At 58.4% G+C, this 45,789-nt stretch carries 38 protein-coding genes and 3 pseudogenes; 19 read left to right on the top strand and 22 right to left on the bottom strand.

The features are described 5' to 3' along the window. From AB4048_RS23945 to AB4048_RS23935, 3 genes and pseudogenes are all read left to right on the top strand, one after another. Window positions 1-400, top strand: a pseudogene (locus tag AB4048_RS23945) (hypothetical protein); the annotation flags it as partial. Window positions 401-3,010: 2,610 nt separating this feature from the next. Next, window positions 3,011-3,283 (top strand): hypothetical protein, encoded by a 273-nt coding sequence (locus AB4048_RS23940; protein WP_442204494.1) that lies wholly within the window; start codon window positions 3,011-3,013, stop codon window positions 3,281-3,283. A gap of 404 nt (window positions 3,284-3,687) precedes the next feature. Next, window positions 3,688-4,242 (top strand): annotated as a pseudogene (locus AB4048_RS23935) (tyrosine-type recombinase/integrase); the annotation flags it as partial. Between the two features lie 1,428 nt (window positions 4,243-5,670). On the opposite strand, the gene AB4048_RS23930 reads toward AB4048_RS23935, so the two are convergent. Then, entirely contained in the window at window positions 5,671-5,904 is a 234-nt protein-coding gene (locus AB4048_RS23930; RefSeq protein ID WP_442204493.1) for a BrnA antitoxin family protein, read from the bottom strand. A gap of 217 nt (window positions 5,905-6,121) precedes the next feature. Between AB4048_RS23930 and AB4048_RS23925 the strand changes: the two genes are divergently transcribed. After that, the gene (locus tag AB4048_RS23925) at window positions 6,122-6,793 is read left to right on the top strand and encodes an IS630 family transposase (protein ID WP_442204492.1); all 672 of its coding nucleotides are present in this window, start codon (window positions 6,122-6,124) and stop codon (window positions 6,791-6,793) included. Here AB4048_RS23925 and AB4048_RS23920 read toward each other — a convergent pair whose 3' ends face one another. The 3 genes from AB4048_RS23920 to AB4048_RS23910 all read right to left on the bottom strand — a co-directional run bounded on the left by AB4048_RS23920 (window position 6,794) and on the right by AB4048_RS23910 (window position 10,553). Then, complete coding sequence (locus tag AB4048_RS23920; RefSeq protein ID WP_442204491.1) at window positions 6,794-7,069, bottom strand: hypothetical protein; 276 nt, start codon at window positions 7,067-7,069, stop codon at window positions 6,794-6,796. A gap of 121 nt (window positions 7,070-7,190) precedes the next feature. Continuing rightward, a complete protein-coding gene (locus tag AB4048_RS23915) occupies window positions 7,191-7,559 on the bottom strand; it encodes a hypothetical protein (RefSeq protein ID WP_442204490.1) in 369 nt (122 codons plus the stop codon). Window positions 7,560-7,613: 54 nt separating this feature from the next. Continuing rightward, a complete protein-coding gene (locus tag AB4048_RS23910) occupies window positions 7,614-10,553 on the bottom strand; it encodes a Tn3 family transposase (protein ID WP_442204489.1) in 2,940 nt (979 codons plus the stop codon). 146 nt (window positions 10,554-10,699) lie between these two features. On the opposite strand from AB4048_RS23910, the gene AB4048_RS23905 reads away from it, so the two are divergent. From AB4048_RS23905 to AB4048_RS23890, 4 genes are all read left to right on the top strand, one after another. Next, window positions 10,700-11,290, top strand: coding sequence for a recombinase family protein (locus AB4048_RS23905; RefSeq protein WP_442204488.1), 591 nt, complete (start codon window positions 10,700-10,702; stop codon window positions 11,288-11,290). After that, a complete protein-coding gene (locus tag AB4048_RS23900; protein WP_442204487.1) occupies window positions 11,274-12,515 on the top strand; it encodes a hypothetical protein in 1,242 nt (413 codons plus the stop codon). Before AB4048_RS23905 ends, AB4048_RS23900 begins: the two co-directional genes overlap by 17 nt. A 187-nt stretch (window positions 12,516-12,702) precedes the next feature. Further along, entirely contained in the window at window positions 12,703-13,281 is a 579-nt protein-coding gene (locus AB4048_RS23895) for a phosphatase PAP2 family protein (protein ID WP_442204486.1), read from the top strand. 22 nt (window positions 13,282-13,303) lie between these two features. Continuing rightward, a complete protein-coding gene (locus AB4048_RS23890) occupies window positions 13,304-14,260 on the top strand; it encodes a MipA/OmpV family protein (protein WP_442204485.1) in 957 nt (318 codons plus the stop codon). On the opposite strand, the gene AB4048_RS23885 is transcribed toward AB4048_RS23890, so the two are convergent. The 11 genes from AB4048_RS23885 to AB4048_RS23835 form a co-directional block, all read right to left on the bottom strand. Further along, on the bottom strand, window positions 14,232-15,536 hold the full coding sequence (locus AB4048_RS23885) for a class I SAM-dependent methyltransferase (RefSeq protein ID WP_442204484.1): 1,305 nt from the start codon (window positions 15,534-15,536) through the stop codon (window positions 14,232-14,234). The two genes, AB4048_RS23890 and AB4048_RS23885, sit on opposite strands and share 29 nt — an antisense overlap. Further along, window positions 15,530-15,955, bottom strand: coding sequence for an EamA family transporter (locus tag AB4048_RS23880; protein ID WP_442204483.1), 426 nt, complete (start codon window positions 15,953-15,955; stop codon window positions 15,530-15,532). Before AB4048_RS23880 ends, AB4048_RS23885 begins: the two co-directional genes overlap by 7 nt. Continuing rightward, a complete protein-coding gene (locus tag AB4048_RS23875) occupies window positions 15,952-17,124 on the bottom strand; it encodes a GNAT family N-acetyltransferase (RefSeq protein ID WP_442204482.1) in 1,173 nt (390 codons plus the stop codon). Before AB4048_RS23875 ends, AB4048_RS23880 begins: the two co-directional genes overlap by 4 nt. Then, window positions 17,105-17,920, bottom strand: a complete 816-nt coding sequence (locus AB4048_RS23870; protein ID WP_442204481.1) for an alpha/beta hydrolase — start codon at window positions 17,918-17,920, stop codon at window positions 17,105-17,107. Before AB4048_RS23870 ends, AB4048_RS23875 begins: the two co-directional genes overlap by 20 nt. Beyond that, complete coding sequence (locus tag AB4048_RS23865) at window positions 17,910-18,782, bottom strand: fatty acid desaturase (RefSeq protein ID WP_442204480.1); 873 nt, start codon at window positions 18,780-18,782, stop codon at window positions 17,910-17,912. The genes AB4048_RS23870 and AB4048_RS23865 overlap by 11 nt, the downstream gene beginning before the upstream one ends. Beyond that, entirely contained in the window at window positions 18,779-19,132 is a 354-nt protein-coding gene (locus AB4048_RS23860) for a permease (RefSeq protein ID WP_442204479.1), read from the bottom strand. The genes AB4048_RS23865 and AB4048_RS23860 overlap by 4 nt, the downstream gene beginning before the upstream one ends. After that, window positions 19,129-20,082, bottom strand: coding sequence for an arginase (locus AB4048_RS23855; protein WP_442204478.1), 954 nt, complete (start codon window positions 20,080-20,082; stop codon window positions 19,129-19,131). The genes AB4048_RS23860 and AB4048_RS23855 overlap by 4 nt, the downstream gene beginning before the upstream one ends. Before the next feature lie 4 nt (window positions 20,083-20,086). After that, on the bottom strand, window positions 20,087-21,508 hold the full coding sequence (locus AB4048_RS23850; protein ID WP_442204477.1) for an aspartate aminotransferase family protein: 1,422 nt from the start codon (window positions 21,506-21,508) through the stop codon (window positions 20,087-20,089). Between the two features lie 19 nt (window positions 21,509-21,527). After that, the gene (locus AB4048_RS23845) at window positions 21,528-22,211 is read right to left on the bottom strand and encodes an MtnX-like HAD-IB family phosphatase (protein ID WP_442204476.1); all 684 of its coding nucleotides are present in this window, start codon (window positions 22,209-22,211) and stop codon (window positions 21,528-21,530) included. A gap of 81 nt (window positions 22,212-22,292) precedes the next feature. Beyond that, window positions 22,293-23,678 carry a sensor histidine kinase gene (locus tag AB4048_RS23840; protein WP_442204475.1) on the bottom strand — a complete coding sequence of 462 codons (1,386 nt, stop codon included), beginning with the start codon at window positions 23,676-23,678 and terminating at the stop codon, window positions 22,293-22,295. Beyond that, window positions 23,675-24,331, bottom strand: coding sequence for a response regulator (locus AB4048_RS23835; protein WP_442204474.1), 657 nt, complete (start codon window positions 24,329-24,331; stop codon window positions 23,675-23,677). Before AB4048_RS23835 ends, AB4048_RS23840 begins: the two co-directional genes overlap by 4 nt. Window positions 24,332-24,646: 315 nt before the next feature. Between AB4048_RS23835 and AB4048_RS23830 the strand changes: the two genes are divergently transcribed. From AB4048_RS23830 to AB4048_RS23815, 4 genes are all read left to right on the top strand, one after another. Further along, window positions 24,647-24,889: a hypothetical protein gene (locus AB4048_RS23830; protein WP_442204473.1), complete on the top strand. Its 243-nt coding sequence runs from the start codon at window positions 24,647-24,649 to the stop codon at window positions 24,887-24,889. 115 nt (window positions 24,890-25,004) lie between these two features. Next, window positions 25,005-26,717 carry an ATP-grasp domain-containing protein gene (locus tag AB4048_RS23825; protein ID WP_442204472.1) on the top strand — a complete coding sequence of 571 codons (1,713 nt, stop codon included), beginning with the start codon at window positions 25,005-25,007 and terminating at the stop codon, window positions 26,715-26,717. 29 nt (window positions 26,718-26,746) lie between these two features. Continuing rightward, window positions 26,747-28,279: a hypothetical protein gene (locus AB4048_RS23820; RefSeq protein WP_442204471.1), complete on the top strand. Its 1,533-nt coding sequence runs from the start codon at window positions 26,747-26,749 to the stop codon at window positions 28,277-28,279. Window positions 28,280-28,288: 9 nt separating this feature from the next. Continuing rightward, window positions 28,289-29,755: a pyridoxal phosphate-dependent decarboxylase family protein gene (locus AB4048_RS23815; RefSeq protein ID WP_442204470.1), complete on the top strand. Its 1,467-nt coding sequence runs from the start codon at window positions 28,289-28,291 to the stop codon at window positions 29,753-29,755. Window positions 29,756-30,088: 333 nt separating this feature from the next. On the opposite strand, the gene AB4048_RS23810 is transcribed toward AB4048_RS23815, so the two are convergent. After that, on the bottom strand, window positions 30,089-30,532 hold the full coding sequence (locus AB4048_RS23810; RefSeq protein ID WP_442204469.1) for a Rap1a/Tai family immunity protein: 444 nt from the start codon (window positions 30,530-30,532) through the stop codon (window positions 30,089-30,091). Beyond that, a complete protein-coding gene (locus tag AB4048_RS23805; RefSeq protein ID WP_442204468.1) occupies window positions 30,529-30,975 on the bottom strand; it encodes a Rap1a/Tai family immunity protein in 447 nt (148 codons plus the stop codon). Before AB4048_RS23805 ends, AB4048_RS23810 begins: the two co-directional genes overlap by 4 nt. Window positions 30,976-31,363: 388 nt before the next feature. On the opposite strand from AB4048_RS23805, the gene AB4048_RS23800 reads away from it, so the two are divergent. From AB4048_RS23800 to AB4048_RS23785, 4 genes are all read left to right on the top strand, one after another. After that, entirely contained in the window at window positions 31,364-31,618 is a 255-nt protein-coding gene (locus AB4048_RS23800; protein WP_442204467.1) for a hypothetical protein, read from the top strand. Window positions 31,619-32,489: 871 nt separating this feature from the next. Beyond that, on the top strand, window positions 32,490-36,662 hold the full coding sequence (locus AB4048_RS23795; protein ID WP_442204466.1) for a Pls/PosA family non-ribosomal peptide synthetase: 4,173 nt from the start codon (window positions 32,490-32,492) through the stop codon (window positions 36,660-36,662). Between the two features lie 86 nt (window positions 36,663-36,748). After that, window positions 36,749-36,949 carry a hypothetical protein gene (locus tag AB4048_RS23790; RefSeq protein WP_442204465.1) on the top strand — a complete coding sequence of 67 codons (201 nt, stop codon included), beginning with the start codon at window positions 36,749-36,751 and terminating at the stop codon, window positions 36,947-36,949. After that, a complete protein-coding gene (locus tag AB4048_RS23785; RefSeq protein ID WP_442204464.1) occupies window positions 36,946-37,602 on the top strand; it encodes a 4'-phosphopantetheinyl transferase family protein in 657 nt (218 codons plus the stop codon). The genes AB4048_RS23790 and AB4048_RS23785 overlap by 4 nt, the downstream gene beginning before the upstream one ends. A gap of 46 nt (window positions 37,603-37,648) precedes the next feature. On the opposite strand, the gene AB4048_RS23780 is transcribed toward AB4048_RS23785, so the two are convergent. Both AB4048_RS23780 and AB4048_RS23775 read right to left on the bottom strand, forming a co-directional pair. After that, complete coding sequence (locus tag AB4048_RS23780; RefSeq protein ID WP_442204463.1) at window positions 37,649-38,563, bottom strand: alpha/beta hydrolase family protein; 915 nt, start codon at window positions 38,561-38,563, stop codon at window positions 37,649-37,651. Between the two features lie 386 nt (window positions 38,564-38,949). Beyond that, on the bottom strand, window positions 38,950-39,765 hold the full coding sequence (locus tag AB4048_RS23775; RefSeq protein WP_442204462.1) for a DUF4344 domain-containing metallopeptidase: 816 nt from the start codon (window positions 39,763-39,765) through the stop codon (window positions 38,950-38,952). Window positions 39,766-40,347: 582 nt separating this feature from the next. Between AB4048_RS23775 and AB4048_RS23770 the strand changes: the two genes are divergently transcribed. Beyond that, entirely contained in the window at window positions 40,348-41,145 is a 798-nt protein-coding gene (locus tag AB4048_RS23770; RefSeq protein ID WP_442204461.1) for a glycosyltransferase family 2 protein, read from the top strand. Here AB4048_RS23770 and AB4048_RS23765 read toward each other — a convergent pair. From AB4048_RS23765 to AB4048_RS23755, 3 genes are all read right to left on the bottom strand, one after another. Next, window positions 41,140-41,871 (bottom strand): polysaccharide deacetylase family protein, encoded by a 732-nt coding sequence (locus tag AB4048_RS23765; RefSeq protein WP_442204460.1) that lies wholly within the window; start codon window positions 41,869-41,871, stop codon window positions 41,140-41,142. The genes AB4048_RS23770 and AB4048_RS23765 overlap by 6 nt on opposite strands. Before the next feature lie 974 nt (window positions 41,872-42,845). Then, window positions 42,846-43,133 (bottom strand): hypothetical protein, encoded by a 288-nt coding sequence (locus AB4048_RS23760; protein ID WP_442204459.1) that lies wholly within the window; start codon window positions 43,131-43,133, stop codon window positions 42,846-42,848. A gap of 11 nt (window positions 43,134-43,144) precedes the next feature. Beyond that, window positions 43,145-43,723, bottom strand: a complete 579-nt coding sequence (locus tag AB4048_RS23755; protein WP_442204458.1) for a hypothetical protein — start codon at window positions 43,721-43,723, stop codon at window positions 43,145-43,147. A gap of 805 nt (window positions 43,724-44,528) precedes the next feature. On the opposite strand from AB4048_RS23755, the gene AB4048_RS23750 reads away from it, so the two are divergent. Continuing rightward, window positions 44,529-44,747, top strand: a complete 219-nt coding sequence (locus tag AB4048_RS23750; protein ID WP_442204457.1) for a hypothetical protein — start codon at window positions 44,529-44,531, stop codon at window positions 44,745-44,747. Window positions 44,748-45,418: 671 nt separating this feature from the next. Beyond that, a pseudogene (locus AB4048_RS23745) lies at window positions 45,419-45,789 on the top strand (MFS transporter); the annotation flags it as partial.

Raw genomic sequence — 45,789 nt, 5'->3', positions numbered from 1 at the left:
CGCCCTGATGAGTTGTTTAGCGCCGCATTTGGGTTTGAGCAAATCCCGCCTTGAGACGCTTGCGGTCTTCCTGATGGCGCTGATCCATGGCCGCACGGTGAACCTGACGCATGCGGCCAGCCAGTTTCACGGAACGGCTCGGCATGCCTCGAACTACCGCCGCCTGCAGCGCTTCTTTCAGTATGTGCGTCTGGACCAGGGTGTCATCGCCCTGATCGTCGTGCGCATGCTGAACCTGTCGCGCCCGAAATGCCTGGCGCTGAGACGGATCTCTGGGGTCGACCTTCTCAAAACGAAAGCGCATAGGATCGCCGTCTACACCGTTCTCGTCTTCATGGTTTTCGCAGGCGTGTATCTGTCTTTGACATCCAGCCTGCAGCCGTCGTGGCGTAACCTTTAGTGCTCGACTGCAAAAAGTGGGGCGAGCCGCGGGTGGCAAACTCGCCCTTATAGGTGCGTCCACAGATCCGGTGTGTGACGTGGGAATCGAGGGGGGCTAGTTTCTGACGTCCGGTCTCGTCCACTCAAATTTACCGAGGCTATGGTGAAGGAAAAATTATAAGGTGAGCCAATTTGGGCGACCTAGAGCTACCTCTTTGGCCGTAGAATACCTGTTTTCTACGCCTTTTGCTCTATAGGCAAAGAGAAGGCGAGCCGCGGGTGCTTAGCCGAGATGAAAAAGACCTCACCGGAGCGAGCGGTGAGGCCTATTGAGGTCAATATAACAGCGAGCCGTGACGGGAGGGTGTGCGGGCATGCACTTCCCTGCGAGGGGGGCAGGGTGGATGACCGTCACGGCCTGCTATCTAAACAACATCGGATATGCGAGTTTGTTCCCACTGCCCCGGAAAAGATCGATAAAGTGCGCGGTTGTCGCCTTGGATCGCGCCGGAAGCCTTCGTGCTCCTTCATACCAGGGCGAGGCTACGCGTCGGCCTTATCTGGCGCGGTCTACCTTTTCAAAAAGAAGGGCGAGCCGCGGGTGGCTAACTCGCCCTTTAGGTGCGTCCACAGGTCCGGTGTGTGACGTGCGACTGCTCGATTGGACGACCGGTCTCGCCCAATAGCCATACTCTCAACAACAGGAAGCTATCCCGGTGGTAACGATGGAGCGGGGACAAACGTTCAACGCCAGCGCCTACCTCTTTGGCGGTAGATGAGCCTGTTGTCGTCCTTTGTTCTAGTCAGGATCTGCCGCCAAATCCGAAAACCACTGCGAACTTCGCACAGTGAGGACATAGATAGGACCGAGTGGTGTCCAGGTGCATGGTGCCCCAACTGATGTCTGGCCCCCAACTATCCGGAGGTCCATCAACCGAAAGGCTCGGGGTGTCGTAGGTCGTCACCTTAATGCTTTCGCACTTGAGGCATATCGGAGGCTCTTCCAGAGAATTTACGGTCGTGATGTCCTTGCAGGATGAGCATAGACAAGGCCACGCTGCGAAGGTCATGAAGTTCTCCATGCCGCCGCCGATCAAACCGTCTGCCTCGAGATCGCATTCCTCGCATCTGGCTGTGAATGAAGAACCCATTTCAGTGCTCGACCTTACGGATCTGTGCCACCCGAAGGGTCGTCATACCATTTTCCTGCTCGAAGAACATCTTGTTGAGGGCCAGGTTGGCGATCGCTGCCATGGCTTCTGAGCGTGACCAGCTGACGAGGGCGGCCTCTTGAAATGTGGTCTACAGCCGATAGGAGAGCGGCGCAAAAAGAGAAGGGCGAGCCGCGGGTGACGAACTCGCCCTTTAGGCGCGTTCTCGGGTCCGGCGTGAACGATGGTAAGCAGAGGGGCTTGGGAGTTCGACTGCCTCTCTAAGGACGTCCGGCCGCGTCCGTAAGCGATGCCTAACACGGGCATTCTACCGGAATAAACTATCTAATGGGTTAAGGCTCAACCTTGCGCTGCACCGGTGCCCACGAGGGCGTAACGCGGGGCATGGGCGCGATGGGACGGACCCGGCTGTCCCAAAGACCAGCCCTGCTTCAGCAGAACTTTTTTACGAGAGGCGGAACCAGTCGGAGCCTTCGGAGTTGTTTATGGGGTCGTGCGGCAAAGCGGTCCCCTCCGCTTTGGGAGTTTTCTCACCCAAGGCTTGCGCGGCCCACCTGTTCTTTCTTACCCTCCGAGCCCAGTTCCTTTGGCGGCGAGTTCGGCCTCCCGCTCGTAATTCTCGAGGTCGAGTAGTCTATTTATCGCGGGCCAGCTTTTGAACTTTTCCTAAAAGTTCCAAGCAAAAACAAGGCCTCACCGGAGGAACGGTGAAGCCTGTTTGGCCTAAAACGCAAAGCGGGGCCGTGACGATAGACGACGACGGGCAACTGCCCTGCGGGGGGGTGATGCAGGGACTTATGACCGTCACGACCCGCTACCCCAAAAACTTCGGAGATGCGAGTTTGTTCCACGGTGCTGATCGCTAAAAAAAAGAGCGAGCCGCTAATGCGAACTCGCTCTCAAAGTGCGTCCACAGATCCGGTGTGACGTGGCGACTTGAGAGGTAGAAGAACCGGGGGGGACACCTCTCCAAAGGAACGACCGGTCTCGTCCAATAGCCAACTCTCAACAATAAGAGGCTATCGCGTCGGGAAACGACAAAGTTGGGAGCAAAGTTCGCCGGCGGGAGAGTGACTGTGCGATATCGCACAAAAGGTAGGCGATGCTGGCGGAAAGCCTTGCTCGCCCCTCAGTCGAAGGATTTGCCGCCATATTCATAGACCACGGCGTAGTTTCCGCATTGAGGACAGAGATAGGATCTGGTGGTCTCCAGGCCGAAATCGCCCAAAATGTGAGACTCGCCCCTCTCTCCTGGGTCATTGAATGATAGGGACGGATCATCGTAAAGCGTAACCTCAGTGCTCCTGCACTCGAGGCACATCAACGGCTCTTTCAGGGTATTCGCTGTAGTGATTTTGTTGCAGGACCGGGTCGTGAAGCTGCGCATCGCGGGTTGTCGAACTGGGAACCAGTTGCCGCTTTGCTCGTTTTCCCCTCAGCAACTAAGGAGATTCGACATGAAAAACCTCATCTTGAGTTCGGCCATTGCGGCCCTGTCCGCCGTCGCTTTTGCAGCGCCTGTAATGGCTGACGAAGTCATCATTCAGCAGCATCACCACCGCGGCTATTACGATCACTCCGATAGCCGGCCGGCACTCACCATCGACAAACACGGCGTGCGGGTTGGTCAGGTGAGAGACGACAACGGCGGTAACTGCGTGACCAAGACGATCACCACAGAAAATGACTACGGCGACCGCACAACCAAGCACATCCGAACGTGCGACTAGCCAGATAGGCCTCGCGTACTAGCGCGAGAAGATGTTTGATTCGCCGCTCGTGGTTAGGCAGGAGACGGGCGGTGACGCGGGCCAGGCCGAACCTTTCCAACGGGGTTACGCGCCTGGTCTGCACTTGACGAGCCGCTGGCGGCGCCCCGCAGCGAGTTGAAATGCCCTACAATGCTAATGTTTGGGGAATGCCTTTATTTGACATCACGCTCAGCGCGTTGGCCAATAAATAAATACGGTTGTATTTTTCGACGAGCTGAAAACGCATTAGTTTGTGGTGACAAATTAACGAATTGGGATTGAACGAAGCCGCTGGCGCGGCACTTGGAATGCGGGATTTGCATGATGCGCTTCTGATTTGAAGGATTGGGCTGTTTTAGCCAACCTTTGAACAGGAGATGACGATGACAGAGATAAGCCCGCTGCGCCGGCGCATGATCGATGACATGACGATCCGCAATCTTTCGCCAGCGACGCAACGATCGTATTTGCATGCGGTGGCGAAGTTCTCGCGCTATTTCGGGTGTTCGCCAGACCGTCTTGGACTGGAAGACGTGCGCGCGTTTCAGGTGCATCTGGTCTCCTCGGGCCTATCGTGGCCGGCCTTGAACCAGACAGTTTGTGCCCTGCGGTTCTTCTTTGGCGTCACGCTCGGTCATGTCGAGATACCGGAACGCATTGCCTATGCCCGGACACCCGCCCAGCTGCCGACGATCCTAAACGGCGACGAGATCGTGCGGTTTCTGGAAGCGGTTCCGAGCCTGAGGGCCCGCACCGCACTGACGACAGCTTATGCAGCGGGGCTGCGCGCCTCGGAAGCTGTCCATCTCAAGGTCTGCGACGTTGATGGCGAACGCGGCATCATCCGCGTCGAGCATGGCAAGGGCGGAAAGGATCGCAACGTCATGCTGTCCGGGCAGTTGCTCGCGATCCTGCGGGTCTATTGGCGGCTGGCGAGACGCGGGGTCAGCTCTCAGTGGAAATCAACAGTCTTGCGCACGGAAATGCCCGCCTCGCTCGGCCAGGCGGAAGGGGTGGTCGCGCAACGAGGAATTCCGTAAGGCCGTCACCATGGTACTACATTACGTCGAGGCTGCGCCCAGCCAAGCCCGCGGTAAGCATTCTTACCGCGAAGACATCCAGGTTCGACGGCAGCAAAACAGGGCCATTGTCGCCCTCACGCTCCCGACAAATCCGTGCTGCATATTTATCGAGTTCAGTGTCGGCAATCATCGTCGGGAGTGCTTGTGCGCTAACCTTCTTAACCTTTTTCAGGAACCGAAGCTGCCGCGAAAGAAAAAAACACGGGGGCTAGAACGACTACAACGGCGATGCTCAGCCAAGCCACATGGATCCCCCGTCATATGTATTTAGTATTCCTGTTGAGCGCACTCTCGGTACAGACTTGTCGGAAATAGGAACCTAGAGATTGATGGCAAGATTAGCAGTGGCGCTTCGATGTCGGTGCAACATACACTCGGCGACTGAATTTCCGCCGTGACTCTGATCGCATCTCGGTTTCATAGGATCGGTTCACTTCCGGCGAGTTAAAAATTTCGGTCGCGGGCAACCGGCCATGGTTGCGACCCCCCGCCAGCATTCTGTCCCCTGTGACAGCGCCGGGGAGGCGCTTCGCACATTGGGGCGAGTTGCGCGCAGCACGTAAAAGACCTCCCTGGAGGATAGTCTGAACGCTTTACTGCCCGCTTTTGGCTCGCATTGAATGCGGCGTTAAAGCCAGCCAGTCGGACTGTTCCCTGCGCGCGGTCTCTACTTTCAGCGAGCCCCCGGCGGCGGGCGCAACAACTCTTCCTCAGGCTCGTCAAGCTCGATCCACGCTTGCCAATCCCGGAAGGACAACGACCTGACGATTATGAAAAGGCTCCCCATCCGACCCCGGCTCCGTCGTCAACATCGCGAACGCCGAGGGCTGGCTTTTCCGGCTGGGTCGCCAGATCGCAGCGATGCGCGTCAATATTGATAGCATTGGTGACTACGCTGCTCCTGCAGGATCGCCGATCGGCAGGAGTGTAGGATCGAGCGGGGGATCATTGGGATTCTTATTGTCCCTGGGATCCGGAGACGGAGGGAGCGACGGCTCTTCCTTTATTCGATTTGGTGCGTGAAGGGGACCGCGCGGCTTTTGGACGGGATCTGGAAGTTCGGTTGGCATGGTTTTATCCTCGCTAAGTCGTCTCAGTTTAACTTCTGGGGACCCCTAACTGTTCCAGCGTGTATGTCTCGGCGTTCGGGCCAATGAGCGATAGCATGGCGGCTGGCGGCCCGTGTTCGATCGCGCAACAGACCCTCAAGACCCCGAGGGAAAACCGGGTCGCTGTTGGGCGGCGTTTTAGCTGACGATCCTAGCCCACTCCATTAAGCGGCGATCAAACCGCGCGTTTCACTGCATCCCGCAATGCATCGTTCATGCGGTCCTGCCAACCAGGGCCTTCCGCCTGAAAATGCGCCAGGACGTCGCTGTCGATCCTCAATGATACCATTTCCTTGGTGTTCGGGATTGCGGGTCTTTCGATCGTAGGAGCCGCCTCCTTCTTTCTCGGACTGAACAGTGCCTCAGCGGTGTCTTTTGGATTAGCTGGTCTTCGGGGTGTTGTTGCCATAATCGGTTCCTTTTGGTGGTTTACTACGCTGTGCCTTCTTCAGGGGAAGCCGAGCTGTTGCAGTCCTACGCTCATTCAGCTGCGCGATCTAACCTCTCCGCATTTCACTTCGATTTCGCCAGATTTCCACCGGTTGACCAATTCGATGAAGTCCGGATCGTCATCGATAGGACCCCCGCGCTCTTGCTCGTTCAACTAGGCCTCGCCAACGCAATTAATGATCCGCGCACCAAAGTCCATCTGGGCCGCATCCTGCGCTTTCGGATGTGCATATGTGAATACATTGCGTTACAGGCAAATAATGCGTAACATAGGTTATGGAACACCGAGGTGGTTTCGTCCATGGCTCGGTCCACTATTCAATCACCAAAGCCTATTCTCGGCGCGGCTGATCTCGGGCTCGATTTCCGCTCGCAATTCCGGAGTGGTCTGGGTCACCTCGCTGACATCAGCGCCGTCGGCCCCGCACGATCAGCGCACCATGTGGGCATATATCTTCGGTGCGATCTGTCCGAAAAAGGGCAAGGGAGCTGGCCTCGTCCTTCCCTATTGCGACACCGAGGCGATGCAGGAACACCTTGTCGAAATCAGCAACGCCGTCGATCCCGGTGCGCACGCCGTGCTCATTCTCGACCAGGCAGGCTGGCACGTCACGCCGAAGCTAAAGGTGCCGGACAACATCACCTTGATGTTTCTGCCACCGCGCTCGCCGGAATTGAACCCGGTCGAGAACCTCTGGCAGTTCATGAGAGACAACTGGTTGTCGAACCGCGTCTTCAAGGACTACGACGATATCGTCGATCACTGCTGCCGCGCTTGGAACAAGCTCATCGATCAGCCGTGGAAGATAATGTCCATCGGAATGCGCGAATGGGCCCACAGGTCATGATCAGCGCACTTTGGTATCAGCCATCGTTTCGCCGTCTACGTCGGCCGACCTGTCCTCTTCGCCTGTAGGCTGGATTTGGTCTTGCACTGCATCAGTTTGAACTTCCTCTACTTCAATATCCACAGCCTGGCTTATCGCGACTGGCAGAAAAGGATCGTGCGCTTCAACACCGCTGTCCGGGCCGCGCTCTTCGACGGCGTCAGAGGATGCTGCACTTTGATCGGTGGCGCGTTTGCGCCAAGCAAACCGCGCAAGGAACTTCCACGGTGATTTCATGGGAATTGACCCTCGAGCAAACTGCGGTGCAGGGCGACCGCATAGCTATCAGCTCCATGAACGAGTCATGGAGCGGACATACTGCGCGCCCTCCCCTACGAGGCCGCGGGCAGCGGCAATCTCAATCCAGTCCGATACGCCTGCGAAGGTCAGCATTCTCGGCGCGAAGCTTTGCCGACAAAGCTGCACGGAGCCGCTGGTTTTCTGCCTCAAGCTCGAGCAATTCAGCGATCCCGTCCGTTGCGACCGGAGCCACCTCTTGCGTCTCTCCACCTTGTGAAGCCGAAGGTTTCCGCGGTGCCTTGTCAGTTAGGGCCGTGTTTTTTCCCGGCCTGCCAGGACGCTTTTTTGCGGCGGACGATGCCGTTTTTTCACCGACCTCAATCGTCTTCTTACGGCCGCGGCCGGACTTGACATTACTCGTTACCGATTCCGCGCTTCCTTGCACTGTCGCGGGCTTTGGGCTCCTGGGCTTGCGCAGCTTCTTCACCACGGGGCTCCAGTACATTATTAGGACGCAGATATACGGTAGGCGGTTTTCGGGTCAGGATGGAGCCGACCTGATCGGCAGGAAGCCCTCCTGATCGACCTCCAGGGTGTCGGACCAGACGTAGTCGCCGGTAATATTGATATGGTCCCAACCCAACGGCGACAGTTTTGAGATGATCTTCTCATCGAATGGCCTGCCTTGTCGGCGCATGGCCTGCGTGATCCGTTCGAGATAGCGGCAATTGAAGAGAACGATTGCGGCCGTGACAAGATTGAGGGCTGCGGCCCGGCTCGCCTGATTTTCATGGCTCCGGTCCCGGAAACGTCCCAGGCGATGGAAGGCGACAGCCCGGGCAAGGGTGTTTCGTGCTTCGCCCTTATTGAGTTCTGCCGTGACGAGTTGCCGGAGAGCGGGATCCTCAAACCACCGTAAGGTGAAGAGGGTACGTTCGATGCGCCCGATTTCGCGCAAGGCCGCTGCCAGACTGTTCTGCTGCCGGTAGGCGGACAGCTTCTTCAGGATAAGGGAAGGCGTGACCACCTTGTCGGCGAGTGCCCTGATCACCTTGCTTATATCCTCGGCGTGGCCCAGAATCAGGTTCGCGTCGAGACGATGTCCAAACAGCGGTGACAGACGACCATATTTCGATTTCGGCTCGAAGGCATAGAGTTTGCGGTCCGAGAGGCGCGGAATTCGGGGTTCGAAGGAGCGGCCCAGCAGCGCAGCTATGGCAAAGACGATGTCGGAAACGCCGCCACCATCGACATGCAGCGCCCCGATGTCGACATTGCTTTCGTGGCCGAGAATGCCGTCCAATGCATGGATGGCTTCACCAGCGGTGCCAGCGATGACCTTCTGATGAAGTGGCGCATAGCGATCGGTGATCGTGGTGTAGATTTTCACGATCGGGTCACGGCCATAATGCCCATTGATTGAGCCGCCAGCTTCGCCCGGACCACCGAGATAATAGGCCTGCCCATCGGCGGAAGCACGCCAGCCTTCGCCGAACCAGGCCGATAGCGGCTCGGTATGAATTGCATCGGTCATGCTCGCCAACGCGGCGCGGTAGGTGTCCTCTCGCATGTGCCACGTTTGCATACGCAGCAAGGCCCGCCGGGTCACCGTACCGCACATCTCGGCCATTCGTGACAGGCCGAGATTGGTCGCTTCAGCGATCAATGCGGGCATGAAGGCGCGCTGATCCACAGGTGGCAATCCGGTGGAGACATGGGAGAAATGCTCGGTGAAGTCGGTCCAGTGGTTGACCTGATCGAGCAGGTCGGTAATCCGCACCCGCGGCATCATGGCGTATAACCGCGCCGTGACGGCACGCGTTTGTTCCTGCTCGTTGTCGCCTCTTGGCTCCTTGGGGAAGCGGAACTTTCCATCGACGAATATCGCTGCATCCTTGCCAGACAGGTGACGTTCCGTGTTCAGAAGAGCAGCATCGAGCGCAGCCATGCGGTCTGCAAGATAGGTTTCGGCATTGAAAGCGGGAACCAGAGCGATCGGTTGCACCGGAGTTGCCGGTGAAGCGGGCGCAAGCAGCTTTTCGAGCGGGCGGTGAATTCGCGATGTCTCAACCCACACGCCGCCGCTCGCAAGCGCATTGGCCAGGATGAAGTAGGTGGCCAGTTCGTAATAGGAGCGGTCAACGGAATTGTCGGTAAAGACATGTCGGGACCAGCGCCGCTCAAGATGGCCGAGCGGAACGTCGGCAGGCAGCGGTTTACGACGGTCACCACCAATCCCGCCCAACACTGCGATTGCGGCAAGGAGCGGTTGCACGGCGCGACCGCCTTCAAACGCAAAGCTGCTCAGGAACCGGGCGCCGATTTTCTTGAACACGTGGTATTCGGGTGCAAGTTCGCCGAGCACGTCCGGCCTTCCTGGGCGAAGTGTTCGCCGGATGATAGCCGCATCATCTGCGATGGTTTCCAGGGGCGCGATCGCAGTGACGGCGGCCGTGACATCGGCTTCGGCTCGCACGGCAGTCACCACAGCCTCAAGCACCTCGGCGATCCGAAGAAGCCGGAAACGCCCCTGTTCCGCAGATACTGCGATCGTTTCCTCAAGCCGCTTTTTGGCGCGCAGGTTGGCACGACCGACGAGCGACTGGAACATCAACAACGCCGCATCGGTCAAGGTAATCGCCAGCTCGCTCAAGGTCGCTATCATGATCGCATGTCGGCGTGGGGCATTCATCTGCTGGAAAGCTTGCGCTGTATAGAGGCTCCCTTCCCTGGCCATTTGAGCCATGCGGTGCTTGAGGTATAGTGGCAAGCGTGCCGATACATCGCCAACGATGCCGCGAACAAGCTCGAGCTTGTCGAGAATCTCAGCCAGCGATCGTGCGCCTACACCTCCAGCCGGTGCACGCAGCCACGACAAGCGACTTTGCTGGCGATGAACCTTGGCGGATAAAAGCACGTCCATCTGATCGCATTGTAGTGGTGATAGAAGCCCGCCGATTTCGGCAATTGTCGCGAGGTCAGCAGAATGCATTGCCGTAGCAGCTAAACGTTCGATGACGCTGAGACCAGGGATGATGATCCTTCCAGCCCGCATCCGTTCGATCAGCCGATCGAGAAGCGCCCGGCCATCGGTCAAGCCGACGGCTTCGTTTTGAGCCCAGGCGGCAAGTTCGACCCGCAATGGTTGGCTCCAGTCGTGGAAGCCGTGGCGCTCTTTGATCGTTGCCAACTGTTCGTATCGCGTTGCGTCGCGGCGGGCAAATAGCGCGATGACATCAGCGTCGGCCTGAACCTGATCGGCAATATGATCGAGCATGATACCTGGCAGCAGTTCGCCGCGGCTGAGATATCGGCCAGGGAACCGAAGGCAGCAGAGTTGGAGCGCATAGCTCAGCCGGGTCTCCGGCGTCCGGCATTGAGTGACGGCAGCAAGATCATCTGGGCCGAGCGTATGGTGACGCAAGACCTCGGCTTCCGTCTCCGGCAATGTCAGCAGTGCATCCCTCTGTTTCCTGGTCATGGAAATTCGTCGTGGCATTCCATATCCTTTCAAAAATTACTTGCCTTACGAGGCAATATTGAAAGAGGATTGTGAAAGGAATTTCATCCTGATTTGTCAGCGGGACCGGCGAAGTTCCGCAAACGACCGTTTATGAAAGGGCCTCAATGCTGATCGGCTATGCCCGGGTGAGCAAGGGAGACGAGCAATCGAACAAGGCGCAGGCGCGCGCACTATCCGAAGCTGGCTGCAAGCGCGTGTTCGAAGAAAAGGCGTCCGGCGGACGTTGGGACCGACCCGAATTACACCGCATGCTCGATCAACTGCGCGATGGCGACACCGTCGTTGTCTGGAAGCTCGATCGGCTGTCACGATCGCTGAAAGACGTTCTTCATCTGATGGACCGGATCACCAGTGTAGGTGCTGGATTCCGGTCTCTCACCGAGGCGATCGACACAACCACGGCCGCTGGTCGCATGATGATGCAGATGGTCGGTTCTTTCGCGGAGTTCGAGCGCGCCATGATCCGGGAAAGGACCACGACGGGTCTCGCTCAGGCCCGGGCTGAAGGCAGGATCGGAGGGCGTCGCAAGAAACTCGACCCGAAGAAACGCCGGGAAATCGCCGAAAGTGTCTTGTCAGGCCGCAAAAGCGGCGCCGAAATGGCAAGACTTTACGATATCAGCGAACCAACGGTTTCGCGCATCGTCGCCGAATATCGCCAGAATATGGAGATCTTTCATGCCGACCAGCCATGACCTGAAAGGTCTGATGAAGTTCCTCGCGCGGGAAGAATGGCGCGAATGCTTCGACGAGGTGTTCTACGACCATTTTGGGCCGGTCCTGGATGCTGGCGACGTGGACTTCGACGAATATCTCAAACGTCGCGGCTGGAGGGAAAATGCCCAGGCAAAAACCTATATGAAGGCGCTGCGCACTTCCGTCATGAGCCTTTACGAGGTCAGTGAGATCGTGCCGGGTAAATCGCTCGTTGCGCGCGACCTTATTCGCGGCGGCGACCCGGTCGCGATCAGTGAGGGAACAGCAACCAAAACGCTTAACCAATGGGACCGGATTGCCGCCCGTATTGTGCCCCTCATGGGCAAAAATGTCTTCGCCGGAGGGCTTCTGCCGTTCACGCCGCAGGCCACCGATGCGCTGTTCGATGGCCTGCGACAGATGTTCGGCAAAAAGAATGCGAAGAAGCTGCCCGCCATCAAGGACGAGGAACTTCAGGCCGCAGCCTCCATGTTCACGCTTTCATGGCTGTTCGATACGCTTGAGCGCGCTGCGGGGTTGCCATCGATGCAGAACACGGATGGTGATGAGCTCATATTCCACGACGTCAGGCTTCCGCTCGCCTCCGGGGTTACCCAGAAGGATATTGCCGCACGGGTGAGCAACATTCCCGGCCTATCGCAGGAAAACGCAAAATTCTGGAACTGGCTTGAGCAAAAGCCGAAGCATGGCGCCCGCAAGCGCACTGGACCGTCCTTCGAGACCACGATGGACAACGGCGCACGCGTGCTGGGAAATATAGAGTTAAAGGGAAAATTCCTCCATCTGTCGACCAACTCGGCCGAACGCGCTCAAATAGGAACGAAGTTGATCCAACAGGCTCTCGGGGATCGCGTCCGCGCGCCGCTTACCGAAATCCGCACTGTCGAGCAGATGATGGCCGAGCGGCCGGCCCGTGATAGGGAAGACCCTGCATCTGAAATCCCGCCCGAAATTGCCGCGCAGGTCGTTCACCAGTTCATGGACCGGCAATATCGTGAAACTCTTGATCAGCCGGTCGGAACGCTCGGCAACGAGACGCCGCGTCAGGCCGCAAAATCAGCCACCGGCCGCCAGAAGGTCGCCGAATGGCTCAAATACCTCGAAAACCAGTCGTCCCGGCAACCCGACCCAGCAGACCCCATGGCAACATACAGTTTCGAGTGGATGTGGCACGAACTCGGCGTCGTCGATCTGCGCCAATAACCCCTACCGTATATCCGTGTCCCAATAATGTACTGAGGCCTAGCTCGATAATTTGGAAGCGTCCGCCTGGGCTATCTCAGCAGCGGTGGGGACCTCATTTCGACCGGCGGCAGCCGTTCGCCGTCAGACCGCGAGCATTCTAATAGTCGGCTAATTTCACACCGCTACTCATGCCGATCGATACGGTTTGGACCTCGGCTTTCAAAATAGCGGGCGCGCTGGCATGGACTCATTTCTGACGAGTTGGATCAACGGCCTCTCGGGGCAAATCGATGCCGTTGATCATCTTATGATCCTCGTATCGATGATTGGCATCCCGGCTATGGTGGCCGGTGTTGCCGGACAATGGTGGATCGGACCCGACAGGACCTATATTCGCCACGTCGCCGTCGCCGCAGGACTTTCCTTTCTCATTGGCCTTGGCATCAACCAGATCATTCTGATGTTCTTCGCGCGGTCGCGCCCATACGAGGCTGGACTGACGCAGCTTCTTATTGATCGGACCTCCGATCCTTCCTTTCCGTCCGACCATGCGACCGCTGGATTTGCTATCGCTGCTACCTTTCTGCTGCACGGTATTAAAGGCCGCGGGGTCGCCTTCCTGATGGCCGCCTGCCTTATTGCCTTTTCCAGAGTGTATGTGGGGACCCACTATGTCAGCGACGTCGTGGGCGGAGGGATCATCGGCGCAGCTTCCGCAGCGTTGATAATGGTGGTTTACAGGCGCGGAAGCCGGATCGATCGTCTGGTCACCAACATCCTTTAACAGGCGAAGGTTGCCGGACCCAATGATCGAAGCAGATCGTACCGCGCCACTCCGGCAGAGACAGAACGGCTCGCCAGAAGGACGCATTCACGATTTGGCGCACCAACCGCGCCGCCGGGTTAACGCTGGCGCAAAGAGCGCCGACGGAGGAAAGTTTCGCAGTAGGCGGCGCTGGAGCGCCGCCTTCCTGCTGGCGGCAATCGCCTTCGCAGGACTTGCGCCTTCATCGCTAGCGCAGGAAGCGACAAAGCCTGGAACCGACCGCTGGATCGTCACTGTCGGCGGCGCCACGGAATACGGCCCCACCTACGAGGGGTCTAAGCACTATTCGTTTAGCGGGCTGCCCTCCTTTGACTTCCGCCGGCTGGGAGATCAGCAAGAATTCGGCGCGCCCGACGACAATATCGACTACAGCCTTCTGGACTTCGGCGGCCTCGAAATCGGTCCCGTCGTTGGATTGCGCGGCGGCCGCTCGACTTCGGACGATTGGCGCCTTCAGGGCCTCAAAGGGGTGCAGTGGAACATAGACGCCGGGGGCTTTGCCCAGTATTGGGCGAGCGCAGACCAACTGCGGGTTCGCGCCGAGGCAAGACAGGCTCTTTGGGGAGGAGACGGGCTAGTGGTCGACGTAGGCACGGACTGGTTCCAGCCACTGACGGACGACGTCGTTCTTTCCGCAGGCCCGCGGCTAAGCTTTGGAAACGCTCCCTACATGCGAAACAATTTCGGCGTCTCGAAGAGCGAGGCTGCAGCCAGCCGGGGCCTGAAGGCGTTCGATGCCCAAGGGGGAGTGAAGTCCGTTGGCTTCACGGTCGGAGTTGCGATCGCCGTGTCTCCTCAATGGAGCATCGATATCTACAATCGTTACGATCGGCTCGTCGGCAGCGCGTCCTCCAGCCCTGTCGTCACCGACATCGGTTCGAAGAATCAGAACATTATCGGACTGTCGCTCAATCGGTCTTTCGAGATTGGCCGCTAGGAGAGTTGGGGACGCCCTCCGCTCCGCTATGCCCTGAAGAAATGTAGTCCCGTGTCGTTGGCACTACGCTGCCGTTCTTCGCAAGTTGTATCTGGAACACGACCAGACCCTCGAACCGGAAGGCAGCCTCGGCCGTCGAAAGATAGTACTCCCACATCCGGCAGAAACGCTGCCCGTAGAGCTCAGCGGCCTGCGCGCTGCGAGCGGCGAAGCGCGCGCGCCAATGGGCCAGGGTCTGAGCGTAGTGCATGCGCAATATCTCGATGTCGGTGATAGTCAGGCCGGCGGCTTCTGTCTCCCGAACAATCTCGGAGAGGGCTGGGATGTAGCCGCCGGGAAAGATGTACTTGTCGAGCCAGGGTGTGGTGAATCCCGGACCTTCGGAGCAGCCTATCGTGTGCAGGACCATCACCCCGTCGTCGGTCATATGAGCGGCGGATTTCCGAAAGAAATCCCTGTAGGAGGCGCGCCCTACATGTTCGAACATGCCGACGGAGACAATGCGGTCGAATAGCCCCTCGACACTCCGATAGTCTTGCAAAGCGAAGTTCACTTCCGCCTCGGTATCGTTGCAGGAGGCTCTGGCCCTCGCATAGGCAAGTTGCTCCTCTGAAAGCGTGATGCCCAACACCATTCCGCCGGGTGCCTCGCTGGAGAGATGCAGAGCAAGGCCTCCCCATCCGCAGCCGATGTCCAGGATGCGTTGGCCCGGGGCAAGCAGTAGCTTGGCGGCGAGGTGACGCTTCTTGGCGAACTGGGCTTCTTCCAGACTCTGTCCGTCTTCCTCGAAGTAGGCGCAGGAGTACTGACGGTCGCCATCCAGAAAGAGCTCGTAGAGCCTACCGTCGAGATCGTAGTGATGGGCGACGTTTCGCTTAGAGCGACCGGGAACGTTCCTATGACGAAACTGCCAAGCTCGCGTGCGGATCCAATTGATCACGCGCGCCGCGAAGGGGTGGGTGCCGCCCATGGCTTCCCGAAGCAACAGTGCGACGAAATCGTATAGGCTGCCCTCGTGAACGAGAAACCGCTCGTCCATGTAAAGTTCGCCGAGCCTCTTGTCCGCGTCGATCATAAAGGCCCATTGCGCGAGCTCATCCGTGAAGCGGACGCTGACAGGATCGCCACTTCCGTCGCCGAAGAAGAGCACCTTGCCGCTGGCGGTCCTAACTTTGAGATCGCCGCGGCCGACAATTCGTGAGAGTGTTCGATCGAGGGCCCAGTCTGCCACTTTTGCTGCGATCGTATTGCGATGCCGGGTTTCGAAAGTCAGCATCTGCAGTCCTTCCCAGTCTCAGCCTCGCCTGACGCCTGCCGGTTCGGAGATTCCGATTTTCTGCCGGCTCCTGCGACCAGCCAGACGCCGCAAAGTATCAGTCCGCCTCCCGCTATTTGCAGCGCTGATACCGGCTCGCCAAACACTAACCAGCCGCTCGCGACGATCAGTAGATAGCTGATCCCGGAGAGCGGGAAGGCTCGGCTGAGATCAAGCTGTCCGAGAACGTCCATCCACAGGAAGAAGCAAACGATCTCGACTGCGATTGCTCCAAGAACCCATCGCGAGGAGAGCCCGGAGGCAAGCCATGCCAGAGCCGTCGGCGCATCGTTCAGTTCCTCCGCACCTTGCTTGATCAGCACCTGGAATAGCGCGTTCAGCGCCGGGACCGCGCACCACGACCACCGCACGGTCGTCATGTTTTGCCGTCCAGGGATTCGTCGAGTGAAAACAGCGGCGACACCAGCCGGAGCAAGGCCTGCAGCACCGGATTGCGATGGCGGAAATACATAAGATTCGGGGTGAGCCGGCTCCCAAGGCGCACCTTATTTTCATGGTAGGCTTGGCCGCTTTGGTAGCGGCGCATTCCGTGATCGAGGCAAAACCTCAAGTTTGCGACCCAGCTCAAAAAATAGAGATTGTGGCGACGCCCGTCCTGCCCGTCCATGCAGAAGAACTTGTCGACCAATGTACGGCCGTCATGGACCAGCAGGTTGACGGCGAGAAGACGGCCTTCCATCCGGTAGCAGACGCAGACTGCCCGCCCATCCAAATGTTCGAGCATGCCAGTAAAATAGCTTTCGGTGAGTTCTTCGAACTGCCATTCGCTGCGGGCGCGCGTAGCGCGATAAAGGGTCATAATCTCAGGCAGCAAGTCGTCGATCTGCGTCCTGAGTTCGACACTGACATGCGCCTCCGACCGCAGCTTTCGCCGCAGATCCTTTCGCGTAGACGCCGACAATCGCGACAGATAGTCGTCGATAGTAGTAAAGTCGACGTCGAGGGAGGCCGTTGCCAGTCCTTCGATGGACGCATATCCGAGCGCCGAAAGCGGTTCGCCAAGCGTGGCAGACAGCGGAAGCGGAACATCCTTCACTCCGATCATCGCACATCCTTCCGCCTTGGCCATTTCTTCGAAGGCCGCCAGCAGCTGTAAGAACAGCAGCGCCTTTCGATCCGGCGACACTTCAGGATGGAAGCCGATAGTACAGGTCTCCGTGCAGGGTGAGCCCAGGCAGGCGAGCGGCAGTGTCAGAAAGGCCGGAAAGCCGGCACGAATGCTGCGAACGACGCGGCGCAGCGTACCCTCGCGAAGTGTCGTGTCGAGAAGATAGACGCAGAGGAAGGCGGGCATGGCGGCCATGAGCCGCCCGCTCTCGTAGACTGCCACATACCGCCATTCGAATCCTTGTAACCCCGACTCTTCGATTGCGATAAGACAGTCGTATCTTTCGACCTGCCCTTCGAAGCAAGCGTCCCATTCCTCGCGGCCAATCGCGCGGATGCTGCTGGCAATATGGACCTCGGCGTCACCAATCGCGTCAGGCTCCGCCCGATCTTCACGGGGATCAAGCGCAAATCGTAGCATGGCTGACCTCAAAGAAATCCGCAGTCAGTTCAGCGACCCGGCGGTGCTGTCGATCGACGTGAATCATATGGTAGCTGTCCTCGATCCACTGGAGGCGGTGCGGCCCGCCGATGTTTGCCGAGATGTACCGGGCGTGGGCGGGGCTGCTCAGATCGTCCTCAAGCGCGTGCAGGATCAAGGTGGGAGTGGACATCTTGGGCAGGCGCTGCTTCAGCTCGTAGCCTAAGCGGTACATCTCCACGAGCCCCCTCCCCGGAAACGCCTCCAGCACGCCAGCGGACGCCATGCCGGCGACAAGGCGGCGGAGGCGATCGTCCTTGATACCGAGCGACGCCGTCTCGCGAAAGTTCAGACGATCGAGAAACGGGATGTGCGCTAGCCACCGCACATGCGCTGATAGCAAGGGATAGTAGAATGGTACGTCCCAGCCGTCGTAGCGAAAGCAAGGCGAATAGATTGCGACTGCCTGAATGGCCCCGGGCGCCGCGTTGGCGGCGAGCATGGAAAGCTTACCTCCGACGCAGATGCCCGCAGCAAACACCGCATCGCTCCTAGTGGATAGCCATTCTGCCGCGACACCTACACTATCGAGCCAGTCCTGCCATCGCGACCGACAGAGCGTTTGCGAGTCCCTGCCGTGGCCGGCGAGCAGGGGGGCGTAGACGCTGTATCCCCTGCGGTGAAGTTGGCGCGCCACGAGACGCATCTCCGCCGGTGCTCCCGTCAAGCCATGGACCAGAAGAACGGCATTTCCGTTGGATCCTTCCATATAGAAGCTCAGGCCATCAGACTTCATGTGCGACGTCCGACTGCCTGTTTTCCTTGGCGATAAAGCCGAGGGCGTGACACGTAGTAATGACGTGGGTTCCTGCCCGCTCCTGCTCCGCCTGTATCTGCTCATGCAGGGCGGAAAGCTTCGTCCAGTGCGTTTTCGGCCGGTAGTGATGTTCGGCATGATAGCCATTCCCGAACCAGAGCCAGTTGTAAAAGCGCCTGTAGCTGCTGACGCCCCAGGCGATCGGCTCGTCAGGATCGCCGTTGAGATGCTCGTAGTAGCCGTTCAGCGCGGACAGGCAGTTACCGACGTAGTAGAACGGCAGTAAGAAAAATACCGCTCTCCAGTCGTAGATGGCAGCCGCCGCAATCAACGCGAAGAACGCAATGACCTCGAAGCGGCCCCATCCGGCATCGAACGGACGCCTTCGAGCTATCGCCGCGTGAACGTCTCCGATGCTGTCGCGGAAAAAGCTGAAGAGGACATATGTCCAGACGTTCTCCGGCTGCCCGTCGCGCCCGTAGCGGTAGATCGACAGGAGGTCGACGGTATCTCCCTTCGCGTCCGGACGGTCACTGTTGCCGGAATGATGCCGCATGTGAATCCAGTGGTAGTAGGTCTGTGAGAATCCAATCGTGATCGATTCAAAAAGACTGAAGGCGTAATTGAGAAACCGGGCCCGAAAGTAGGGCGTGTGGATAAAATTATGGGATATACTGTTGATGTTCCACGATATCGACATCGCATAGAGGCATCCGAGAACCATCGAGGCCCATACCGGTCGCGTGTTGAAACCGACGACAAGATAAATGTTGAAGGCAAGGTGGAGGATGGCCGAGAGAACCGGGAGGGCATCCCATTTCGTGTGGGCGAATATTTTCATATGCCTGTCGCTCCCACACAAGCCACACCGGCTGCAATGCAGGCGACGCCTGCGGCGTGGCGCAGATTGATGTTCTCTTTGAAGATCAGCCGGCCGGCGAAAACGATCGCGACATAGCTTAGGGCCATAATCGGAAAGGCGATCGAGAGCGGCACCCGCCCCAGCACAACCGTCCAGGCGGAGAGCTCGACGGCCCAAAACAGGACACCCAGCCAGGTCACCGGTCGTAGAAGCGCGAGCCTCCAGCTCCCTTCTCCCGCGGACTGCTTGAAGCATATCTCCCGGGCCGTCTCCGCAATCACACAGAAGAGGATCAAGCACCCCATTGCGAACGTCAGGGTTCCGGTCATTCCATGACCTCTGACAGCGCTGCAAGCAATGCATGGTTTGCGGCGCTGTTTATGTTTTCGGTGACGCTGGTGCTGCGCCGTCCGCGCGGCTGGTCGACTGTGATCTCCACCCTCTTTATGAACCGGGTCATCCGATTGCCGCCGTAGCTGGGCACCGAATAGTCGCCGATTACGTCTGCGCCGATGATCCGATGCCGCCGCCCGATCTCTTCGATGATTGACAGAAGATAGGGAATCCGCATCCGGCCTTGGTCCCAGTTCGTCATCGCGTCGCCGTCGGCCAGCACGTCCTTGTCTATTGTCAGGTACACGGCGCTGGTCTCGATCCGGCCAAGGACCCGGCCAAGGAATGTCTGCTCGCCGATCGCGGAGATGCAACTCCAGTGAAGCGCACCGCCAATCTGTTGGAAGCTGGCGCCCTTGCCATAGTCGGCGCAAACGTAGCTCGGCTCGTGGTGGTAGGGATAGAGTTCGAGCTTGCCGCCCCGCAGCCAGCTGAGATTGGCACCCTTGTACTCGGGATTTCGCAGATCCCGGCTGCAAACACCTATTGTAATGACCTTTGCGATGTTGTGGTGGGCGTGCGCGCTGTTCACCCAGGAACCGCAGTGCAGGCCGTTCCTGAATTCGACCCAGTCCGGATGATTGTCGATGTGAACAAGCGTTGTCGGCACGTGATGCCGTTCGAGCACATCCCGCAAGAGAAGCGCCGTCACATGGTGGAAGTCGCCAGAACCCATGAAACAGATCTGCGGTTCGTCGCCGACAACAGCGAAGTGCCCGGCGATTTCACCGTCGAGCGCTTCCAGAAGGGAGTGCTCGGCCCAAAGCCTGACAGCGCGACCTGCTTCCTTGCAGTCGAGTTCGCGGGCGCCGGCGGCCAGGCAGGACCGGACGAAGTCCCCCTGCCGCTCCAGCGCGTCGTCGAGGTGAAGGAGGAGAATCTGCACCCGCCTACCTCCTCCTCGCACGGTGGAGAACCATGTCCAGAAGCGTCAGCGCGAGATCAATTTCCTCCTTGGTGATGAGCAAGTTCGGCGCCAGCGTGATGACGTTCTTGTGGTATCCGCCGACATCGAGAACGAGTCCGTATTTTCTCGCGCCGACTTTGAGGTCGCCCTTGATGCCCTCGTCGGACAGCCAGTCCATGGTGCTCTTGTCCGGCGTGAAACCGTCCTCGTGGCAGATCTCCACTCGAAGAGCCAGCCCAAGGCCGTCGACGTCGCCGACAATGGCATGATCCCTTTGCAACTGTTTCAGCCCGTCGAGGAAGTAGGCTCCTTTTTCCATGATTGCTGCACCGAAGTCATCCTCCTGGGTCATCCGCATGGTCTCTAGCGCCACCGCCGTCCCCATTGGGTTGGCGGCGAAGGTCGAATGCGTCGATCCTGGCGGGAAGATCGTCGGATTGATCATCGCTTCCTTCGCCCAGACGCCCGACAGCGGGTTCAGGCCGTTGGTAATCGCCTTGCCAAAGACAAGGACATCCGGTGATACCCCGAAATGTTCGATCGACCACAGTTTGCCCGTTCGGTAGACGCCCATCTGGATCTCGTCGACGACCAGGAGGATGCCATGCTGGTCGAGCACCTTCTTCAACTCGGCGTAAAAGTTCAAAGGCGGGATGACGTAGCCCCCAGTTCCCTGGATCGGCTCGACGTAGAACGCCGCATATTCGGCCGAACCCGCCTTTGGATCCCAGACGCCGTTGTACTCGCTTTCAAACAGGCGGGCGAACTTGCGCACGCATTCGTGACCGTACTCCTCCTTCGACATCCCCTTCGGGCCGCGGAAGTGGTAGGGGAACTCCACGAACTGCGCGCGATCACCAAAATGGCCGTAGCGCCGGCGATAGCGATAGCTGGACGTGATGGCGGAAGCTCCCAGGGTTCGGCCATGATAGCCCCCCTCGAAAGCAAACATTAGACCTTTGCCGCCCGTGAAGTTGCGCACAAGCTTCAGCGAGTCTTCGATCGCCTGCGATCCGCCCACGTTGAAATGCACGCGGCCCTTGTGACCGAATTTCCGCTCGGCATCGCGGGCGATCAGCGCTGCAAGCTCGACCTTCTCACTATGCAGGTACTGCGAGGCGATTTGCGGAAGGCGTTCGAGCTGTCGGTGCGCCGCGTCGTTCAGACGTCGATTGCGATAACCGAAATTGACGGCCGAATACCACATCTGGAGATCGAGAAACGGCGTGCCGCCGGCGTCGTAGACGTAGGAGCCGTCGCAGTGGGAGAAGAACTTTGGTTTGGACGCGTAATGGACAGTGTCCCCATGTGAACAGTATGTCTCCTCGAGATAGCGCAGTTCGTGCTCCGGTGGGTCGAGCGAAGGCCCTGCGTCGGCTGACACGTTCATAAGATTCGTTCTCATCTGCTTCCTCTAGTCAGGTTCATGCGGAGATTGATCGGAGCGGCGCACTTCGCCGCTGGGCAACGCGGTCGAGTATCTCTTCGAGTTGTTGGGGAAGTTCGGCGAAGCTCTCGAAGCCGAGAAACGGTATGCCGCGCGATGCACAGTGGGCCGCCAGGGCGCCTTTTGCGAAGACCACGTCGGGCTTGTCGGACACGCAGAAGTCGCTTCTTCCGTCGCCGACAAAGATGCCTAGGTCAGCGGTGTCGATCGCCCGACACTTGCAGACGCCTGCCCTCGAGGCACACCGCGGTTTCCCATGCAACGAAAACAGGCCGTATGGTCCCTGCCCGTCTGACTGGGGATGGCTGAGCGTGTTGGCGATGACGGGCAAGGAATGAATCCCATGGCGCGCAAGAATTCGTTTGATGAAATAGTCGACGCCGTCGCTGACGACGGTAACAGGCACGGCATTTCGAATGCAGAAGCAAAGGAAATTGGGAAAGCCTGGATCGATCGCGATTTGGTCGAGAAGCCTGTCGAGCTGCAGCCTTGTCGCGCGGATCAGTCCGATCTGCCTGCGCATGCACTCGGCCGAACCGATCTGGCCCGCCTTCCAGTGCTGCTCGATTTCGCGCCATTCTGGATCAGCGAACTCCGAGAGCACCAGATCGGTGGCGTCCTCGGTCGAGATCGTGCCGTCGAAATCACAAAAAACGTGCATAGGCATCTCCCCTTGTGTCATGGGAGCATCTAGCAGTGCTGAGTGATCCCTCGATTATGCGAGGATGAGGCGAAGATGAAATCAGGCGTTTTCGATGTGGGGTAGGAGCAGGTCAGCCTTGAGACCCTCACCCCACCGGGGTGTTGTGAGACTGACGGTCGCCGACAAGCGCGCGGCGACATCGGAAACGATTGCAAGTCCGAGCCCGGCACCTTCGTTCTGAAGGGTATCAAGCCTGTAGAAGCGCTGGAACACCGCCTCGTGCTTATCGGTAGGGATGCCGGGTCCGCTGTCGCACACCGAGAGGCACCAGCAATCCCTCTCCCTTGCAATCGTTACTTCGACCCTGCCGCCGACCGGCGTGTACTTCACCGCATTGTCGATAACATTACTGATCATCAGGGAAAGGAGGGATTCGTCAGCTCCGACAAGCGCGCGGTCGTCTCCCGCCAGCGACAGTTGGATTCGGCGACTGGAGGCAATCTTCCCGAAATCGGCGAGAAGACTGGCCGCCAGTTCGTATAGCCGAACCGGCTTGAGCTCGAGCGGATGATGGCTCACGCGCGCGAGGCGGAGCAATTGTTCTATAAGGTGAGTTGCCCGGTCGCTGCAGGCGACAAGGTCGGCAATGATGGCTCGCCGTTCGGCCTCGGTATCGGCGGCGGCAAGCATCTGCAGGAGAAGTTTTACGCCGGCCTGCGGCGTGCGCAATTGATGCGCTGCAAGATCCGAGAAGCGCCGCTCCAGCTCCAGAGATCGGCTAAGTTTCCCCAAAAGATGGTTTATCGAGCGCCCGAGCGGCAGCAAATCGCGTGGCAGCTCCGAGACGCGAATGGTGGAAAGATCGTCCGGCGATCGGGTGCGGATCTGTCGAACCAGTCCGCGTATTGGGCTTAGACCGCTGCTGATCCCCAGCCAGGTCAGGCAGCCGATAATCGGCACCAGGATCAGAAGCGGAAAGAAAAGATTAAGCAGGATATTGGCAACCAGCGTCTTTCGCAGGGCAAGCTTTTCGCCGACCTCGATCACGATCTCGGTGTTCGGAATGGGTAGCGTATAAATCCGCCACTCCTCCTTGCCGTGCTCCAAAGTGCTGAAACCGGCGTTCTGTCTAGGAACTTCCGAAAGGAAGGCCGTGCTGCTGTAAACGACGATGCGACCGGCCTTCCAGGCTCGGAACATGTGCGCGTCGGCATAGTCGTCGGCATCCTGATTGAGTGCCAACTGGTCGTCCATGCTGAAGTCGATGTCGGGCACCCGTTGCTGCGCGATCTGCAAGGGTCCGTCCAGCTTGCGCTGCAGTAACGTCCAGAGGACGTTGGCGTCGTCGATAAGCTGGGCGTCGTAGATGTTGTTGATCTCGCGCGTGGCGCTGCTGAACGCAAGCGCCGCGACTATGAGGATCGTCACCGCGACCGTTGGCGCAATCCTTAGAAAGAGCTTTCCGTTGAGTGTCGAATCGCTCATCGCTCGATCATGTAGCCGACGCCGCGGATCGACTTGATGAAGTCTGAGCCGAGCTTCTTACGCAGGTTGTAAATCGTCACTTCGGTGGCATTGCTTTCGATGCCGCTGCCGGTGTCGTAGAGAGCATATTCGATATCGTTCTTCGTCACGTATCGCCCGCGCCGTTCCATCAGCAGCTTAAGGAGCTGGAACTCCTTTGCAGTCATATGGACGGTGTCCTCGCCCTTTCGTGCGACCAACGCCGACGGATCGATGTTGACGTCACCGCAGCGAATGACGGTCTCAATCCGACCGTCGCGGCGGCGGATAAGCGCCCTGAGGCGGGCAAGAAGCTCCTCGAGATCGAAAGGCTTGACCATATAGTCGTCGGCGCCTTGATCCAGCGCTTCGACCTTGTGACGAACGCTGTCGAAGGCGGTAAGGAGGAGAACGGGCACCTGTTTGCCTTTTTGCCGAGATCGCCGCAGCACATCCAAACCGCCCAGTAGCGGCAGGCCGACGTCAAGCACGACCGCAACGAAATCGAGGCTTTCGATAGCGGCCAGGCCACTTTCGCCATCTCTAAGCCAGTCCACACCATAAGCGTGCTTCTCCAATGCTTTCTTCAGCGACGAGCCCAAAATGAAATCGTCCTCGATCAGTAGAACGCGCACCCCTGCCTCTGCTCTCGTTGAGTTTTCGGTTCCCGAGCACGACGCCGAGCGCGATGGCGATGCGTTCTGCTCGGCGACATACCTACCGCTGCTGAATTAGCGCAATCTTAGAAAGGCGCTCAGAGGGTGAGGTACGCACGTCATTCGCCGCCCCGGCGGGCGGCGTCGGTCGTGCAACCGACACCCCACCAAGGACGGGCGGCGCGCGAACGCGTCCGTTGGCGCGGCTACTCATTTTCGGCTCATTCTCGCAGGCTAGCGTTCGAATCAACCACACCGGCGCGCCTCAACGCCACCAACACCAGGAAGCTCAAAATGACTATTAGGCCGCACCACGCGCCGGCCCTCCTGCCTATAGCTGCCATGGCGGCGGTTCTGGTTTCTATGGACCGGTTCGTAGAGAGTGAGAACCGGTGCCTCTTCCAGCAGGGCAACGATCTTTCGACTGCCGCCCAGCGAAAAGCTTACGCAGAGTGCATGATCGTCGAGAAATACTATCTGAAGCAAGGCTGCGAAGAGGGAGCGACAACCTCTGCCTGCTATAACCCTCAACCCTAGCGCCCTCCCCGACTTGCCCTAACCAACATCTGCCTCGCGCGTTCTTCAGTCGCTCGCAGCCTACGCCCGGCTGCCGGGCGCGTGAGATGTCGCGCACCAGAAGGAGCTGAAAAACTTGAAGAACCCTGCAATTAACATCAGCTCCCCTGAGAATCTCTATTTGATTCTGGGAAAGGCCCCGATCGTGAGAGCCCTCTACGAGGGAAAGGACATATCTCACACCTGGAAGCAGTTGTTCGATCGCGTTGATGCAGACCCCTCCGACGCCCCTGCGTTCCTCGATCTGTCGATACTGCTGCACACGCTCGGAAGAGAATGCGATGCGGAGGTGAGCCAGCGAGCGGCACTTGAGATCGGTCGCACATTTCAAATAAGGAATGGCCGGGGAGATGGCCTCGACGTGCTGGTGTTCGTTACAGCCGGCGACTTCATGGCGAACACACCTATTGAGTTTCTTCTCGAGAACTCCAACACGAATATTCTGCTCCACTACGTCGGTGCCGACACCAAGGATCTCAGGGACGTTCCAAACCACGACGTCGCCTTCGTCGCGATGGGCGAGTCTCCGGAAAATCTTCCTGTGCTTGAGAACCTCGACGTGCTGTTGCGGGAATGGGCGGGCCCCATCATGAACAACGCGCCCCTTCGCATCATGGGCTTGTCAAGGGACGCCGTCGCCGCGGCGCTGAAGGATGAGCCGTCGATTTTAGCCCCCCCGACGGTTCGCGTCTCGCGGAGCGTACTTGAGAGGCTGGCTTCAGAAGAAATCGGGCTTGAAGAGGTCTTTAGCCAGTCCGTCGCCTATCCCGTTATTGTTCGTCCGGTCGGCTCGCATGCAGGCAAAGGCATGGAAAAGGTAGCCACCGCCCCGGATCTCGCGGCGTACCTGGTCGCCTCGCAGGATGTCGAATTCTACGTCGCCCCCTACATCGACTATAGCGGAGACGACGGGAAATTCCGAAAGCAGCGGATCGCGTTTATCAATGGCAAGGCGTATGCGAGCCACCTGGCGGTCTCCGACCATTGGATGGTGCACTATTTAAGTGCGGGAATGGCCGAATTTCAGGAGAGGCGCGCCGAAGAGGCGGCATGGATGGCAAGCTTCGACGACGATTTTGCCGTGCGTCATGCTCGCGCGTTCGACGCCCTTCATCGACACCTTGGGCTGGATTACTTCGCGATCGATTGCGCCGAGCTTCCCGACGGACGCCTGCTACTGTTCGAGGCGGATATCGCAATGATCGTGCATTCGATGGATCCCGAGGACACGTTTCCCTACAAGAAGAAGGCGATGAACAAGCTCTTCGCCGCCTTCGAGCGGGCATTGCAACAGCGCGCAGAGCGGACACGACCGTTGGCGGCAGTCCGATGCGCTCACACCGGAAAACCGGCGGTTCATCAGCGAAACGACAACGACTGCCTGATATGCGCGTTGGCCATGTATCTGGGCCGGACTTACCAAGAAATTCAGGCCCTCGCCCTTGATTGCGATCCTGCGTTCCCGCTCGGAGGGCCGATGAGTCACTCCATCATGCGCGGCGTGGCGAACAAGTGCGGATTCGTCCTCCTGAGCGGGATCTACATGCTGTGGTCGAGGCCGGCGATCATCGGTGTCGCCTCTCCAACGATACCCAATGCCGGACATGCCGTCTTTTGGGACGGCGAGAAGATCATCGACCCCGGTCTCTGCGAGCGGGTTGACCGCGCCTACGTCGACCGCTGGGGATTGGAGTTCACACAACGGGCATCGGATCTCGAACCGCTCATCGTCCACGAAGTTCAGAGCGCGCATATCGCGGGAGCCGCAACGATCAGCGAACCGTTCTAACCGCCTTTTCCCTGAATTTGGAGCCCCTAATGCCCGCGATCCAACGTGAGGTTCGGCAACCGCTGGACCACTTTCTACAGAAGTCAGGCGTGCGAGATTGGCAGCGCGGGACGATCGACGCCGTTTCCCGGATTTTGGGAATTGGCGGCGACAAAAGGATCTGGCCGGACGAGGGGACTCGGCGCAATCGATATGGGACGCTTGCCTATCCGGCAGGCGACGAGATTTCGTTTTCCTCGACCACAGCAAGCAATATTTCCGATGAGGGTTTCCTTGCGGTCGCCGCCGAACTGGAACGGCTCGCTGATAGCGGCACGCAGTCGCCTGTTGCTCTCGATCGCTGGTTCGGCGATCTTCGCGGGCGCATCGCCCGCAACTTCGGATACCCGGACGCCGAGATCGTTCTCGCTCCCTCGGGGACGGATGTGGAGCTGCTGGCCGCCTGCATCTTCGCGGGCCTATCGAGGCGTCCCCTGACAAATGTGCTGGTGGCGCCCGAAGAAACCGGTAGCGGCGTGCCGGTTGCCGCCGGCGGTTGCCATTTTTCCGATCTCTCGGCGCTCGGGACCGCCGTTCAGCCGGGCGCGCTGCTTGAAGGGTTAGAACCTGGGCGGATCTTCGTTCGAACAATTGCGATCCGCGAACCGTCCGGCAAGCCTCGGCGCCAGGGTGACATCGACACGGATCTGGCCGCCGCCGTTAAATTCGAACTCATGCGGGATCGTGATGTCTTGATTCACGTCTTGGACACGTCGAAGACCGGCTTGGCCGGCGTGTCCCGACAGGCAGCGCGCCAGCTGTCCGCGTCGAGACCAGATCGCGTGCGGGTTCTCGTCGACGCCTGCCAGCTCCGCTGCCCGGTCTCGGTGCTCAAGCAGGATGTCGCGGATGGCTTTGCCGTCGCGGTCACGGGCTCGAAGTTTGTCGCCGGCCCGCCTTTCTCGGGAGCGCTCCTGATGCCAACGGCCCTGGCCGAAGAATTCGCCCAGCGTTCCTGCCTTCCCGCTGGGCTTTCCGCATACACCGCGGCGCGGGACTGGCCGGCGGCACTTCGTCGGCCGACGCGCCTTGACTTCGCGTTCGAGTATAATCTGGGACTGGGGCTGAGGTGGTCCGCCGCTTTGGCGCACCTGGATCGCTACTGCGAGATTCCCGAATCTCGGCAGTCCTTCATCAAGGGGGAATTCGCGCGCATCGTGCGTTCGCGGCTGGACGCCTCGCGTGACATCTTTCTTCATGCGGACGACGACGGCGACCACCTGTTTTCACGCGCGATCGTTCCGCTGACCATCCAAGAGATCGATGGCCGTTTGGCCTCGTTTGAGAAATGCCAGAGAATACACGCGCTGATGCGGGAATCCGATAAAGGACCGGTCTGCCATATGGGCCAGGCTGTTCGTGTGGGCTCGCGCGCCGTCCTGCGTGTCGCGGCATCGGCTGCCGACGTCCTACAGGTCTCTGCGAGAATGGCGGCGGGCCAGTCGCTGGATCGAGCGCTGGGGGACCTCATGGCAAAATTCGACATTTTGTTCGACAAACTGTCTGCGGTGAAACGGGAATAGAGGCTTCTGATGCCCTCCACAGAAATGAATGAAACTGGCCAACGGGAGCCTGACCACAGCCTGGACCCTTCCGACTGGAACCAGTTCCGCGAAGCGGCCCACAGGATGCTGGACGACGTCATCTCACACATAGAGACGGTGAGAAGCCGCCCGGTGTGGCAATCACCCTCCCCCGCTTCCCGATCGATGTTCGACCGTCCGTTGCCCTTCGGCTCGCGCGAACTGGAAGACGTGTTGGGCGACGTCCGCACGCACATCCTGCCGTTCGCAACCGGCAATCTGCATCCGATGTTCATGGGGTGGGTTCATGGTGCCGGCACACCGATTGGAATGGTCGCGGAAATGGTGGCTGGGGGTCTCAACCTGAACTGCGGCGGCCGTGATCACATCGGCCTCCAGGTCGAACGGCAGATCGTCCAGTGGATGAGCAAGGCACTTGGTTATCCGACCGGCTCCAGTGGATTGTTCGTCACAGGATCTTCGATGGCGAACTTCCTGGCGGTGACAATTGCAAGGACAGCCGCGCTGGGTGTTTCCGTCCGGAAAACCGGGTTGCACGACGTAGGCGGCCGACTTGTCGCCTATGCATCGAAGGAGGCGCACGGATGCATCGACCAGGCAATGGAGTTGTCGGGCATCGGATCTGCCAATCTGCGAACGATTGCAGTCGATGCTGCGGGCAGGATGCGGACGGATGCATTGCAGGCGGCAATCTCGCAGGACCGCGCCGACGGCGCGTTTCCCTTTCTTGTCGTCGGCACGGCGGGAACGGTGAACACGGGAGCGATTGACCCTCTTGACGACATTGCGGAGATCTCGACCGGCGAAGGCCTCTGGTTTCACGTTGACGGGGCGATCGGCGCGCTCGCGGCGCTTTCCGATGCGCTGCGTGCGTTGTTTGCTGGAATCGAGAAATCCGCGTCGGTCGCACTCGATTTTCACAAATGGGGCCATGTCCCCTACGACGCCGGCTTCTTGCTGGTGCGTGACGTAGATGCGCACAGGCGTGCATTCGAGCAGCCGGCCGCATACCTGCAGCGCGCCGACCGCGGGCTCGCGGCGGGAGACGTCTGGCCTTGCGACCTGGGTCCAGACCTTTCACGCGGTTTCCGTGCCTTGAAGACATGGATGACGATCGAAACTTTTGGCTCAGACCGCATCGGACGATCCATCGCCCGGACCTGCGAGCTTGCCCGCCACCTTGCGCGCCGTCTGGACGGCCATCCCCTGTTCGAGATCAAGGCGCCGACCGCGCTCAACATCGTGTGCTTCGGCATTCCTGGTCTAAGCTCCGAAGAGATTCGAAGTCTGGTGCTCGATGTGCAGGAAGGCGGATTGGCCGCACCGACTTGGACCGTGCTCAACGGCGAACTCGTCGTTAGGTGCGCTATCCTTAACCATCGGATGACCTTCGCCGATGTCGATATATTCATCGACGTGCTCGTTGACGCGCTTGCTGGCCGGGGGACAAGCTGACCTTCGGTGCTTCGCCCCCCGGGCCCTTGCCGACGTTCTATTCTTGGCCGGCTGCGCCGCCATCATCGCAGAAAGCTGATCAGGTCAGCAAGAAATCGCTTCCTACGAAGAGATAGTTGAAATGCGGTGACAATGGTTTGGCGCCAAGCTATAGCGACGACCGGCGACGAACCGCGAGACGGTGGGGCACCAACGCGCGGATGGGGGAACGGGGCTCTCCCGCGTGGGGTGGATTCTCGAACGAGGCTAGGACGCGGTATAGGCCTTCGCCATAAAGCGCGGATTTCAAGGTGACTATTTGGAGAGGAGCCATGGGTGCGCCTCCATCGTTTGTCAGTTGCAGGGGAACTTGTCGGCAAACGCAAGACGGACAAGCTCATAGCCCGATCTGTTGCGCAGCTCCGGCTTCTTAGCGAGGAAGTTGGCGACTACGTCCGCTAGAGCACCAGCCTTGATGATGCTGGCTGGAACGCAGGACCTTGGTAAAGTCTCATTCACCGGCGCATCGCCGCCTTCGATCGCAAGCGCATCCGCTATGGCCATGGCAAAAGTCATACACTTTTCGCCATCGAGTTGATCCTTCAGCGATCCATGGTTCGCCTTCGCCAGGGTCAGGTGAGTGCGGCAGTACTTCGCAAGCGCATCTCCCGTGAAATAGATCGACACTTGCCTATCCTCCGCCAGCGCCGGCGTCAGCAGGGAGGAAAATATAGTTGCCGACATGGCAATCCTGGCAGGGAACTTCATGATCGGTCCGATCATCGTGATGTATTTCATTTGCAAGGGAATTTCTCGGCGAAGGCCTGTCGGATCAGGAAGTAAGCGCCGAGCGAACGCAGCTCCGGCTTCCGGTCGAGGTAGTTGGCAACCATCACCGCCAAGTCGTCGCCAGCGATACCCTTCGGGACGCAGGATTTCGGAAGATGTTGGCTGACGGTGATACGATCGCTTTCAATCTGGAGCACGTCCGCGACGGATGTGACATAGGCGTAGCATTCGCCGGCGTTGAGCGAGGTATTTCCATCCACATGCCAGTCGGCTCGGCGCGCTGCCAGGAAGGCGCGGCAGAACTTCGTCAATAGTTCGCCGGTGGTATACACAGTGACGGTCTCAGTGCCCCCCTGCGTTTGCGCCAGCGCCGGTGTCAGCGGAGAGGAAAACAAGGCTGCGATGGCGGTCGGCATTGCAATCCGACCGGCAAGTCTGACAAGGGATTTCATGATCGCTCCAGCGCTCGTGGTGTTCATTTGCAGTCGGAGACATCGATCAGGGCATCCAAAACGACGCCGCCAAGTGTTCGCACGCTCGTCACCCCAAGCCTCGCATCGTGCGGCTCGCAAGCTCGCACGTGAGACGGATGGTCGCACGGCTTTTCCATAACGTAACACACAATAGAAAATCTCAGAACTGGCATGGAAGGCATCGACGGCGGTCCTTTGGCATGGCTCCACGACGAGATCGTGCTGGAAGTCCCTATAAAAGACGCCAAGCGCGCCGTCGAACTTCTGGGAAGGCTAGGGTCGACGTCTTTGCCGAAACCCTTCCGAACGCGCCACTGAACGGTCTGGTTGAAGACCATTGCGGCTCCGATTGGGCCTCGTTGAAAGGATGAAACCGAAAAAAGGCGGAGACAAGCCGCTCTTCGTCCTGCGTTTCTTCAAATGGGTCCTGCTCTCAGCAGCGGCAGCCTTCGTGCTGGCCATCGGCGTCATCAGCATCGCCAACTACACGGACGAGCCGGTGTCTCACCCGGCCATACCACAACCGCTCCGCATTCCCGACCCGGCTCAATCGACATTCCCCATCCCAGTCTCGCCGATCGACTTCGAAAGCCTTGCGAGCAAGCCAGCCACGAAGCCTTGAACTTCACCGACCGGCCGATCGCTCCGACACCACCAGGCAAGCCCAATAAAGGCTGAACTTCACCGCAAATCTCGTCAGCGTTTCTTTCACCAGGAGCCGCCCTCGATTGGCGATTGATTTCCCAATGCGCTGCCGCTCAAGTTTAGTTCCACAGGGCTCGGAAAATCCGCGACGCCGTCTCGATAACCTGAGCGATCAGTTTCACCTAATTTTCATGTGATCTAGAAGAGACCCTATCCGCGTTTCTACCCAATGGCAGCGGATAGGTAGAGCTTTGGCAAGCTCTTTGAGGCTGGCGTCGCCCCGATTAACGTCGGATCGTCGCCAGCCTCGAATGTGTTGATCTGCGCACTCGGCGTCGCATTCCGAGGGCGATGCCGTCTCAGTTTGGCCGCGCCGACGAGTACGTTGTTTGGGTTTTTGGACGTTCGTGTGCGAGTAAGCCTTCACGCGTCTTGCTCCAATTGATGGCGCTTACACACATCGATCCTTCGGCTGGCCTCGTTGAGAAGGTCACCTTTCGCTTGAGGGTAAAATCGAGGCCGACCCGCTTCAGCAGGTGATCGCCCTTGCCGGTCCCGCTGGTCTCCAGGTCGGACGCCATCACCGACCAATATGCATCGACCTGTTTCGTGTTAATTTGCGGGTTCAATGTTGTGCTCGGTCCAGATGCTATGTACATCGGGCGCCTTCAGCGGGGGTATACCTTCAATGACAAAGAATTGGCGCCACGTTGGCGACCGCGGGTAGATGTCCCATTCGAAGGAGCAACTAGGCTGTCGCTTGCAGTCGGCCTACAGACGATACCGCTGGAAGGCGGCATGACGCCCGAAGAGGTTGCCCTGCGGTGCTCGACCTATAAGTAGAGAGTATGGAAATGAATCGCATTGTTAACGGCGTCGAACTAGGCAGAGAAGCCGAGACAAATTCAAGCGACCAGCACGTGCGCTGGTCGGGATTCGGAAGCGGACGCCCCCAGGTTCTGACCGGCGCTGACTTTTCTCCAGGATGGCGTTCCGGTGAGCGGCTCGATACTTTCTTCGCAAAGCTTGCCGAGACATTTGCCCTTTCACCAGCCGTCATCTCGAAGGGACGTGTCTGGTCATATTGCGAGTTGGACAAGCGTGCGAACCAGTTCGCTCGCCTTCTCATCGATCGGGGTGTGAGGCCGGGCGACCGGGTGGGACTTTTGCTCGACCGGTCGGCCGAGACCTATGTGGCGTTGCTCGCCGTGATGAAGGCAGGAGCGACGTTCGTTCCGCTCGCCGCCGCTTTTCCGGAAGAGCGGATGACACTGATCATCGAAGACGCCAATCTCGTGCTCGTCGTCACCATAGCCGGCTATTCGTCCCGGGTCGAACAGCTACCTGTGCCCCATGTGCTGATCGACGGTAACGCCGCCGAAATCACGGAAAAGTCCGATGCGCCGCTACAGCCGAGCGGCGCGCAATGCTCATCCGACGACACTTGTTACATCCTCTACACGTCGGGCACCACCGGCAGGCCGAAGGGTGTGGTCATCGAGCACCAAAGCATTTGCAACTTCGTACGGGTCGCCGCCGCGGCCTACGGATATCGGCCGGGCGATCGCGTCTATCAGGGTATGACAATCGCCTTCGATTTCTCCGTGGAGGAGATTTGGGTCCCGTTTGCCGCGGGCGCGACAATTGTACCGGCACCAGGCCCGCTCACGCTTGTGGGCGAGGAGCTCGCAGATTTCCTGCGAATGAACGACGTTACTTGCATGGCTTGCAGCCCGACCTTGCTGTCCTCCATCGAAAGCGACGTGCCCAGCCTGCGGACACTGCTGGTGGGCGGCGAGGCCTGCCCCCACAATCTCGTGTTGCGCTGGACAAATCCCAAGCGGCTAATCCTCAACACATATGGCCCTACGGAGGCGACCGTTACCGCCACCATGGGTGTGCTCACGCCTGACAAGCTGGTAACGATCGGCGCTCCGCTGCCCACTTACTCGATCGCTATTCTCGACCCTTCACTGCCTGCGCTAGCCGAGCCCGGCAAATTGGGTGAGATCGGCATTGCCGGCATCGGGCTCGCCGCGGGCTATCTCAACAGGCCGGATCTGACCGAGCAGAAATTCATTGCCGATTTTCTGGACTTGCCGAACAATCCGTCAAAACGCATTTACCGGACAGGCGACCTCGGCCGAATCAACGAAGACGGAGAGATCGAATATCACGGCCGCGTAGACACCCAGGTGAAAATCCGCGGCTATCGCATCGAGCTCGGAGAAATCGAAGCGGTGCTGCTGGATCAGCCAGCGATCGCCCAAGCCGCCGTCACGACCTGGGAAATTGAGCCTGGCCGCACGGAACTCGTGGCCTATTATGCACCCAAGACTGGGCTACCGCCGATCTCCCGTTCCGACGTTGCCCGTGAGCTGAAGCTGCGCCTACCGGAATACATGGTGCCCGCGTTTCTGGAGGAGCTGCCAGCAATCCCGATGACGGTTTCGAATAAGGCGGATCTTCGCCAGCTTCCGAAGCCGACCGGTGTCCGGCTTGCAGCTGATCGAACCGTCGTCCCGCCCGGCAATGACGACGAACGTTTTCTTGCTGAGGCACTTGCGGACGTGCTGACATTCGACGAGGTCTCCGTGGAAGAGCACTTCTTCGACGATCTCGGGGCCAATTCACTGCTTATGGCCCGCTTCTGTGCACGCGTCCGCAGGAGAAAAGAATGGGCGACGGCGTCCATGCGGGACATTTACCTCTATCCCACGGTCGCGCGTCTCGCAAAGCACCTGAGCATACCGGAGGAGATGGCGATAGCCACCAACGAGCCGTGTCTCACGCACCGGGCATCCAACATCTCCTATTGGGCCTGCGGAGCGGCGCAACTGCTGTTCTACGGCATCTATAGCTACGTCGGGTTGTGGCTTTTCAACAAGGGGCTCAACTGGGTATATGAAAAACTCGACGAACCGCTACAGCTCTATCTGCGCTGCGTATTGCTCTCGGGCATTGCTTTCTTCGGCATGTCGGGTGCTGCCGTCATCGCAAAGTGGCTGCTGGTGGGGCGATGGAAGCCGGAGGCTTTTCCCATCTGGGGTTTGCGGTACTATCGCTTTTGGGTCGTGCAGACATTGATCCGCACGGCCCCGGTAGTGCTGTTTCGCGGGACTCCGCTCTACAGCCTCTATCTGCGGCTTCTTGGCGCCAAACTCGGGCAAAACACCGCCATTGAATGTCGGTCTGTGCCAGTTTGCACCGATCTCATATCGATTGGCGACAATACGATTCTGCGTAAAGAATCGATGATACTCGGCTACAGGGCACAATTCGGCTATATCCATACCGGGCCGGTGACCATCGGCCGCGGTGCATTCGTAGGCGTAGGATCGACGCTCGACATCCACACCAATATCGGCGACCGCGCGCAACTCGGGCACTCGTCCTCGCTCCAGTGGGGGCAGAGCATTCCGGACGGGGAACGCTGGCATGGATCACCCGCTGTGCCGACAACGGCTGACTATTGCAAGCTCACCAATGTCCGCGTGTCGAAGGTGCGGCACTTCCTGTTCGACACGGTTCAGCTGATTATCCTCTTTACAATTATTACTCCTCTACCGCTTCTCTTCCACAGCTATTGGGAAAATGTGGGCGACGATTATCAAGAAACAATTGGCATTGTCGCGATCGGCACCACAGTCACATTGTTTGGTTATATTGCAGCTGCCCTGTTCGCGGCGACGGTGCTGCCGCGTCTCTTCCGTCTCTTTTTAAAACCGGGCCGCACCTATCCCCTCTACGGTATCCACTATTGGCTGCAGACAATGGTCGAGTTGGCCAGCAATTCCCGCGTCCTCAACCTGATATTCGGCGACAGTTCAGCGATCGTTCACTACATCAGTGCCATTGGCTGGGATCTCAACGAGGTAGTGCAGACCGGCTCGAATTTTGGAAGCAATCAACAGCACGACAACCCCCTCCTATGCGAGATCGGCAGCAACACGATGGTGTCGGACGGACTGTTCATGATCAACATGCACAAGTCCGCGTCCGCATTCAGACTTGATCATACGAGGATCGGCGAACGCAACTATCTGGGCAACAATATCTACTATCCTCCGGACGGACTGACGGGCGACAACTGTTTGCTCGGCACCAAGGTCATGGTTCCGATTGACGGCCCGATCCGGGAAAATGTCGGCCTTCTTGGAGCGCCTGCCTTCGAAATCCCCCGGATGGTGAACCGGGACAAGGAACTTACCGGAGGCCTCACCGAGGAGGAGCGGCGCCGCCGCCTGAGGCTCAAGAACCGTTACAACGCCATGACAGCGCTCCTATTCCTGGCAACGCAATGGGTCACTCTGTTCGTCACCTTGGCGATCTGGGACCGCGCCCTCAATTATTACACTGAATGGGCAGAGCTCGCGCTTTTCATTGCGGTTCTCCTTACCTCGGCGATCAGCATACCGTTTTATATTTTGGTGGAGCGCGCCAGCCTTGGCTTTGGCACGCTGAAGCCGCGGATGACGACGATCTATGACGTGAGCTTCTGGCATCACGAACGCCACTGGAAGTTGTCGGATTCGCCGATCGTCCGTCTATTCGGCGGTACGCCGTTCCGGCCGATGATCCTGCGTCTGCTTGGCGTCAAGATGGGGCGGCGTGTCTATGACGGCGGCAGCAACCTCACCGAGCGCTCTCTAGTGGAGATCGGCGACGATGCAACCCTTAATGAAGGTTGCGTCATTCAGGCCCATTCTCTGGAAGAGGGCGTGTTCAAGACCGACGTCATCAAGATCGGCAAGGGCTGCACGCTCGGTCCCGCCGCTTTCGTTCACTATGGTGTGGTGATGGGCGACGGGGCGATGGCCGATGCTGACTCATTCGTGATGAAGGGCGAAGTGCTGGAACCCAACTCCATTTGGCGCGGCAACCCTGCCAAGCTTCACCGATTTGCGATCCCCGTTATGGAAGGCGTTTTAAGGACGTCCGCCGAAGGAGGGTCGGCAATGGGGGGCGATAAACCGGCCGATGCCGGTGAGGCAGATGCCATCGTCGCAATTACGTCTTGATGGCGCGACCTCGAAACCAAGCGGGCGGCCGTCCCGTTCCCGTGATGGCTGCGATCGGGCCGTGGTCATTTCTTTTGAACTTGCCCGTGAGCAAAAATCTCGTCGCACGCAATTCGAACTCCTTTGACGAAGCAGATCGGGATGAGACCATCGCCGCACGCGGTGATGGCCGGCGAGCGCGTCGTCGGCTTTATGGAGCGTGCCGCCTGCCTGCTAGAAAAAGTGTTGATGAGGATGGAGAGATGAACATCGATCTCGAGCTGGCGGCAGGGAGCGACAATCCATGACGCTGCCGGCCGATTTCTCCACGAGGAAGTCCGAGGAAGCGTCACTGGCAACGGCGATCGCAGCAATCGCGCCCAAGGGTATTCGGGTTGGATGTCGGATCATCCGGGAAGGGGACGAGGCTAAGCTTTTGCCCGACGAGGCGCGCTCCATCACGTCACGTCACGTGGCGGCGCGGCGGGCGAGCGGTGCGGCGAGATGGATCGCCCACCGGCTGCTGGCAGAGCTTGGCGTCACCAACTACGCCGTCCTGCGCACGGCATCCGGCGCGCCGATGTGGCCGGGCGGAGTAACGGGTTCGCTGGCGCACGATGAGAGAATGGCGTTGGCAGCAGTCGCACCCGCTGCTGAGATTGACAGCCTGGGTATCGATGTAGAGCCTGCCACACCCCTCCCGGATGACATTGTCGCGCTTGTGGCCACCGAGGCTGAGATGTCAGGAATGGGACATCAACCCCTTTCAGGTCGCCTACTTTTTTCAATTAAAGAAGCTGTCTATAAGGCGGTGTATCCGATCGATCGCCTGATCTTGGAGTATGAGGATATCACAGTGGACCTCAACACGGGTCAGGCGATGACGAAAACAAACCACGCAGTACGACTCGCTTACTGCCTCACACCGCGCATCGTTGCGTTGGCGTATATTCCGGCCTGAAGATCGCGGCGCGCGTCATGATCGCAAAATCTTGGGCAGTACTGTCTCACGCCGCCACGCTTTTGAAGAACTGGATGCTCTGCGCGATCTCGGTTGGCAGGGCTGCGAAATGATCGCCGGTGACGACCGCGGTCTCGATCCTCACACCGCCAGCGAGCGCACGCTTGGCAACGAGGCCTGAGAGATGCGTCGCTTCCGTGCCGTGGGTGATGCGCACCGGGCATTTGAAACTATGGGCATAACAGACGGGCGAACGCATCTGGAATTCACGCGGGTTCTTGTCGTCGAAGCGGATGTCCTTGCGATCGTGATCGAAGAAGGCAAACGCATCCGGATCACCCGAGATTGGCGCCACGGCCCTGAACCTCTCCGCAGACATCGCTGCCAGCATGGCCAGCGTACCGCCTATGCTGTGGCCGGCGAGAAACATCCGGTGTGGATCGACGCCCGGCAGATGCCGTAGTCGGTCGGAGGCGGCGAGAACGTCGTCAACTTCGTCGTAGAAGCCGGAAAAATTGCCCTTCTGTCCATTTTCGCCGCGCAGCGATGGTATCATCACCACGTAACCGGCACCTATAAAGGGATCAACCAGTGTCCAGTCATCCTGGCCGATGGCATTGCCGCCATGTAGGAAGAGAACCGCGGGACGCGGTTTCAGGGTCCGCTGATAGCGCGAGACCCAGGCAACGAGCTCGAGTTCGCCGCCATAGCCGCTGCGGAAGAAGATCCGGTCCGCGCCGGGCGGCGCCACCAACGGCTCGTATTTGTCGGGTGCCGGCCCCTTCTTGATGAGATGGGTGCGGAACTTGCGTCGTTCTTCTTCATAGTCACCGCTCATCTCCTCAGGTTCGGCCGGCACCTCAAATGCGCTGGCTATCTGGGGCAATAGAAGACTCGCGCCAAGCGCGGCCAGGACGGTGCGGCGGCGGGTAAAACATAATGACTCTTTGGGCGCGTTCATATCCTCGGTCCAATAGTGCCACCTGGCCGAAGGATTCGGCACAGGTCAGAAGATGACGGCAACTCACATTCGGGCCATCGGCAATCTTGGTCAAGGGAACCTGTAGCGTCATTCGCCCGGAAGGCAACCAAGACCGGCCTTCACGCCAAACTGACCGCTATTTTGCGAGAGTATCATCATAGCAACGTCCGGGGTTTGGATGACCTCCCAGACGACAAAGTAGTTTCGGTGATCGCCGTGACGTCCCGACCGACAGAGCCGGGATTGGCTCAGATTGCAGCAGCGGGCGGGGCCACACACCGATCATCGCTCATTGCGGAGAAGAGAACCAACCTGCGCCGATAGTAACACATCGGCCAGACAGGCCGGTCCGCGCAGCCCCGCCTTCAACGAACCTTTGGGCGTCCCAGCTTAAGCGAACTTGTCAAATCAGGCATCAGGCGGGAAACGGCAAACTGAATCTGTCGGTATTCATCGCCACATTGCTCCGCACGCCCCTGGGGCAGCAAACCCTTTGCCACCAAATCACCAAACATTTTGGGGTCTTTGCCGTAGGTGAGGCACAGCAGATTGTAGAAGCGCTGCGCCGGCAATCCGTGTTCGTTGGCGAAGTCGAGCTTCGTCTCCTTCGCCTCGCTGGCAAACATGGTGGCGATGCTGGCAATCGTCCTGTGCGCTTCCTGCTCTCCCATTTGCAGCAGCAGGTAGGCTGTCACCTGGTCGGCAGCATCCTCCTCACGGCCGAGAACTGGAACCTTTTTCAAATTAAAAATGGCGTGAGACAACTCGTGCAGCACGACCTCCAGAAATAGCCCTGTCACGGAGTTCTCAGGCGTCAACCCTTCCGCGACCGCCGCGGGGGGAAGGCCATGGGCGAGACTCTGAATATAGAGTAGATATTCATAGCAGATGCTCACTGCCTTTTCGTCTTCGTCGTAGGATGCATTGACGTCGCCGTCGCACCCCTCCACCTTGATCGTTAGTTGTTTCGGCAGCCGCAAGCCGGCGAGACGGTCGCGGACGCGCTCAAGCACCTTCTTGTCGCGCAGCTCCTGATAGAGCGCCGTATGCTCGGGATTTTTGGGCGGAACGTAAGCGATCCTGATCGGAATAGGCTTTGCAGCTTCCGCCGCATCAAGCTGAAATATCGTGCAAACCAAGGCTAGGACCGCCATGACGATCAAAGGCCGACGCAAACCCATAGCCAGTTCCCTTCGTTTGAGCACAGCACATCGTGCGAATATAAACGCGACCGCGGTTAAAATCGACAGGAATGCTCGCAGCTAATGTGGTGGGTTTCGGCCAAGCGGCTTCTCTACCCATGTATGCCGTCGACGGATAGGAAAAACCCCTTCCGAACTTCGACACGTCCAAGAGTATCGTTGACGGCGAGCCAGCAATCCGCCTCGATCCGTGATTGATATCCCAAGCGCCGCCGTTCGGGATTAGTTCCCCTAGGCGCAGAAAATCCGCAACGCCGTCTCGATAACCTGAGCAATCATTTTCAGCTAATCTTTATGTGATTTAGAAGAAAGCCTATCCGCGTGCGCACCCAATGGCAGCGGATAGGTGGAGCTCTGGCAGGCTCTGTGAGGCTGGCGGCCCCGACTAATACGGATCGTCGCCAGCCTTAATCGAACGCGTTGACCGGCACACTCGACGTCGCATTCCGAAGGGGATGCAATAGTGGTCAAGAACCGTCCAACAGGGGGCAATGTTCAGGCTGTTTGCCCCTCGTCCGATTGTGGCGATCCGAATTGTTGAAAGGTTAATGGTTACTATCCATGACGTCGAGACCCACCCGAATTGATCAGATCGACGTATGTTTAGTGGCAACGCGTCGTCCAGAACTGCTGGAAAAAACGCTGCGGTCTTTTCACGACAATCTATTTAAGGCCTTCGAAATCCGGAGGATCATCGCCAACATCGATCCACTCTTTGGCAGCGCCTCCGATCAGGACGAATGCGTCGCGCTTATCCGATCCTACGATCCGGACGCGTTGATCAGGCTGCCAGACGCGCCAAATTTCGCTATGGCGGTTGCTTCCAACTGGTCAGCCAGTTCGGCCGACTTTATCTTTCATCTCGAAGATGACTGGCTGCTCAATCGACCAATCCATCCCGATCAACTTCAATCGTTCGTCGAATGCCCGTCGGTTGGACAGATTAGTTTTAATCATGCCAACAAGCGATGGGATAGGCGCAAACGCGGCCCATTTTGCTATGCGAGAGAGAAAATGAGGTTTCTGAATAGAAAGCTCCCATTCGGTCCAAAGCGACCGACCTTTCTCACTGGTCCGTCCTTCTTTCGAGGTTCGTTCGCCCGGCGATCAGCAGAACTGATTGACCCAGCCTTCGATCCGGAGAAGCAGTTTTGCAGAGGTCTAAATCGGCCGCTTGAACGCTATGTCGCCGATTATCGCAACCTAATCGTCGGCGAGATCGATGCCTACTATATTGAGGATATCGGACGGCAATGGAGAAGCGAGAGAGGCATTAAGAAGGAGCTAATCGCCGGCCAGTCCTACTGGACAGATCCTGCACCGCAACTGGACGAGGAGCGGTCGGCCGTCTTTCTATAGAATGCGGCTCCAGAGAAACTTGAGGAGATTGTCTCCTCGCCGCACTGTCATACGCGGCAAACGCATCGGATCGTGTTTTCCCGTCGCTCTGCCCTTTATCGTGGTCACCGCCGTCGAGAAGCCACTCTGGCGTGCAATCTCGACCACGAGATCGTTGTGGCTTCCAAAGGGATAACTGAAGGCAGTAACTGGCTGCCCAGTGATATTCTCCAACTCCGCCTTGCTGCCAGCGATCTGGCGCCTTGCTTCCACTTCGTCAAGCTCGCCGAGGCGAGCATGATCGAGCGTATGCGCACCTACTTCTTGGCCGCTCTCCATCCACTCGCGGAGCTCTTCTCGGCTCATACAGGGCTCCCAGGGCATCCGTCCTGCGTCCCATTCATTGTGGCCACCCACCTGTCGGCTGACAAAATAGGTCGTTGAAGTAAAGCCAAACTCAGCAAGGATCGGTAACCCATTGCGATACACGTTGCGATAGCCGTCATCAAAAGTGATCCCAACCGCCTTACCCGTCTTCTGTCCTGAGAGATAGAGACTGAGCTCTGCTATTGAGCACCCGATATAGCCTAATATTTTCAGCGCCCGCATCTGCCGTCGAAACCGGCTGCTGCTGACGAACATATATCTGGAACCTGTGCCGCGCGCGGGCGCCTGGGCTATATGGTGATACATGAGTACTGGGAACCCGCCGTTATTGGAAGAAGTAGCAGACGCATCAGTATTCATGGCTTCTTAAACTCAGTTGATTTGAGAACTGACCCGCCTTTTAGGTATGTTTTCGGGATCAATGCGGCGGTTAAGCCTGTTTTCTCCTTAAATGGGAAGTGGTCATTTTTTGGCGGTGGTGTGTCCAGATCATTCTGCATGTTAGCTAAAAATTCCTCCATGCGATTTTACACATTTTGGCAGTCGCGCGTCATGATCGTGATCGGAGCCGCTATGCGGCGGTTCCAGTCGCACACCGGCAGGGTTCTGTTAACCAGACTGCGTCAAATCGCCCCAATGCAGCCGAGAGTGGCTGTCGCTATCGCGCTCTGGCTGATGCCTAAGTAGAACTGGATAGCCTTAATCCTCTGTTTCAGCTTACCTTACCTTACACATGACGACGCCATTGCCCGTTTTGACCAGCTTCAGCGGATCGATGCAAGTAAGCGCATTAGCTTCACAGTCGTCCCGGTATTGATACGGCCCGTAGGGGCCTTCCGCGACCTTATTCGGTCCGTGAGAGGGACATTCCTCAGCTGAACTGCTGCGTTGGCCGCAACAAGTCAGGCCAAAAGCGGTTGCTACTAGAATGGCAGCCTTCATCGATTTCTCTGAATTGGAGGCGCCGGCCCAATTCGGACGGTCGCAATCTCCGAGACGCCTTCGGAGATGTCACTCCAACGCATGGTATCGCGGGTCGATGACGAGAAAGTTAGCGTGTCAGTCTTGATTAGGCTGCCCCATTGAGCCAATCCTTTTGAAGTGGAGCGACGTGCCGAAAGAGGGAAATTGGATCAACCCGAAAATTGAGGCCGTCGGCGTACATGGGCAAACAGCTGACAAGGCCAAGCCCCGGCCGCCAAACTCTACCCGGTCTAACCGAATGGCCCCGGGCCGAAGGCATGACGGCATCGCAGGCCCGCATGACCGCCGCAAGGTGGCTCGGGCCAGCTCCCCGCCTGCCTGAAGGGCGATGGCGACGGACGGCCCCTCATTTACTTCTTTTCGACCTGCTGGGACATCATCCGGACCTGCCGCTTCTCGAGCCCGACCAGAACAGCAACGAAGATGTCGCGACCGAAGGCGATGACCACCGCGGGGACAGCGTCCGTTACGCCTGTCTGACTCGCCCCTACCGTGCGTACGAACCCTTCGAGGACGAAACCTCCCGTTCGCCATACCTTGTCGCGAACGCCTGCAGGCTTTTGGAGTTGCGGGATTGAAGCAATGAAGGCGTCGATGCTGAACAGCACGCGTTGAATCATAGTCGCGTTATGTTCCATCTCTGCACGCCTTACGCCAAGATGTTGACCGCACGTGCCGCCACGAGCGCCAAAGTCAGTAGCGAGATAGCAGCCTCAGCCATTGTCAGCAGCTTGGCCCGCGATGATAGCGGCATCGTATCGGTGGGTGAAAATGCCGTTGCGTTCGTGAAAGCGACGAACAGATAATCCACGAACCCGGGCGACCAGCCCTGGTAGCGCTCATCCGCAATCGACATCTGAGGGAAGAGTAGGTCTGGCTGGGTCCGCAATGATACACCACGACTTGCTGGACCTCCTCTATCAATTCCCCAGAACCACAGCGCAAACGCTAAAATATTGGTGCACCATATGTTGACCGCATCGACCAGCAACGTTTGGGCTGTGCCCCCGTGTCCCCCAAGCAGTGCTTTGATCAAAAAGTACAGCGCGATGAAGTTCAGCAAGGTGATCAACATCGTCAGGCCAAGCGCGGCCCTTCTAACCAATCGTCTGCCGTACGCCAGCAGTTGGTAGTGAGCCTGGGTCGTCGCTTGCTTTGCTTTTGTCTGCACCCATGCCGTCGCGAAAGACAACGGGATGAGCAGCAGCAGCTCGATGGCGGGTGCCAACCAACGTGGTCCAATCGAAAAGTCGTCCACCAGTAGTAGTTGGAGTGCAATAACGATGACAACCGACCCGCGAGCCATCCAAAAGTCTAAGGCATGCGTATGCGGTGCGCGATGATGATGATGGGCTGACGTGTCTGAAGGAGGCATGATTTACCTGACGAGCTAAGGGTGAGGGGAGGTGATCCGTAGTCTGTTGGAAGACTAAGTAATGTGGTCGACAATGAACCCGCCGTCTTCGTCGCACGCCGGAAGTGCTTAGCTTTCTGCAGGTGGCGCACGGCGGAAGTTAGGGTTTGAGCGCATCAAGTAGTAATGCCGTGTTGATTTCCACTGAGAGCTGACCCGGTATTTCCACCGAGATTTGACCGTCTCTATGTATGTTTCGGGTTTGGTGAAGGGGTCAAGTTCCTGTTCTACTTCCTCCGGTTTTTCGGCTCATGGGCCGAGCTGTTCTTCCGTAGAGGACGAGGCCTCCTGTCCCCTGCCGGAGCGTGAGCCAGAGAACTTTTTCGGCGACTGCTTCACCTTCGCCATCGGCGAGATCGACCCGACAGGCGAGGCCGAGAAAATAGCCGGAGCCAACAACATCTACGCCGCCTAGGCAGCCTATGAGGAATATCTCCGCCACCTGAACCCGCGCTCGACTTTGCAGCTCCGGCACCGCGGCCGTGTCATACGGGAAGCGAACGCCATCGGTGAGAGCCGGGAGTGGATTCTCGCTAGGAAACGGAGGGATTGACTAGGTAGGCGCCCCGCTCCAGCTTTAAGTCTCCACCCAAGGGAGACCGCAATAATCCCGTCGCCGATGAAGGACGAGCTTTACGAGGACCGTGATACCGATTGCGAGATGGCGCTGGAGCAGAAGGTGCAGGAGGTCGTCGACGAAGCCGCGTTGGTGGGTTGGACGCGCTTAGAAGCCAGGGCTGCGATCATCAACATCGCCCTCAACCCGATGTTTGCCGAGACAGAGAATGAGCGGTCAAGCTTCCGACTGGCGTTGGTGCAGCGCAAAGGCGAGCACTGATATGGGCTCCACACCCAGATAACCGATCCATAACGAACATTCGCAGCGGCTGCGCTCATTTGCTTGGCCGAATATTTGACGACCTGAGAGCCTTACCGGCTAAGAGTGATGATGATAGAATCGTCGCATGCGCAAACAAGCATCCGGTAGCGGAGCCCACCTGGGCAGTTTGAGGGCGGCGCTAGTGACGTCAGCTCTCTTCATTACTACCCAAGCGCAGGCGACCGATTCCTACACCGCCCTGTCGCACGCCGTAGTCCTCGCCACCGTCTCGCCCGATCTAATCGACACGACTAAGATCGACCCAAGGCCTTTTGCCAGGTGTTTCAAGGCTCTAGGTCTAACTGAGAACGACCTAAAGGCCACCATTAAGGCTGGTACTCCAGGACCACGTGTCAAGCGTTGCTTCGACAGCCTCATTGGTCTGTAGATATAGCGAGGAGTGGACCAACTCCTTGACTTTCGCATGGCTATTCTCGCGCAGTGAGCGATCTGTTTATACCTCCTTAACCGTCCAATATGTGGACAACTTCACGCTGCCTATCGATGCTTACAAGCTTGGAGACGTCGGAGTTTAAGCCACATACCGATCATGCAAGGCGCAATAATAGACGGCTTCAGTGTGAATATCCCGAGAATAGTGCCGTTGGCGAAGCCAGGAAAGGATCCCTATGCTAGGCAATCTCCTATCCCCTGGTTACCGTCCTATCCTGTCGCTTCTTCGCGGCACCGGGTACCTGCTTGCTGCAACAGGCTTGCATAGCTTGCTATTGCCGCTGCGCGGACAGGCAGAGGGCTTTTCCACGGCGTCCCTCGGACTGCTCGGAACAGCGTGGGCGGCCGGCTTCGTCATCGGTTGCCTCTTGGCACCGCGACTTGTTCGCCGGATCGGGCACGTCCGCGCGTTCGGCACCTTTGCGGCGTCTAGCGCAATCATCGCATTGCTGACGGGCCTGATGATTGACCAGTATGTTTGGATCGTCCTGCGGGGCTTCACAGGCTTCGTGATGGCCGGCGCTTATATGGTCATTGAGAGCTGGTT

The organism is Rhizobium sp. RAF56 (assembly GCF_052113965.1).
Lineage (GTDB): Bacteria > Pseudomonadota > Alphaproteobacteria > Rhizobiales > Rhizobiaceae > Rhizobium.
Note: the sequence above shows the minus strand (reverse complement) of the source record. Positions and strands in the feature narration are given on the sequence as shown.

Excerpts from the sequence above, each read along its gene's own strand:
- AB4048_RS23820 (WP_442204471.1), top strand. The coding sequence starts at position 26,747 with ATGCCCGCGATCCAACGTGAGGTTCGGCAACCGCTGGACCACTTTCTA.
- AB4048_RS23840 (WP_442204475.1), bottom strand. The coding sequence starts at position 23,678 with ATGAGCGATTCGACACTCAACGGAAAGCTCTTTCTAAGGATTGCGCCA.
- AB4048_RS23845 (WP_442204476.1), bottom strand. The coding sequence starts at position 22,211 with ATGCACGTTTTTTGTGATTTCGACGGCACGATCTCGACCGAGGACGCC.
- AB4048_RS23785 (WP_442204464.1), top strand. The coding sequence starts at position 36,946 with ATGACGCTGCCGGCCGATTTCTCCACGAGGAAGTCCGAGGAAGCGTCA.
- AB4048_RS23805 (WP_442204468.1), bottom strand. The coding sequence starts at position 30,975 with ATGAAATCCCTTGTCAGACTTGCCGGTCGGATTGCAATGCCGACCGCC.
- AB4048_RS23780 (WP_442204463.1), bottom strand. The coding sequence starts at position 38,563 with ATGAACGCGCCCAAAGAGTCATTATGTTTTACCCGCCGCCGCACCGTC.
- AB4048_RS23850 (WP_442204477.1), bottom strand. The coding sequence starts at position 21,508 with ATGAGAACGAATCTTATGAACGTGTCAGCCGACGCAGGGCCTTCGCTC.
- AB4048_RS23770 (WP_442204461.1), top strand. The coding sequence starts at position 40,348 with ATGACGTCGAGACCCACCCGAATTGATCAGATCGACGTATGTTTAGTG.
- AB4048_RS23925 (WP_442204492.1), top strand. The coding sequence starts at position 6,122 with ATGATCCGCGCACCAAAGTCCATCTGGGCCGCATCCTGCGCTTTCGGA.
- AB4048_RS23830 (WP_442204473.1), top strand. The coding sequence starts at position 24,647 with ATGACTATTAGGCCGCACCACGCGCCGGCCCTCCTGCCTATAGCTGCC.
- AB4048_RS23760 (WP_442204459.1), bottom strand. The coding sequence starts at position 43,133 with ATGGAACATAACGCGACTATGATTCAACGCGTGCTGTTCAGCATCGAC.
- AB4048_RS23875 (WP_442204482.1), bottom strand. The coding sequence starts at position 17,124 with ATGCTACGATTTGCGCTTGATCCCCGTGAAGATCGGGCGGAGCCTGAC.
- AB4048_RS23815 (WP_442204470.1), top strand. The coding sequence starts at position 28,289 with ATGCCCTCCACAGAAATGAATGAAACTGGCCAACGGGAGCCTGACCAC.
- AB4048_RS23860 (WP_442204479.1), bottom strand. The coding sequence starts at position 19,132 with ATGACCGGAACCCTGACGTTCGCAATGGGGTGCTTGATCCTCTTCTGT.
- AB4048_RS23795 (WP_442204466.1), top strand. The coding sequence starts at position 32,490 with ATGGAAATGAATCGCATTGTTAACGGCGTCGAACTAGGCAGAGAAGCC.
- AB4048_RS23765 (WP_442204460.1), bottom strand. The coding sequence starts at position 41,871 with ATGAATACTGATGCGTCTGCTACTTCTTCCAATAACGGCGGGTTCCCA.
- AB4048_RS23800 (WP_442204467.1), top strand. The coding sequence starts at position 31,364 with ATGAAACCGAAAAAAGGCGGAGACAAGCCGCTCTTCGTCCTGCGTTTC.
- AB4048_RS23940 (WP_442204494.1), top strand. The coding sequence starts at position 3,011 with ATGAAAAACCTCATCTTGAGTTCGGCCATTGCGGCCCTGTCCGCCGTC.
- AB4048_RS23880 (WP_442204483.1), bottom strand. The coding sequence starts at position 15,955 with ATGACGACCGTGCGGTGGTCGTGGTGCGCGGTCCCGGCGCTGAACGCG.
- AB4048_RS23870 (WP_442204481.1), bottom strand. The coding sequence starts at position 17,920 with ATGAAGTCTGATGGCCTGAGCTTCTATATGGAAGGATCCAACGGAAAT.
- AB4048_RS23920 (WP_442204491.1), bottom strand. The coding sequence starts at position 7,069 with ATGAAATCACCGTGGAAGTTCCTTGCGCGGTTTGCTTGGCGCAAACGC.
- AB4048_RS23905 (WP_442204488.1), top strand. The coding sequence starts at position 10,700 with ATGCTGATCGGCTATGCCCGGGTGAGCAAGGGAGACGAGCAATCGAAC.
- AB4048_RS23810 (WP_442204469.1), bottom strand. The coding sequence starts at position 30,532 with ATGAAATACATCACGATGATCGGACCGATCATGAAGTTCCCTGCCAGG.
- AB4048_RS23865 (WP_442204480.1), bottom strand. The coding sequence starts at position 18,782 with ATGAAAATATTCGCCCACACGAAATGGGATGCCCTCCCGGTTCTCTCG.
- AB4048_RS23930 (WP_442204493.1), bottom strand. The coding sequence starts at position 5,904 with ATGGCAACAACACCCCGAAGACCAGCTAATCCAAAAGACACCGCTGAG.
- AB4048_RS23910 (WP_442204489.1), bottom strand. The coding sequence starts at position 10,553 with ATGACCAGGAAACAGAGGGATGCACTGCTGACATTGCCGGAGACGGAA.
- AB4048_RS23900 (WP_442204487.1), top strand. The coding sequence starts at position 11,274 with ATGCCGACCAGCCATGACCTGAAAGGTCTGATGAAGTTCCTCGCGCGG.
- AB4048_RS23885 (WP_442204484.1), bottom strand. The coding sequence starts at position 15,536 with ATGCTGACTTTCGAAACCCGGCATCGCAATACGATCGCAGCAAAAGTG.
- AB4048_RS23890 (WP_442204485.1), top strand. The coding sequence starts at position 13,304 with ATGATCGAAGCAGATCGTACCGCGCCACTCCGGCAGAGACAGAACGGC.
- AB4048_RS23750 (WP_442204457.1), top strand. The coding sequence starts at position 44,529 with ATGAAGGACGAGCTTTACGAGGACCGTGATACCGATTGCGAGATGGCG.
- AB4048_RS23775 (WP_442204462.1), bottom strand. The coding sequence starts at position 39,765 with ATGGGTTTGCGTCGGCCTTTGATCGTCATGGCGGTCCTAGCCTTGGTT.